The organism is Propionibacterium acidifaciens DSM 21887 (genome assembly GCF_000426605.1).
GTDB classification, from domain to species: Bacteria; Actinomycetota; Actinomycetes; order Propionibacteriales; family Propionibacteriaceae; genus Propionibacterium; species Propionibacterium acidifaciens.
This window is the reverse complement of the sequence record NZ_AUFR01000021.1, coordinates 1-51,330: the sequence shown is the minus strand read 5'-3', so window position 1 is coordinate 51,330 and position 51,330 is coordinate 1. Positions and strand designations below refer to the sequence as shown.

Annotated in this window: 43 protein-coding genes, 2 tRNA genes and 3 pseudogenes; 37 read left to right on the top strand and 11 right to left on the bottom strand. The window is 75.0% G+C overall.

Translation table 11 applies throughout. The annotated features are described in order from the left end of the window. The 6 genes from K336_RS15470 to K336_RS0108405 form a co-directional block, all read left to right on the top strand. Nucleotides 1–1,573: ABC transporter (locus K336_RS15470; RefSeq protein ID WP_051245547.1), on the top strand; the 1,573-nt coding region annotated here is incomplete at its 5' end. A 70-nt stretch (nt 1,574–1,643) separates the two neighbouring features. Next, the gene (locus tag K336_RS0108425) at nt 1,644–2,006 is read left to right on the top strand and encodes a DUF3499 domain-containing protein (protein ID WP_043150614.1); all 363 of its coding nucleotides are present in this window, start codon (nt 1,644–1,646) and stop codon (nt 2,004–2,006) included. 114 nt (nt 2,007–2,120) lie between these two features. Then, nucleotides 2,121–2,948, top strand: coding sequence for an HAD-IIB family hydrolase (locus K336_RS0108420; protein ID WP_028706778.1), 828 nt, complete (start codon nt 2,121–2,123; stop codon nt 2,946–2,948). Between the two features lie 83 nt (nt 2,949–3,031). Beyond that, nucleotides 3,032–3,232 (top strand): Trm112 family protein, encoded by a 201-nt coding sequence (locus K336_RS0108415; RefSeq protein WP_021797503.1) that lies wholly within the window; start codon nt 3,032–3,034, stop codon nt 3,230–3,232. A gap of 4 nt (nt 3,233–3,236) precedes the next feature. Beyond that, nucleotides 3,237–4,253 carry an SIS domain-containing protein gene (locus tag K336_RS0108410; protein ID WP_028706777.1) on the top strand — a complete coding sequence of 339 codons (1,017 nt, stop codon included), beginning with the start codon at nt 3,237–3,239 and terminating at the stop codon, nt 4,251–4,253. Between the two features lie 133 nt (nt 4,254–4,386). After that, a complete protein-coding gene (locus tag K336_RS0108405; protein ID WP_021798270.1) occupies nt 4,387–5,349 on the top strand; it encodes a cation diffusion facilitator family transporter in 963 nt (320 codons plus the stop codon). A gap of 15 nt (nt 5,350–5,364) precedes the next feature. Here K336_RS0108405 and K336_RS0108400 read toward each other — a convergent pair whose 3' ends face one another. Continuing rightward, nucleotides 5,365–5,628: a DUF3039 domain-containing protein gene (locus K336_RS0108400; protein ID WP_028706776.1), complete on the bottom strand. Its 264-nt coding sequence runs from the start codon at nt 5,626–5,628 to the stop codon at nt 5,365–5,367. Nucleotides 5,629–5,730: 102 nt separating this feature from the next. On the opposite strand from K336_RS0108400, the gene K336_RS15465 reads away from it, so the two are divergent. The 5 genes and pseudogenes from K336_RS15465 (at nt 5,731) to menD (ending at nt 13,229) form a co-directional block, all read left to right on the top strand. Further along, the gene (locus K336_RS15465; RefSeq protein WP_051245546.1) at nt 5,731–7,122 is read left to right on the top strand and encodes an MFS transporter; all 1,392 of its coding nucleotides are present in this window, start codon (nt 5,731–5,733) and stop codon (nt 7,120–7,122) included. A 53-nt stretch (nt 7,123–7,175) separates the two neighbouring features. Beyond that, the gene (locus K336_RS0108390) at nt 7,176–8,135 is read left to right on the top strand and encodes an RDD family protein (protein WP_021798271.1); all 960 of its coding nucleotides are present in this window, start codon (nt 7,176–7,178) and stop codon (nt 8,133–8,135) included. A gap of 126 nt (nt 8,136–8,261) precedes the next feature. Further along, nucleotides 8,262–10,373 (top strand): annotated as a pseudogene (malQ, locus tag K336_RS15460) (4-alpha-glucanotransferase); the annotation flags it as partial. Nucleotides 10,374–10,605: 232 nt separating this feature from the next. Beyond that, entirely contained in the window at nt 10,606–11,604 is a 999-nt protein-coding gene (locus K336_RS0108380; RefSeq protein ID WP_226906101.1) for an o-succinylbenzoate synthase, read from the top strand. After that, complete coding sequence (gene menD / locus K336_RS0108375; RefSeq protein ID WP_233418745.1) at nt 11,601–13,229, top strand: 2-succinyl-5-enolpyruvyl-6-hydroxy-3-cyclohexene-1-carboxylic-acid synthase; 1,629 nt, start codon at nt 11,601–11,603, stop codon at nt 13,227–13,229. The genes K336_RS0108380 and menD overlap by 4 nt, the downstream gene beginning before the upstream one ends. A gap of 20 nt (nt 13,230–13,249) precedes the next feature. On the opposite strand, the gene K336_RS0108370 is transcribed toward menD, so the two are convergent. Further along, nucleotides 13,250–14,512 (bottom strand): isochorismate synthase, encoded by a 1,263-nt coding sequence (locus K336_RS0108370; RefSeq protein WP_411431122.1) that lies wholly within the window; start codon nt 14,510–14,512, stop codon nt 13,250–13,252. A 51-nt stretch (nt 14,513–14,563) separates the two neighbouring features. Continuing rightward, entirely contained in the window at nt 14,564–15,622 is a 1,059-nt protein-coding gene (locus K336_RS0108365; protein ID WP_028706772.1) for a 3-isopropylmalate dehydrogenase, read from the bottom strand. 205 nt (nt 15,623–15,827) lie between these two features. Between K336_RS0108365 and K336_RS0108360 the strand changes: the two genes are divergently transcribed. From K336_RS0108360 to K336_RS0108330, 7 genes are all read left to right on the top strand, one after another. After that, nucleotides 15,828–16,913: a branched-chain amino acid aminotransferase gene (locus K336_RS0108360; RefSeq protein ID WP_028706771.1), complete on the top strand. Its 1,086-nt coding sequence runs from the start codon at nt 15,828–15,830 to the stop codon at nt 16,911–16,913. A gap of 48 nt (nt 16,914–16,961) precedes the next feature. Continuing rightward, nucleotides 16,962–18,575: a citramalate synthase gene (cimA, locus tag K336_RS0108355; protein ID WP_043150611.1), complete on the top strand. Its 1,614-nt coding sequence runs from the start codon at nt 16,962–16,964 to the stop codon at nt 18,573–18,575. 43 nt (nt 18,576–18,618) lie between these two features. After that, nucleotides 18,619–19,461: a fumarylacetoacetate hydrolase family protein gene (locus K336_RS0108350; protein ID WP_021796081.1), complete on the top strand. Its 843-nt coding sequence runs from the start codon at nt 18,619–18,621 to the stop codon at nt 19,459–19,461. Next, nucleotides 19,458–20,501 (top strand): CPBP family intramembrane glutamic endopeptidase, encoded by a 1,044-nt coding sequence (locus K336_RS15455; protein ID WP_051245545.1) that lies wholly within the window; start codon nt 19,458–19,460, stop codon nt 20,499–20,501. Before K336_RS0108350 ends, K336_RS15455 begins: the two co-directional genes overlap by 4 nt. 66 nt (nt 20,502–20,567) lie before the next feature. Then, nucleotides 20,568–20,642: transfer RNA gene (locus K336_RS0108340), tRNA-Gln, on the top strand. Nucleotides 20,643–20,696: 54 nt separating this feature from the next. Then, nucleotides 20,697–20,772 (top strand) — tRNA-Glu (locus K336_RS0108335). 77 nt (nt 20,773–20,849) lie between these two features. Then, entirely contained in the window at nt 20,850–21,419 is a 570-nt protein-coding gene (locus K336_RS0108330; RefSeq protein WP_028706769.1) for a DUF2284 domain-containing protein, read from the top strand. Nucleotides 21,420–21,528: 109 nt separating this feature from the next. Here the strand turns inward: K336_RS0108330 and K336_RS0108325 are convergent, their stop codons facing one another. Then, the gene (locus K336_RS0108325; RefSeq protein WP_021797735.1) at nt 21,529–22,254 is read right to left on the bottom strand and encodes an IclR family transcriptional regulator; all 726 of its coding nucleotides are present in this window, start codon (nt 22,252–22,254) and stop codon (nt 21,529–21,531) included. Nucleotides 22,255–22,307: 53 nt separating this feature from the next. Here K336_RS0108325 and leuC point away from each other — a divergent pair, with 53 nt between their 5' ends. The 10 genes from leuC (at nt 22,308) to K336_RS15440 (ending at nt 33,183) form a co-directional block, all read left to right on the top strand. Then, nucleotides 22,308–23,708, top strand: coding sequence for a 3-isopropylmalate dehydratase large subunit (gene leuC, locus K336_RS0108320; protein WP_028706768.1), 1,401 nt, complete (start codon nt 22,308–22,310; stop codon nt 23,706–23,708). 13 nt (nt 23,709–23,721) lie between these two features. Beyond that, nucleotides 23,722–24,336 (top strand): 3-isopropylmalate dehydratase small subunit, encoded by a 615-nt coding sequence (gene leuD / locus K336_RS0108315; RefSeq protein WP_021797734.1) that lies wholly within the window; start codon nt 23,722–23,724, stop codon nt 24,334–24,336. 11 nt (nt 24,337–24,347) lie between these two features. Then, nucleotides 24,348–25,142, top strand: coding sequence for a lysophospholipid acyltransferase family protein (locus K336_RS15450; RefSeq protein ID WP_162142586.1), 795 nt, complete (start codon nt 24,348–24,350; stop codon nt 25,140–25,142). 75 nt (nt 25,143–25,217) lie between these two features. Next, the gene (locus K336_RS0108305) at nt 25,218–26,339 is read left to right on the top strand and encodes a D-alanine--D-alanine ligase family protein (RefSeq protein ID WP_021797241.1); all 1,122 of its coding nucleotides are present in this window, start codon (nt 25,218–25,220) and stop codon (nt 26,337–26,339) included. Between the two features lie 62 nt (nt 26,340–26,401). After that, nucleotides 26,402–27,376 (top strand): thiamine-phosphate kinase, encoded by a 975-nt coding sequence (locus K336_RS0108300; protein ID WP_028706767.1) that lies wholly within the window; start codon nt 26,402–26,404, stop codon nt 27,374–27,376. 68 nt (nt 27,377–27,444) lie between these two features. Further along, nucleotides 27,445–30,054: an FtsK/SpoIIIE family DNA translocase gene (locus tag K336_RS0108295; RefSeq protein WP_211223473.1), complete on the top strand. Its 2,610-nt coding sequence runs from the start codon at nt 27,445–27,447 to the stop codon at nt 30,052–30,054. A gap of 53 nt (nt 30,055–30,107) precedes the next feature. Then, nucleotides 30,108–31,601 (top strand): 30S ribosomal protein S12 methylthiotransferase RimO, encoded by a 1,494-nt coding sequence (gene rimO / locus K336_RS15445; RefSeq protein ID WP_081660708.1) that lies wholly within the window; start codon nt 30,108–30,110, stop codon nt 31,599–31,601. Next, nucleotides 31,588–32,226 (top strand): CDP-diacylglycerol--glycerol-3-phosphate 3-phosphatidyltransferase, encoded by a 639-nt coding sequence (gene pgsA / locus K336_RS0108285; RefSeq protein WP_021798605.1) that lies wholly within the window; start codon nt 31,588–31,590, stop codon nt 32,224–32,226. Before rimO ends, pgsA begins: the two co-directional genes overlap by 14 nt. Nucleotides 32,227–32,238: 12 nt before the next feature. Further along, nucleotides 32,239–32,733 (top strand): CinA family protein, encoded by a 495-nt coding sequence (locus K336_RS0108280; RefSeq protein WP_021798603.1) that lies wholly within the window; start codon nt 32,239–32,241, stop codon nt 32,731–32,733. A 147-nt stretch (nt 32,734–32,880) separates the two neighbouring features. Then, a complete protein-coding gene (locus K336_RS15440; protein ID WP_081660707.1) occupies nt 32,881–33,183 on the top strand; it encodes a helix-turn-helix domain-containing protein in 303 nt (100 codons plus the stop codon). Between the two features lie 97 nt (nt 33,184–33,280). Here K336_RS15440 and K336_RS15435 read toward each other — a convergent pair whose 3' ends face one another. From K336_RS15435 to K336_RS17035, 5 genes and pseudogenes are all read right to left on the bottom strand, one after another. Next, complete coding sequence (locus K336_RS15435) at nt 33,281–37,999, bottom strand: DEAD/DEAH box helicase (RefSeq protein WP_051245544.1); 4,719 nt, start codon at nt 37,997–37,999, stop codon at nt 33,281–33,283. Between the two features lie 255 nt (nt 38,000–38,254). After that, a pseudogene (locus K336_RS20190) lies at nt 38,255–38,548 on the bottom strand (carboxymuconolactone decarboxylase family protein); the annotation flags it as partial. Beyond that, a complete protein-coding gene (locus K336_RS19940; protein WP_267879358.1) occupies nt 38,545–38,673 on the bottom strand; it encodes a MerR family transcriptional regulator in 129 nt (42 codons plus the stop codon). The gene K336_RS19940 and the pseudogene K336_RS20190, both read right to left, overlap by 4 nt. Continuing rightward, the gene (locus K336_RS20000; RefSeq protein WP_415635144.1) at nt 38,646–38,888 is read right to left on the bottom strand and encodes a MerR family transcriptional regulator; all 243 of its coding nucleotides are present in this window, start codon (nt 38,886–38,888) and stop codon (nt 38,646–38,648) included. Before K336_RS20000 ends, K336_RS19940 begins: the two co-directional genes overlap by 28 nt. 465 nt (nt 38,889–39,353) lie before the next feature. Then, entirely contained in the window at nt 39,354–39,899 is a 546-nt protein-coding gene (locus K336_RS17035) for an amidohydrolase family protein (RefSeq protein ID WP_051245543.1), read from the bottom strand. 14 nt (nt 39,900–39,913) lie between these two features. Between K336_RS17035 and K336_RS19995 the strand changes: the two genes are divergently transcribed. After that, on the top strand, nt 39,914–40,324 hold the full coding sequence (locus K336_RS19995; RefSeq protein ID WP_324603495.1) for a MerR family transcriptional regulator: 411 nt from the start codon (nt 39,914–39,916) through the stop codon (nt 40,322–40,324). Between the two features lie 80 nt (nt 40,325–40,404). Here K336_RS19995 and K336_RS0108245 read toward each other — a convergent pair whose 3' ends face one another. Further along, the gene (locus K336_RS0108245) at nt 40,405–40,599 is read right to left on the bottom strand and encodes a DUF3046 domain-containing protein (RefSeq protein ID WP_028706761.1); all 195 of its coding nucleotides are present in this window, start codon (nt 40,597–40,599) and stop codon (nt 40,405–40,407) included. 331 nt (nt 40,600–40,930) lie between these two features. Between K336_RS0108245 and recA the strand changes: the two genes are divergently transcribed. The 7 genes and pseudogenes from recA to K336_RS15420 all read left to right on the top strand — a co-directional run bounded on the left by recA (nt 40,931) and on the right by K336_RS15420 (nt 49,666). Next, the gene (gene recA / locus K336_RS0108240; protein ID WP_021796996.1) at nt 40,931–41,989 is read left to right on the top strand and encodes a recombinase RecA; all 1,059 of its coding nucleotides are present in this window, start codon (nt 40,931–40,933) and stop codon (nt 41,987–41,989) included. A 272-nt stretch (nt 41,990–42,261) separates the two neighbouring features. After that, entirely contained in the window at nt 42,262–42,738 is a 477-nt protein-coding gene (locus K336_RS18590; RefSeq protein ID WP_051245542.1) for a regulatory protein RecX, read from the top strand. 142 nt (nt 42,739–42,880) lie between these two features. Next, a complete protein-coding gene (gene miaB / locus K336_RS0108230; RefSeq protein WP_043150609.1) occupies nt 42,881–44,383 on the top strand; it encodes a tRNA (N6-isopentenyl adenosine(37)-C2)-methylthiotransferase MiaB in 1,503 nt (500 codons plus the stop codon). Beyond that, entirely contained in the window at nt 44,380–45,303 is a 924-nt protein-coding gene (gene miaA, locus K336_RS0108225) for a tRNA (adenosine(37)-N6)-dimethylallyltransferase MiaA (protein WP_028706759.1), read from the top strand. Before miaB ends, miaA begins: the two co-directional genes overlap by 4 nt. Nucleotides 45,304–45,358: 55 nt before the next feature. Next, a complete protein-coding gene (dapF, locus tag K336_RS0108220) occupies nt 45,359–46,195 on the top strand; it encodes a diaminopimelate epimerase (protein ID WP_021797561.1) in 837 nt (278 codons plus the stop codon). A gap of 7 nt (nt 46,196–46,202) precedes the next feature. Next, entirely contained in the window at nt 46,203–47,624 is a 1,422-nt protein-coding gene (hflX, locus tag K336_RS0108215) for a GTPase HflX (protein WP_028706758.1), read from the top strand. A 90-nt stretch (nt 47,625–47,714) separates the two neighbouring features. Next, nucleotides 47,715–49,666 (top strand): annotated as a pseudogene (locus K336_RS15420) (ATP-dependent DNA helicase). A gap of 123 nt (nt 49,667–49,789) precedes the next feature. Here the strand turns inward: K336_RS15420 and lexA are convergent. Further along, a complete protein-coding gene (gene lexA / locus K336_RS0108205; RefSeq protein ID WP_028706757.1) occupies nt 49,790–50,578 on the bottom strand; it encodes a transcriptional repressor LexA in 789 nt (262 codons plus the stop codon). Nucleotides 50,579–51,046: 468 nt separating this feature from the next. Here lexA and K336_RS19360 point away from each other — a divergent pair. Then, the coding region (locus tag K336_RS19360) for a hypothetical protein (protein WP_211223472.1) at nt 51,047–51,330 on the top strand (284 nt) is incomplete at its 3' end.

Genomic DNA, 51,330 nt, shown 5'->3' with positions numbered 1-51,330 from the left:
CGTCGTCGACGGGGGCGGGCGCCGCGCCGGGGGCCGGGCGGGGGCGGCCGCGTTCGTCTGCTACCTCGCGGTGGCCCTGTGGCTCAGCGCCCACGACCTCGTCTTCCCCGACGCGATGAGCCGGGTCGCGAACGGCTACTACGTCCTGTTCAGCCGGGATCCGCACCTGGCCGCCATCGGCTTCGTGTGGAACCCGCTGCCCTCGCTCGCCGCCATTCCGCTGCTCCTCGCCACGCCGCTGTGGCCCGCGCTGGCGTCCAGGGCGCTGGCCGGGTGCCTCGTCTCGGCGCTGTGCGGGGCCTGCTCGGTGGCGCTCATGCACCGGCTGCTGGGCCGGCTGGGCGCCGGCCCGGCGATGCGCCTCGTGCTCACCGCCGTCTTCGCCCTCCACCCGCTCGTCCTGCTCGGCTCGGCGGCGGGGGCGAGCGAGGCGATGCTCCTGGTGGTGTGCCTGTACGTGGCGGTCCACCTCGTGGACTGGCTGACCGGGGCCGATCCGTGGCAGCTCGTCCATGTGGGCGTCGGCGCCGGGGTGGCCTACCTCGTGCGCTACGAGGCGCTCGCGGCCGGACTCGCGGTCGGCGTCCTCGTGCTCGTCGTGAGCTGGCGCCGGTCGAGGGGCGGGAAGGGCGCCCCCGCCATGGCGCTCGTCGACACGGTCCTGGCGGCCGGGCCCGTCGTCGCGGCCTTCGGGCTGTGGGCGCTGGCGAGCGAGGCGGTCGTCGGCTCGTGGCTGGCGACCTTCGCGCCCCAGTACGGCAACTCGGCCCAGGTCGGGGCCGGGCGGGGGACGATCGACGTGGTGAGCGGCGCCGGGTCGTTCGCCCACCTGCGCTACATGGCCGAGCAGCTCGTGAACACGGCCCCGCTCGCCGTGCCGCTGGCGCTGGTCGGCCTCGTCGTGGCGCTGCGGCGCGGTGAGCGGGCCCTCCTGTCGCCGGTGTGCGTGCTCGGCTCGGTGCTCGCCTTCCAGAACCTCGTCTTCTCGTGCGGGATGTCCTTCGGCTGGCTGCGCTTCCAGATCGCCGCCGTCCCGCTCGGCGTCGCCGCCGCCGGCTACCTGGCCGGCGTCCTGACCGGCGGGGCCCGGCCCGGTCGTGCGCGCCGGGCGGGAGCCGCCGCCCTGACTCTGGCGATGGTCGCCTCCCTGCCGCTGGCCTGGAGGGCCGAGCGGAACCCGAGGCTGGCCCGCGAGGAGTCCCGGGCCGTCGACGTCGCGGCCGCAGGCCAGTACCCGATGGAGCGGCGCGTCGCCGCCGACATCGCGGCGATGGGCCTGGGCCGCGGCGCCGTCATCACCGACGTCGCCTACTCGTTCCCCGTCGTCCTGAGCGCCGAGGACCCGCGGGTCTACGTCATCACCGTCGACGGCGACTTCGACGCCCTCCTGGCGGATCCTCTTCTGAACGGGGTGTCCTACGCCCTCCTCGCCTCCCCCGACACGGCCCCGGCCGACGCCGTCGCCGAGCGCTACCCGGGCATGTGGGAGGACGGCGCCGGCCGGGCCGAGATGGTGCGGCAGTGGAGCGACGGCCGCGGGCTGACCTGGCGGCTGTACCGCTTCACCGGCTGAGACGGCGGCGGTTCCGCGGCGCGTGCCGGTGACCGCCCGGGTCCGGGGGCGGACTACCGTTGTGCGGGTGATGGATCGTCGGTGCTCGCGCAATGGCTGCAACGAGCGTGCAGTCGCCACCCTCACGTTCGCCTATGCCGATTCCACGGCCGTCCTCGGCCCGCTCGCCGTCTCCGCCGAGCCGGGAAGTTACGACCTGTGCGCGCGCCACGCGGAGTCGATGAGCGTGCCGAGGGGCTGGGACGTCATCCGCGTCGAGGCCCCGGACGGCCGGCCGCCGACCCCCGACGAGGACGACCTGCTCGCCCTGGCCAACGCCGTCCGCGAGGTCGGGCTGGCCGAGGAGCCGGCCCCGGCGGCGCCCGACGAGAGCGGCGTCGTCGAGCTGGCCCACCGCGGGCACCTGCGCGTCATCGCGGACCGGCGGCGCTGAGCACCGGGTCCGGCCGGCCCTCCCCGCCTGGTGGCCCTCGGCTCGTCCCCGATGATCCCCCGTCCCCGCGGGAGGAGCCGGGCCGTCCCCCTCCGCTGGTCTAGGGTGGCTGCCATGGTTCACGAGCTCAGCGAGGGCTTCCCCGCCCTCATCGCCTTCGACCTGGACGACACCCTCGCCCCCAGCAAGTCGCCCCTGCCGGCAGGGATGGGCGCCGCGCTGCGCGCGCTGCTGGCGGTGCGTCCCGTGTGCATCATCTCGGGCGGACAGTTCGGCCAGTTCAGGTCCCAGGTGCTCGACCGCCTGCCCGCCGACGCCGACCTGGGCGGGCTCCACCTCATGCCCACCTGCGGCACCCGTTACATGCGCTTCGTCGACGGCGCCTGGTGCGAGCTGTACGCCCACGACCTCGAACCCGACCAGCGGCGGGCCGCCATCGACTCGATCGAGCACCGCGCCGCCGAACTCGGCCTGTGGGAGCCCGACGGGACCGTCGACGGCGAGCGGATCGAGGATCGCGGCAGCCAGATCACCTACTCGGCGCTCGGCCAGGAGGCCCCCGTCGACGTCAAGAGGTCCTGGGACCCCGACGGCGCCAAGCGCGAGGCCCTGCGCGCGGCGATCGCCGGCGACCTGCCCGGCCTCGAGGTGCGGGCCGGCGGCTCGACCTCCATCGACATCACCCGCCGCGGCATCGACAAGGCCTACGGCATCAACCAGCTGTCCGCCCAGACCGGCATCCCGCTCACCGGGATCCTCTTCGTCGGCGACCGCCTCATGCCGGGCGGCAACGACCATCCGGTGCGCACCATCGGCGTGCCCTGCCACCAGGTCGCCGACCACCACGAGACGCTCGACTACCTGGGCGCCCTCATCCCCGTGCTCGCCGCCGGGCGCCGTCCCGGCGACGAGCTGCTCGACCTGCTCGAGCCCCTCGCCTGAGGCGCGCCGGGGGAGCCCGGTCGCGCCGAGGGGCGTCCGCGATGGGGCATCATGGACCCTGAACGCAACGAAGGAGCCAGCAGATGCCCGCTGAGGCCGATGTGATCCTGTCCCCCGATTTCCTGCAGATCGCGGCGTGCCCGAGCTGCCACGCCAAGCTCGCCGTCGACTACGACAGCAACGAGCTCCTGTGCACCGACACCGACTGCGGCCTGGCCTATCCGATCGTCGACGGCATCCCCGTGCTGCTCATCGACGAGGCCCGTCCGACCCCGTCCAGGTGAGCGGATGAGCGACTTCGACGACTCCCTGCTCGATGACCAGGAGGCCCTCACCCGCGTCGACGCGCCGCTGCGCGCCCTCGCCGGCACCGGCGCCCGCATCCGCATGGACGCGGCCGAGCTCGTCCGACCCGACCTCGGCCCCGGCTACCGCCCCCGCGGCGTCGTCATCGTCGGCCCGGAGTCGCGCCTCGTGCGCGCCCTGCTCGAGCCCTGCTGCCCGGTGCCCGTCGTGGCCTGGCCGTTCGCCGGGCTGCCCGCCTGGACCGGTCCGCTCGACCTCGTCGTCGTGCTCGCCGGCTCCGTCGGCGCCGGCCCGGACGAGGTCTCCAGCAGCGCCGAGGCCGTGCGCCGCGGCGCGGCCGTCATCGTCGCCGCACCCGCCGACTCGCAGGTCGCCCGGGCGGCCGACTCGTCCTCGACGGTGCGCATCCGCACCCGCAGCGAGGACGCCCTCGGCAGTGCCGTCGCGGCGGTGAGCATCCTGCACGAGCTCGGGCTGTGTCCGCCGGTGCGCCCGGGCGACGTCGCCGAGAGGGCCGACATGGTCGCCGAGGAGTCCAGCCCCTTCCACGACCTGTCCGACAACCCGGCCAAGGACCTGGCCCTGGCGCTGGCCGACGCCATGCCGCTCGCCTGGGGGGACTCGGTGCTCGCCGCCCGAGCGGCCCGGCGCGTCGCCGAGGCGCTGCGCCGGGCCAGCGGCCGTCCCGCGCTCGCCGCGGTGAGCGCCGAGCTGCTGCCGGTCATCGAGGGCGCGCCCGCCCACGACCCCTTCGCCGATCCCGACGACGGGCCCGCCCGGCTGCGCCCGGTCCTCGTGATCCTCGACGACGGCGAGCGCAGCCCGGCCGGCGACGAGCAGCGGGATCGTCTCGTCGCGGCGGCGGAGCTGCACGATGTGCGGGTGTGCGCCGTCCTCGCCGACGACGGGGGAGCGCTCGACCGCTACGTCACGCTCCGCCAGAAGGGCCTGTACGGCGCCGCCTACCTGGAGCTGGGCCTGTCCGGCCGCCGGCCCTGAGTCGCGCCCTCGCCCGACGCCGTGCCCGCGCCGGCCCGGCGGGCGCCGCTCCGGCGAGGGGGGACAATGGATGGCCGGTGCGCGGCGGCCCCGCGCCCATCTCCGATCCCCACGAGCGAAGGCCCTGACATCCATGAGTGAAGAAGGCGGCACGAAGGCCACCATCGCGGCGCTCGCCGCGAACCTGGCGATCGCCGCGACGAAGTTCATCGCCTGGCTCCTCACCGGGGCCAGTTCGATGCTGTCCGAGGCCATCCACTCGCTGGCCGACACCGGCAACCAGGTCCTGCTGCTCGCCGGCGGCCGGCGGGGCGCCCGCGGGGCCACCGCAGCGCACCCCTTCGGGTACGGGCGCCAGCGCTACATCAACGCCTTCCTCGTCTCGATCATCCTGTTCAGCGCCGGCGGCCTCTTCGCCCTCTACGAGGCGGTCCACAAGGCCTCCGAGGTGCTCGCCGGCCACGGGGACGAGCTCATGGGCTCCCGCTGGTGGTGGGTGCCCGTCGCGGTGCTGCTCGTGAGCGCCGTCGCCGAGTCGCTCAGCCTGCGCACCGCACTCCACGAGACCCGGGCCCAGCGCAGGGGCCGGGGCCTCCTCGGCTTCGTCCGCGCCACCAAGTCGCCCGAGCTGCCGGCCGTCCTCCTCGAGGACACCGCCGCCCTGGCCGGCCTGGTGCTGGCCCTCGTCGGCATCGTCCTCACCCTCGTCACCGGCAACGGCCTCTTCGACTGCATCGGCTCGGGTCTCATCGGCGTGCTCCTCGTCGCCGTCGCGGTCCTTCTCGGCCACGAGATGCAGTCGCTGCTGCTCGGCGAGTCCGCCGGCCCCGAGACCGAGTCCCGCATCATCGGGGCCCTCACGAGCACGCCCGGCGTCGAGGGCGTCATCCACATGAAGACGGTGCACACCGGCCCCGACCAGATCCTCCTCGCCGCGAAGATCGCCGTGACCCGCAGTGAGAGCGCCGAGTACGTCGCCGCCGTCATCGACGCCGCCGAGCGCACCGTGCGCGGCGCCGAGCCGCGCTGCGAGTACATCTACCTGGAGCCCGACATCAGGCGCTCCGGCTACCGACCGACGCGGCGCAGGTTCTGACCCTCCGGCCCGGGCTCAGCGGTCGGGGCCCTTGTCCTCGCCCGGTCTCATCTGCTCCCAGATCTCCTTGCAGGTCGGGCAGACGGGGAAGCGGTCGGGGTTGCGCGTGGGCACCCAGACCTTCCCGCACAGGGCCACGACGGGCGTGCCCATGACGAGCGCCTCGGTGAGCTTCGCCTTGGGGACGTAGTGGCTGAAGCGCTCCTCGTCGCCCTCCTCGTACGTGGGCTGGGTGCGCTGCCTGACGATGGTTTCCGAACCCGGTGCCAGCTGACTCATGGATTCATCGTCCCACACCCCGGCAAGGGTCGCGGGGCCCATCCCCCGGATCGCGGTCCGGGGGATGGGCCCCGGTGGGGCGCTGTGATGTGATGGGCTGCCATGACCACCGGAACCTCCGATCCGACGGGCCCCGGCGCGAGCCGGCTGCTCGTCATCGGCATCCTCACGGCCGTCCTCGCCACCGCGTTCGAGAGCTACGGCACGCTGACCGCCATGCCGTCCGCTGCCGCACGGTTCGGGCGCATGGACCTGTACGACTGGGCGTTCACGACCTTCATGATCTTCCAGGTGATGGCCATCGTCGTCGGTGGGCGCCTGTGCGACCGGATCGGTTCGGCCCCCCCGATGATCTGCGGGATGGCCGTTTTCGCGCTCGGCCTCGTCGGTGCGGGCTCCTCCGTGTCCGTGGGCATGCTGCTGGCCATGCGCGCCGTGCAGGGCCTCGGCGCCGGCCTCGCCAGTGTCTCCCTCATGGTGCTCATCGGCCGGGTCTTCGACGACGACCGCAGGCCGGCGATGATGTCGGCCTTCTCGTTCTGCTGGGTGCTGCCCAGCGTCATCGGCCCACCGGTCGCGGCCCTCGTCACCGAGCGCCTCGGCTGGTACTGGGTCTTCTGGGGCCTGCTGCCCGTCGTCGTCTTCGCCCTCGGCGTCAGCTGGGCGCCGCTGAAGCGGGTGCGCGGGCGGGACCTCGCCGCCATCGGCTCGGACGACGGCTCCGGCGACGCGCCGGTGCCGCTGTGGGCGGCCGGCGTCGCGGCGGCCGGGGCCGCGATGATCCAGTACGCCGGGCACCGCCTCGACCTCATGGCGCTCGTCGTCGCGCTCGCGGCCGTCGTCCTGCTGCGCCTGGCGATCCCCGCGCTCATGCCGGCCGGCTTCCTGAGCCTGGGCAGGGGGCTGCCCTCGGTCATGGTCACCCGCGGCCTCGGGAACGGCGCCTTCATCGCGTCCGAGACCTATCTGCTGCTCATCCTCACCCAGGAGCACGCCATCGCCCTGGGTCGCGCGAGCCTCATCCTGTGCACCGGCTCGATCGCCTGGGCCATCAGCGCATGGGCCCAGTCCCGACCGTGGCTGCGGGGCAGGCTGCGCCGCGACCGGATCATCGTCCTCGGCGCCCGGCTGTGCGCGGCCGGCATCGCGCTCATGCTCGTGTGCGTCCTCGTGCCGGCCCTTCCGGTCCCCGTGCTCGTCCTCGGCTACGGCACGGGCGGTTTCGGCATGGGCCTCATCGTGTCGAGCACCTCGCTGGCCGTCATGGCCCTGTCGGAGCCGGCGGCGCTCGGCCGGCACACCTCCTCGCTCCAGGTCTCCGAGGGCATGCTCACCTCTCTCATCACCGGCATCGCCGGCTCGGCCTACGCACTCGGCGCGGGCGGCGGCCACTGGCCCGTCGTCTTCGGCCGGGTGCTCGCCGTGACGACGGCCGCCGCCGTCGTCGGCCTCGTCGCGGCGCTGCGCATCGGGCCCGTGCACGACCCGGCCTGAGCGGTCCGCGCCGTTCCGGCGGCGGGGCGCCGCGGCATGGCATCCTTGAGGGCGTGAACGAAGATCCCCGCAATGACCACAGCCCGAACCCCGATCCCGGCGATCAGCGGACGGGCGATCCGCTGAGCGGCGGTGCCGGCGGACCGCAGTCCGCCCAGCAGCTGCCCCCGGCCGGCTGGTACGCGGACCCGCACCCGCAGGGCACCGGCCAGCGCTTCTGGGACGGCGCCCGGTGGACGCACCAGACGCGCCCCGACCCGGCCGCCGCCCCGGCGCCCGCCCAGCCCCCGTACGGCCAGGACCAGTCCCCGTACGACCCGTACGGCCAGGGCCGGCCCCCCTACGGCGGCTACGCCCCCCAGCCCGGCGGGTGTCCCCGGCCCCAGCAGGGCGACTACCAGAACCCCTGGCGCTCACAGGCCGGCTTCGGGTACCCGACCGGCCGCGTCACCGCCGACGGGGTGCGGCTCGGCGGCTGGGGCGCCCGGTTCGTCGCCCTCCTCATCGACGGCGTCCTGATGACCGTCCTCCAGGTCGTCGTGCTCCAGGTCTTCTTCGGCGACATCACCGACGCGATGCTGCGCTGGGAGCAGGACGTCATGTCCGCCGTCTCGAGCGGCTCGACGAACTACCCGAGCAGCCCGGCCGATCCCGTCTACGGGGTCACGGCCCAGTGGTACGTCTACGGGGTCCTCGCCCTGCTCCTCGGCTTCGCCTACTTCACGCTCCTCATGCGCTTCCGGGGCGCCAGCCTGGGCCAGCAGGCCATGGGCCTGCGCGTCGTGCCGGCCGAGCACGGGCGGGGCCCGGTCGCCCTGCCGTGGAGCACGAGTCTCCTGCGCAACGGCGTCTGGTACGCCGCCACTCTCGTGGGCTTCGTGCCGGTGACCCTCATCAGCCCCCTGGGGCCGCTGTTCCAGACGGTCGACATCATCTACGGCCTGGCCAACGGGAAGCGCCAGACCCTCCACGACCGGTTCGCCCGGACGCAGGTCATCTCGACCCGGCCCTGAGCCGCGCCCCGGCCCCGTGGGCGCCGTCGGCCGGTGACCCGCGCAGAGCGGGGACCCGCCCACGGCGCCGCGGCCGGTCAATGGTCCTGTCCCGCCCGCCGCAGGGACGCTCGCTAGGGTGGCCCCATGGCCCTGAGCGACCCTGCGTTGAATCGTCTTGCCGAGCTCTTCGGCATCTCCACCGAGTTCTGGGACTGGAAGGGCAACCGCGTCGACGTCACCCGCGAGACGGTCGTGAGGGTGCTCGCGGCGCTCGGCGTCGACGCCGCGACGCCGCAGGCCGCCGCCGAGGCGGTCCGGGTCCAGGCCGACAGACCGTGGCGCCGCGCGCTGCCGCCGGTCGTCGTCATGCGCGCGGGCGGCGCCTCGCGCGTCGACGTGCACGTCGAGGACGGCCGTCCCGCCCGGCTCCGCGTGCGTCTCGAGGACGGCCGGCTGCGCGAGCTGACCCAGATCGACAACTGGGAACCGGCGCGCCTCGTCGACGGGCGCATGGTGGGCGAGGCGAGCTTCGAGCTGCCGGCCGACCTGCCGCTGGGCTACCACCGCATCCAGCTGGTCTCCGACGAGCTGCGGGCGGAGACGACGCTCGTCGTCTCGCCGCCCTTCCTCGGCTTCCCCCGCTCCATGGGGGACCGGCGCGTCTGGGGTTACGCCGTGCAGCTCTACTCGGTGCGCTCGGCCGACTCGTGGGGCATCGGCGACTTCTACGACCTCGGCGCGCTGGCCGGCTGGTCGGCCTCGCAGCAGTACGCCGACTACGTCCTCACCAACCCGGTGCACGCGGCCGAGCCGGTCGAGCCGCTGGAACCCAGCCCCTATCTCCCGACGAGCAGGCTGTTCGTCAACCCGATGTACATCCGCCCCGAGGCGGTCGCCGAGTACGCCCTGCTCGACGAGACCGATCGCACCCGGGTCGAGGACGCCAAGGCGGAACTCGCCGGGCGCCTGAGGGGCGCCGAGCGCATCGAGCGCGGCATCTGTTGGTCGCTCAAGCGCCGCGTCCTGCGCATCATCTGGGCGGCCGGGCGCGACGACCACCGGCAGATGATGTTCGAGGCCTACCGCCGCCGCGAGGGCCGCATGCTGCGCGACTACGCCATCTGGGCGGCGCTCACCCAGGAGCTCGGGCGGGACTGGCGCCTGTGGCCGGCCGAGTACCAGCGACCGACGTCGCCGCAGGTGGACGCCTTCCGCGCCGAGCACGCCGACGAGGTCGACTTCCAGTGCTGGATGCAGTGGATCGCCTCGGTGCAGGCCGGCCGGGCCCAGCAGACGGCGCTCGACGCGGGCATGTCGGTGGGCATCATCACCGACATGGCGGTGGGCGTCAGCGCGGCCGGCGCGGACGCCTGGATGATGCGGGACGTCTACGCCGAGGGCGTGTCGGTGGGGGCCCCGCCGGACGCCTACAACCAGCTCGGCCAGGACTGGGGGCAGCCGCCGTGGCGCCCCGACCGCCTCGAGGACCTCGCCTACGCGCCCTTCCGCACGATGGTGCGCAACTGCCTGCGCCACGCCGGCGGCATGCGCATGGACCACATCATCGGCATGTTCCGCCTGTGGTGGGTGCCCGCCGGCTGCGGCCCCCGCGAGGGAACCTACGTGCGCTACGACCACGAGGCCCTCATCGGTATCATCGCTCTCGAGGCCTACCGCGCCCAGGCCATGGTCATCGGCGAGGACCTGGGCACCGTCGAGCCCTGGGTGCGCGAGTACCTCGCGGGCCGCGGCATCCTCGGCACCTCGGTGCTGTGGTTCGAGGAGGAGAACGGCCTGCCCCGGGCCATGGAGTCCTGGCGCGAGTACACGATGGCCTCGGTCAACACCCATGACCTGCCGCCGACGGCGGGCTACCTCGACAAGTCGCACGTGAGGCTGCGCCACGAACTGGGTCTGCTCACCGAGTCGCTCGAGGCCGAGGAGCGGGCGGCCGACGAGGAGCAGGAGCGCTGGATGTCCTATCTGCGCGACGCCGGGGCCCTCGACGGGTCCGTGGCCGACGAGACCGAGGCCAAGGTGCTCGGCCTGTACCGCATGCTCACCCGCACCCCGAGCAGGGTGCTCAACGTCACGCTCGTCGACGCGGTGGGGGAGCAGCGCATCCAGAACCAGCCCGGCACGACCGACGAGTACCCGAACTGGCGCGTGCCGCTGGGAGGGCCCGACGGGCGGCCGCTGCTGCTCGAGGAGCTCTACGCCATGGAGCGCCCGATGCGCCTGGCCGCCGTGCTCAACGGGTTCGCCCGGGCGCCGGCGCCGTGGGCCCGCGACCCGCTCGTCGAGTCGCGCCCCGTGGGGCGGCGCGGCTCCGGGTCCGGGGCCGCGGGGCGCGCCGGCGCGCGGCCGTGGACGGCGAAGAGGCGTCCGCCCTCCTCCTCGTCCGGCTCGCGGCGGGGCGGCCGGCGCCGCAGGCGCGGGCGGTGAGCCGTCGCGGGCCGACCACTAGCATGATCCCGTGAGCGGACGAATGGAACTGGGCCGGTTGCGCGTCCCACCGGTGCTGGAGCGCGCGGGCGTCGACGAGCTGCTCGTCTTCAGGGCGCCGCTGCGGCACCGCTTCCGTCGCATCGACGTGCGCGACGGCCTTCTCCTGCACGGCCCGGCCGGCTGGGGCGAGTGCTCCCCGTTCTGGGACTACGGGCCCGCCGAGTCCGCCGCCTGGCTGCGCGCCGGCATCGAGGCGGCCACGGCGGTCCTGCCCGCCCCGCGGCGCGCACGGGTGCCGGTCAACGTGACGATCCCCGTCGTCGGCCCGGCGGACGCCGCCGCCCTCGTCGCCGCCTCGGGCGGCTGCACGACCGCCAAGGTGAAGGTCGCCGATCCCCGCAGTGGGATCGCCGAGGACTGCGCCCGCGTCGAGGCGGTCCGCGCGGCGCTGGGCGCCGGCGGTCGCATCCGGGTCGACGCGAACGCCGCCTGGGGCGTCGAGGAGGCGGTGACCGCCATCGCCGAGCTCGACGCCGCGGCCGGTGGCCTCGAGTACGTCGAGCAGCCCTGCCCGGGCGTGGCCGAGCTGGCCGCCGTGCGCGCCCGGGTGGGCGTGCCGATCGCCGCCGACGAGTCGGTGCGCAGGGCCGAGGACCCGCTGGCCGTCGCCCGGGCCGGGGCGGCCGACGTCGTCGTCGTCAAGGCCCAACCGCTCGGCGGCGTGCTGCGCGCCCTCGACGTCGTCGAGCGGTCCGGGCTGGCCGCCGTGGTCTCCTCGGCCCTCGACAGCTCCGTCGGCATCTCGGTCGCCGCGCAGCTCGCCGGCGCCCTGCCGTCCCTCGACCACGCCTGCGGTCTGGCGACCGTCGAACTGCTCGACGGCGACGTCACCGCGCACCCGCTCCTCCCCGCCGACGGCGCGATCCCGGTCGTGCGGGCCTCGGTCGACGAGCCCGTCGGCCCGGCCGAGGCGCTGCCCGGCGGCCTCGCCGCGCGGTGGGCCGAGCGCCTCGACGCGATGTGCGGGAGGCTGCGGTGAGCGCCGCGCGGGCAGCGGCCGCCCCGGGCGCGCCCGACGAGAACGAGTCCACCCTTCTCGCGCGGCGCCTCGTGGGCGCCCTCGTCGCGGCCGGGGTCCGGCACGTCGTCCACTGCCCGGGATCGCGCGACGCGCCCCTCGCCTACGCGCTCGACGCCGCGGAGCGGGCCGGCTGGCTCGACGCGCGCGTCCATCTGGACGAGCGCGACGCCGCGTTCATCGCCTTGGGCATCGCCAAGGCGGCCCGGCTGGAGGGACGCTGCGAGCCCGTCGCCGTGGTCACGACCTCCGGCACGGCGGTCGCGAACCTGCACCCGGCCGTCGCCGAGGCGGACGCCTCGGGGACGCCGCTCGTCGTCGTGAGCGCCGACCGGCCGCACGAGATGTGGGGCACCGGGGCGAACCAGGTGACCCGGCAGAGCGGCATCTTCGGGCGCACCGTGCGCGACGCCGTCGACATCCCCGCTGGCTTCCCCCCCGACGAGCGTCTCGACGCCGCGGTGAGCCGCGCGCTGACGCTGGCCCGCGGCGCGCTGAGCGGCGACCCGGGCCCGGTCCAGCTCAACGTGGGGCTGCGCGAGCCGCTCGTGCCCGGCTCGCCGTGGCGGCCCGGTGCCCGTCCGCGGCCCCGCACGGGCGAGTGCCGGGAGCCCGCGCCCGCGCCCCTGGACCTTCCCGAGCGCACCGTCGTCGTCGCCGGCGACGGCGCCGGGCCCCGGGCCGAGGCGCTCGCCCGGGCGGGCGGCTGGCCCCTGCTCGCCGAGCCCGGCTCGGGCGCCCGCTTCGGCCCGAACGCCCTGTGCGACTACCAGCGGCTGCTGGACGGAGGGCCGGCCGAACGGATCGAGGCCGTCCTCGTGCTGGGCCACCCGACCCTGTCGCGGCCCGTCTCACGGCTGCTGGCCCGCCCGGACGTCCGGATCGTCGCCGTCGCGGACGGCTCGCGCTGGACCGACGTCGCCGGTCTCGCCCGGGTGGTGCCCGGGCCCGTCGAGGCGGTTCGGCGCCCGGCCGGCGGCTGGCTGCGGGCCTGGCGCGAGGCCGACGCCGGCCGGCGCGGCGTCCGCGGGCCCCGCGATGCGACGGGCCGCAAGGATGCGGTGGCCTCCGCCGTCTGGGACGCGCACTGCGCGCCGGGGGCCCCGGCCCTGGTGATCGGCGCCTCCGACGTCATCCGCTCCTTCGATCGCTGCGCCCGCCCGGCGGACCGGGCCCCGGCCGTCGTCTCGAACAGGGGGCTGGCCGGTATCGACGGCACCCTCGCCACCGCGGTGGGGGTCGGCATCGGGCTGGGCGGGCCGGTGCGGGCCGTCGTGGGCGACCTCACCGCCGTCCACGACGGGCTCGGCCTGCTGCACGGGGTCCACGAGACCGCGCCCGACGTGCAGGCCCTCGTGCTCGACGACGAGGGCGGGGCGATCTTCTCCCGGCTCGAGCACGCCCGCACGGCCGAGCCGGCCATGTTCGCCCGCTGGTTCACCACGCCCCAGGTCGTCGACCTCGGCGCGCTGGCGGCCGCCGTGGGGGCCGTGCACCGGGTGGTCGACGGCGCCGTGGAGCTCGCGCGGCTGCTGGCCGAGCCCGTCCGCGGCTGCTCCCTCGTCGAGGTGCCGCTGCTGGGCTGACGGGGCCCGGCCCCGCGGCCTCACCCGTGGGCCAGCGCCCGCCGCATCGGCGCCATCTTCGAGTCCGTCTCGTCCCACTCCAGCTCGGCGCGGGAGTCGGGCAGGATGCCGGCGCCGGCGAAGAGCCGGGCCCGCCGGGACCCCGGGGAGAACTGGGCGCAGCGCAGGGCCAGGCCCCACTGGCCGGAGCCGTCGGCGCCCATCCAGCCGACCGGGCCCGAGAAGCGTCCGCGGTCGAGGTGCTCGACGGTCATGATCCGGGCGAACGCCTCGACGCGCGGGGTGCCGCAGATCGCGGCGGTGGGGTAGAGGACGTCCGCGACATCGGCCGCGCTGCGCCCCGGGCCCACCCGGGCCGTGATGTCGGTGGCCAGGTGTGCCACATTGGGCAGCTCCAGGAGGTAGGGACCGCGCAGTCGCGGCTCGCTCAGCCCGGCCCGCTCCAGGTGGGCCGTCACCGAGGCGACGGCCAGGGCGTGCTCGTGCTGCTCCTTCGGGTCGGTGAGCAGCTCCCGGGCCCACCCGGGCTTGCGGGTGCCGGCCAGGATCCGGCAGCGGAAGACCCCCTCGTGCACGTCGACGAGCAGCTCGGGGGTGGCGCCCACCAGACCGTCGTCCGCGTAGACCCAGCAGCCGGTGAAGCGCCGTGCGAGCCGGTCGAGCACGCCCGTCTGGTCGAGCGGCCGGTCGGCGCGCGCGTCGACGGCCCGGGCGAGGACGACCTTCTCCTCGACGCGCTCCGGATCGGCCAGGACGGCCCGGAGCGCGTCGACGGCCCGCACCCAGGCCCGCTCGGCGCCCGGTGCGGCGCTGATCGTCAGGCGCGGCCGGGCGCGTCGTCCGCGTCCGCGGGGCGACGGCTCCGGCGCGCCGTCGGCGGCGATGATCCTCGTCGGGGCGCCGGCGGCGGCGCGCGTCAGCGTCACCCCCGGCACGACGAACGAGCCGGCCTCGGACGGGTCGAACGGGAAGGACCCGAGGGCGACGGGCCCCTGGGCCCCGGGGGCCGTCGGATCGTCGGCGCCGTTCCAGTGCCCGCGGGCCCAGTCGCGGAAGCGCCGCCAGGCCGAGGCGACGGGGCCGGCCCCCGAGGCCCCGAAGCGCGCGGTCTCGCCCCAGCCGAGCACGGCTGGTCCGCCGTTCGGCGCGACCCAGGCCCAGGGGCGCTCGACGTCGTCGGGCACGAGGTCGAGCGCCGCGCCCAGCCACTGCGCGCTGTCGAGCCCGGCCCAGTCGTCGGACGCGGCGGCGAGGCGGGGCGTCAGCGTGCTGTCGGGGGCCACGTCCTTCACGCCAGTCGAGTCTAGAGAACCCGCGCCGGGCCGTGCGCCGGGTCACCGCAGCGCGGCGGCGATGGCCCCGCCGATCTGCCCGGTGGAGCGCGCCGTACCGCGGTTCGACTCGATGTCGGCGCTGACGGCCGCATCGACGCGGTCGGCGTCCGCGCCCCGGCCCAGGTGGCGCAGCAGCAGCGCCATCGAGCTGATGGCCGCGGTCGGGTCGGCGACGCCCCGGCCGGCGATGTCGGGCGCCGAGCCGTGCACGGGCTCGAACATCGAGGGGAAGCGCCCGGCCGTGTTGATGTTGGCGCTGGGGGCCAGCCCGATGCCGCCGGTGATCGCCCCCGCCTCGTCGGTGAGGATGTCGCCGAACAGATTGTCGGTGACGATGACGTCGAAGCGCTGGGGGTCGGTGACGAGCATGATCGTCGCGGCGTCCACGTGGAGGTAGTCGTGCTCGACGCCCGGGTGGTCCGCGGCCACCTCGTCGACGATGCGCCGCCACAGACCGCCGGCGTTGACCAGCACGTTGTGCTTGTGCACGAGCGTGACCCGGCCGCGGCGCGTGGCGGCCAGCTCGAAGGCGTAGCGCACGACGCGCTCGACGCCGAAGGCCGTGTTGACGCTGACCTCGGTGGCCACCTCGTGAGGGGTCCCGCGGCGCAGAGCGCCGCCGTTACCGGCGTACAGGCCCTCGGTGCCCTCGCGGACGACGACGAAGTCGATCGGGCCCCTGTCGAGCACGGCCGGGGCCAGGGGGCTGGGCACCCCCGGATACAGGCGCGAGGGCCGCAGGTTGACGTCCTGGTCGAAGGCGAAGCGCAGCCGCAGCAGCAGGCCGCGTTCGAGCAGGCCCGAGGGCACCTGCGCCGAGCCGGGGGCGGCGCCGACGGCCCCGAGGACGATCGCGTCGTGCCGGGCGAGCCGGGCCAGCGTGTCGTCGTCGAGGACCTCGCCGGTCTCGAGCCAGTGCCGGGCGCCCAGGTCGTAGTGGGTGAACTCGAAGGCCTGCTCGCCGCAGGCGGCGGTGAGCACCGCGAGGGCCTGCTCGACGACCTCGGGGCCGATGCCGTCACCGGGGATCACCGCGATGGATGCACGATCGGACGTCATGGGCCCAACACTAGGGGCCGGCGTCCCCCGCGGCGGCGCCGGTCTCATCCGCCGCCCCGGTCGCCGGTCCCGCGTCCGCCCCCGCAGGATCGGGGCGATCACGCCCGGGCGGATCCGCCGAGGCGGCCGTCGGGGGCCCGCCGTTCCGGCAGCCGTCAGATGAACCGGCGGCGGGGCCCGCCCCGGCGCGGGCTAGTCTGCTGGCATGGCACTCACGTTCAGCACCCGGCTCAAGGCCGCTCCCACGAGCGAGCAGGACATCGCGAGGATCAACGAGGATCCCGGGTTCGGCGTCCACTTCACCGACCACATGGCCGCCATCGACTGGGACTCCGAGAGGGGCTGGGTCGACGCCCGGATCGAGCCCTTCGCCGACTACGTGCTGTCGCCGGCCGGCGCCGTCCTCCACTACGCCCAGGAGGTCTTCGAGGGCCTCAAGGCCTACCACCGCGCCGACGGCACGGTCTGGCTGTTCCGTCCCGAGCGCAACGCCCGGCGCTTCGCCAACTCGTGCACGCGCCTGGCGCTGCCCGAGCTCCCCGTCGAGGACTTCGTGAACTCCGTGCGCGAGCTCGTCTCCGTCGATGCCCGCTGGGTGCCCACCGGCGACGAGCAGAGCCTCTACCTGCGCCCCTTCTCCGTCGCGAGCGAGCCCTTCCTGGGGGTCCGGCCGGCCCGGGGCGTGCGCTACGCGGTCATCGCCTCCCCGGTCGGCGCCTACTTCTCCGGCGGCGTCGCCCCGGTCGACATCTGGGTCGAGTCGCATTACAGCCGTGTCGCCAACGGAGGCACCGGCGAGGCGAAGTGCGGCGGCAACTACGCCGCCAGCCTCCTGCCCCAGGAGCTGGCCCGCGACAGGGGCTGCAACCAGGTCATGTTCGTCGACAACGCCGAGCACCGCTGGCTCGAGGAACTGGGCGGCATGAACGTCTGCGTCGTGACGAGGGCCGGCGAGCTGCTCACCCCGCCGCTCAACGGCAACATCCTGCCCGGCGTCACCCGCGACTCCCTTCTCGCCCTGGCCCCCGAGGCCGGCCTCGAACCGGTCGAGCGGCCCATCGACATCGCCGAGGTCTACGCCGGTCTCGTCGACGGCACCATCACCGAGATGTTCGCCTGCGGCACCGCGGCGGTCATCACGCCCATCGGCACCCTCACCAACGAGGAGGGCCGCCACGAGGTGCCCGTCCCCGCCGACGGCGGCAGGACGATCGCCCTGCGCACCATGCTCCTCGACATCCAGTACGGCCGGGTCGACGACACCCGCGGCTGGACCCAGCGGGTCCGCTGAGCGCACCCCGACGCCCTTCCCCCTCCCCGCCCCGATGAGCGAGCTGCCATGACGATGATCCCGCTGCGCCCCGACGCGCTGGAGCTGTACGACACCACCCTGCGCGACGGGGCCCGGCAGACCGGCATCTCGCTCACGGTGCACGACAGGATCCGCATGCTCGGTCAGATCGACTCCCTGGGGGTCGGTTTCATCGAGGGCGGTTCGCCCGGCGCGACCCCTCTCGACAAGGAGTTCTTCGCGCAGGCCGCCCACGTGCCGCTGCGCAGCGCCAGCCTCGTCGCCTTCGGCCCGATCCGCCGCCCGGGCGCCGCGGCGGCGGACGACCCGCAGGTGGCGGCGCTGCGCGAGGCCGGGACGCGCTTCGTGACCGTCGCGGCGCCGGCCCACGACCTGCACGTGAGCCAGGTGCTGCGCACCAGCCTCGACGAGAACCTCATGATGCTCTCGCAGACGGTCCGCCACCTCGTCGCCGAGGGCAGGAGGGTCATCGTCGACGCCGAGCACTACTTCGACGGGTTCGTCCGCAATCCCGCGTACGCCCTCGAGGTCGTGCGCACCGCGGCCGAGGCGGGCGCCCGCACCGTCGTCCTGTGCGACACGAACGGCGGCATGCTGCCCGACTGGATCGGCGACGCGATCTCCGGCGCCGCATCCCTCGGCGTCGACCTTGGCGTGCAGTGCCACAACGACAGCGGCTGCGCCGTCGCGAACTCGTTGGCGGCCCTCGGCGCCGGCGCCGTGCACGTCCAGGGCGCCGTCAACGGCTACGGGGAGCGCGCCGGCAGCACCGATCTGACGACCCTCATCCCCGACCTGCAGCTCAAGTACGGCTGGCCGGTCGTCACGTCCGAGCAGCTGAGCGGGCTCACCCATGCGGCGCGCGCCATCGGTGAGATCACCGCCCAGCCGGTCGCCCCGCGCCAGCCCTACGTGGGCGAGTCCGCCTTCGCCCACCGGGGCGGCCTGCGCGCCGCCGCCGTCAAGGTCAACAACGACCTCTACCAGCACGTCGACCCCCGCAGCGTGGGCAACGACATGCGCATGCTCATCTCCGACATGGCCGGACGCGCCAACATCCAGGTCAAGGGGGCCCAGCTCGGCCTCGACCTGGCCGACCGGGCCACCGCCGGGGAGGTGGCCGAGGCCGTGCGCGAGCGCGAGGCCCGCGGCTACGCCTACGAGGCCGCCGACGCCAGCTTCGAGCTGCTCGTCAAGCGGATGCGAGGGGAGCTCGCCGCGCGCCCCTTCACCGTCGTGGGCTGGTGGGTCCTCACCGAGCAGCAGGGCGACGACCCGGACGCCGAGGCGCCCACCGAGGCGGTCGTGAGGCTCCTCGCCGACGGCAGCTACCGGGTCTGCGCGGGGGAGGGGAGCGGCCCGGTCAACGCCCTCGACCAGGCGCTGCGTCGCGCGCTCGGCGGCGTCTACCCGCAGGTGCGCTCCTACGAGCTCGTCGACTACCGGGTGCGCCTGCTCGGGGCGGTGCGGGGCACCGACGCCACGGTGCGCGCGCGCATCGACACCGCCTGCGGGGGCCTCACCTGGACGACCGTCGGCGTCGGCGAGAACGTCATCGAGGCCAGCTGGGAGGCCCTCGTCGAGGCCTTCCTCTACGGGCTGGTCAAGGGGTACGGGTCGACCGCCCCGCACGCGCTCTGACCGGCGGCCCCGGGCGGCGCCGCCGACGGGCTAGATTTGGCCCATGCGCATCGCTCGTTTCGCCGCGGCCGGCGCCGACCCGGCCTACGGGATCGTCGAACTGGCGGCCGACGGCGGGGAACACCCCGACACGGTCGCCGCGATCAGCGGCGATCCGCTGGCCGGCCCCGTCTCCTTCACCGGGATGCGCCATCGGCTCGACGAGGTGCGCCTGCTCGCGCCGGTGATCCCGCGCAGCAAGATCGTCGCGGTCGCCCGCAACTACGCCGAGCACGCCGCCGAGCTGGGCGACGAGGTCGACGAGCGGCCGCTGCTCTTCCTCAAGCCGAACACGAGCGTCATCGGCCCCGACGAGCCCATCGTCAAGCCCGTCGAGACCCACGAGCTCCACCACGAGGGCGAGCTCGCCGTCGTCATCGGGCGCATCTGCCGGAAGGTGCCCGTCGAGCGCGTCGACGAGGTCGTCCTCGGCTTCACCTGCGCCAACGACGTCACCGCCCGCGACATCCAGCGCGCCGAGAGCCAGTGGACCCGGGCCAAGGGCTTCGACACCTTCTGCCCGCTCGGCCCGTGGATCGCCGCCCACATCGACCTGGACGGCGCCGGGCGCCTCGGCATCCGCACGCGCGTCGACGGCGAGCTGCGCCAGGACGGCAGCACCGCCGACATGATCCATCCGATCGCCCGGCTCGTCTCGTACATCTCCGAGTTCACGACCCTGCTGCCCGGCGACGTCGTCCTCACCGGCACGCCGGCCGGCGTCGGGCCGATGGGGCCCGGCCAGCGGGTCAGCGTCGAGATCGAGTCGATCGGCACCCTCACCAATCCGGTCATCGACGCCGCCGACGACGGCGGCTTCGCCGGGGACGGGGCCGCTGCCCGGTGAGCGGCAGCAGGAGCCCGAGGAAGCGGGCCCGGCCCTCCGGTGGCCGGGCCCGCCCCCGCCCGAACCCCCGGCCCGGACCGGCCCCCGGGCCCCGCCCGCCCGCGCGGCCCGCTCCCCGGCCCCTCGTCGGGGCCCCGCCCGCGCGGCCCCTGCCGAACGTCGGCTACACCGGGCTCCTCACCGACGCCTCGGGCCCCTTCCGCAGCCGCGCCGCGCTCGGCCTCGTCCTCGTCGCCCTCGGCTACCTCGTCGTCACGACGCTGCTCATGGACGCCGGCGCCGCCGTCTCGTGGCTCGCCCGGGGGCGCCACGGCTCCTTCTCCGACGGCTACGCCCTCGTCGCCTCCTACGGCGTCGTCGAGGGCGTCGCCGTCGTCGACCTGGCGCTCGCCTCGGTCGTCCTCGTCGTGCTGGCCGTCGCCCGATGGGTCAACGGGCGGGCGCCGGGCTGGACCTGCTCCGTGGAGGGGCGTCTGCGCCCGGGGCTGCTCGGGTGCTGCCTGGTCATCGGCTTCGTCGTCCTCAACGCCGTCTACCTGCTCGGCGGCGCCGACCGGTCCGGGGGCTCCGGCCCTCCGGAGCACGCCTGGATCTGGGTGCTCCTGGTGCTGCTCACCTCGCCCCTGCAGGCCGCGGGGGAGGAGTTCCTCTTCCGCGGCTACGTGCAGCAGGCCGTCGGTGCGCTCACCGGCCGCACCTGGGCCGCCGTCGGCGCGAGCGCCCTCGTCTTCGCCCTCATGCACGGCACCCAGAACGCGGCCCTGTTCATCGACCGGCTCGGCTTCGGCCTGGTGGCCGGGGCCGTCGTCGTGGCGACCGGCGGGCTGGAGGCCTCGATCGCCGTCCATGCGGCCAACAACGTGAGCAGCTTCTGTTACGCCGTCGCCGCCGGCACGGTGAGCCAGACCCGCCTCATCGACGAGAGCACCTGGTCGACGACCGCCCCCAACCTCGTCGCCTACGCCCTGTGCGGCGCCCTGGCGGTGCTCGCGGCGCGCCTGCTGGGGCGGCGCCGGACGACCGGGCCGGGCCCGGTTTGATTCTCGGGGGCCCCATACACTAGAGTTCCAATCTGTTGCCGGCGCGGGTCCGCCCGTCCAGGCCTGTGGGGTATGGGGTAATTGGCAGCCCAACGGATTCTGGTTCCGTCAGTCCAGGTTCGAGTCCTGGTACCCCAGCCAGAGCGGCTCCGGCCGGCCGCTCCGGCGCCCTGCGGCACAACAGAAGATCGACTTGGCCCCGTTGTGCAGCGGCCTAGCACGCGGCCCTCTCAAGGCTGAAACGTCGGTTCGAATCCGATCGGGGCTACCAGGTGGGGAACCCGGCCCGAGCGGCCGGGTTCTTCCCTCTCCGGCCCCGCCCGGGGCGGCGCCCACTAGCCTGGCCCCATGCTGGCCCACACGGTTCGGGACGCACGGCGCACGATCGGCACGCCCGAGTTCGTCGAGCGCTTCGTCGACGTCCCGCGCTTCCTCGATTGCTGCCGCGAGTGCCCCGCCCACGGGCGCACCTGGGCCTGCCCCGAGTTCGACTTCGATCCGATGGACGTGTGGCGGAGCCGGCGCTGGTTCCACGTCATCGTCCGCACCCTCGCCTTCACGGCCGACCAGCCCCGCAGCGGCCTCGACCCCGACGAGCTGCGCCCGCAGGTCATGGAGCTGTTCACCGCCGAGAAGCGGCGCCTGAGGCACCGCGTCGTCGTCCTGCGCGCCCGGCACGAGGGCTCGGTGCCGCTGCTCGCCGGCTCCTGCGAGCTGTGCGCGCGCTGCACCCGCCTGGACGGCCGCCCGTGCCTGCACCCCGGCCAGCTCATCCACTCGGTCGAATCGATCGGCGGGGACGTCGTGGGCCTCGTGCGCGAGCTCTTCGGCATCGAGATGGGCTGGAGCGACGGCACCAGCCTGCCCGAGGCCTACCACCTCGTCGCGGGCCTGCTCAGCGACGAGCCGGTCCTGTGACGGGCGCGCTCCGGCGCCCCGGGCCGCGGGGCGCCGGCCGCTGCGCCGGAGCGTCCCCCGGGGCGGCGCCTCCCGGGACGGGGGACGGTCGGGGCCGGGGCCCCCCGGCTCACTCGTCCCCGCGGGTGCGGCGCAGCACCTCGGAGAGGCGCTCCCCGGCGGCGATGACGGCCGGCGCGTGCAGCCTGCCGGGCTGGCGGGTGAGGCGCTCGATGGGCCCGGAGACCGAGACGGCGGCGATGACCCTGCCGGCGGGGGAGCGGACCGGGGCCGAGACGGAGGCGACGCCGGCCTCGCGCTCGCCGACCGACTGGGCCCAGCCGCGGCGGCGCACCGTGTTGAGCGCGACCGCCGAGAAGCTGGCGCTGGCCAGCCCCGCGCTGATCCGCTCGGGCTCGTCCCAGGCCAGCAGCACCTGCGCCGCGGAGCCGGCGTTCATCGTGAGCTGGGCCCCGACGGGGATCGTGTCGCGCAGGCCGCTGGGGCGCTCGGCCGCGGCGGCGCAGATGCGCACATCGCCCTGACGGCGGTAGAGTTGTGCCGACTCGCCGGTGATGTCGCGCAGCCGGGCGAGGATGGGGCCGGCGGTCGCCAGCAGGCGGTCCTCGCCGGCCGCGGCGGCGAGCTCGACGAGGCGCGGTCCCAGGACGAAGCGGCCCTGCAGATCGCGCCCGACGAGGCGGTGGTGTTCGAGGGCGACGGCCAGCCGGTGGGCGGTCGGACGGGCCAGACCCGTCGACTGCACCAGTTCGGCCAGCGTCATCGGCCCCTGCTCGAGGGCCGTGAGGACGAGAGCCGCCTTGTCGAGGACGCCGACCCCACTCGATTTGTCCATGAAGTGAGACTAGCATCTCGCATTTTGATATAACAAGGGCTAGGATCGAACTCATGGCGAGAACTCTGGTTGAGAAGATCTGGGATGACCACGTGGTCCGTTCGGGCGACGGGGAGCCCGACCTGCTCTACATCGACCTGCACCTCATCCACGAGGTCACGAGCCCCCAGGCGTTCGAGGGCCTCCGCCTCGCCGGGCGCGCCGTGCGCCGTCCGGAGCTGACCGTCGGGACCGAGGACCACAACGTCCCCACGACCGACGTCGACCGGCCGATCGCCGACCCCGTCTCCGCCCTCCAGGTGCGGACCCTGCGCGAGAACTGCGCCGAGTTCGGCGTGCCCCTGCACCCCCTCGGCGACGCCGAGCAGGGCATCGTCCACGTCATGGGCCCGCAGCTGGGCCTGACCCAGCCGGGCATGACGATCGTCTGCGGCGACTCGCACACCGCCACCCACGGCGCCTTCGGCGCCCTCGCCTTCGGCATCGGCACGAGCGAGGTCGAGCACGTGCTCGCCACGCAGACCCTGCCCCAGGCCCGCCCCCGCACCATGGGCGTGTTCATCGACGGCGAGCCCGGCCCCGACGTCACGCCCAAGGACCTCATCCTCGCCCTCATCGCCCAGGAGGGCACCGGCGGCGGCCAGGGCCACGTCGTCGAGTACCGCGGCGGGGCCATCGAGCGGATGTCGATGGAGGGCCGCATGACGATCTGCAACATGTCGATCGAGTGGGGCGCCAAGGCCGGTCTCGTCGCGCCCGACGAGACCACCGTCGAGTACGTCGAGGGCCGCCCGCACGCCCCCGCCGGGGCCGACCGGGACGAGGCCGTTGCCCACTGGCTCTCGCTGCGCTCGGACCCCGACGCCCGCTACGACGAGGAGGTCCACCTCGACGCCTCCCGGCTCGCCCCCTTCGCCACATGGGGCACCAACCCCGGCCAGGGCGTCCCGCTGGACGCCCGGGTGCCCTTCCCCGAGGACTTCGCCGATGCGGCGGCGCGCGCCGCCGCCGAGCGCGCGCTGGAGTACATGGACCTGCGGGCCGGCACCCCGATGCGCGACATCGCGATCGACACCGTCTTCCTCGGCTCGTGCACGAACGGCCGCATCGAGGACCTGCGCGCCGCCGCCGAGGTCATGCGGGGGCGCCGGATCGCCGACTCCGTGCGCATGCTCGTCGTCCCCGGCTCGGACGCCGTGCGCCGGCAGGCCGTGGCCGAGGGCCTCGACCGCGTCTTCACCGAGGCCGGCGCCGAGTGGCGCCACGCCGGCTGCTCGATGTGCCTGGGCATGAACCCCGACCGGCTGAACCCCGGCGAGCGCAGCGCGTCCACCTCGAACCGCAACTTCGAGGGGCGCCAGGGCAAGGGCGGACGCACCCACCTGGTGAGCCCGGCCTCCGCCGCCGCGACCGCCGTCACCGGCCACCTGTCGGCACCGGCCGACCTGGACTGAAGGAGCAGCTGGCATGGAGAAGTTCTCGAGGCACACCGGCGTCCCGGTCCCGCTGCGGCGCTCCAACGTGGACACCGACCAGATCATCCCGGCCGCCTACCTCAAGCGCATCGAGCGCACCGGATTCGAGGACGGCCTGTTCAGCGCCTGGCGCGACGATCCCGACTTCGTGCTCAACCGGCCCGCTTGGCGCGCCGGCTCCATCCTCGTCGTCGGCCCCGACTTCGGCACCGGAAGCTCTCGCGAGCACGCCGTGTGGGCCCTGCAGAACTACGGCTTCCGGGTCGTCATCGGCTCGCGCTTCGGCGACATCTTCCGCGGCAACTCCGGCAAGGCCGGCCTGCTGCTGGCCACCGTGCCGCAGGGGGTCGTCGAGGAGCTGTGGGCCTTCTGCGAGGCCGAGCCGGGCCGGTCGATCACCGTCGACCTGCTCACGCGCACGATCGAGGCCGGCGGCCGGACCCACTCCTTCGAGCTCGACGACCACACCCGCCACCGCCTGCTCGAGGGCCTCGACGACATCGCCGTCACCCTCCAGCACGCCGACGACATCGCCGCCTACGAGGCCCGCCGTCCCGCCTTCATGCCGACGACCCCCGAGCGCGGCGCCGGGGCCCCGGCCGCCTGAGGCGCGGGACCGTGGACCCGCTGGGGCAGGCCCGCCGCCCCTACCGGGGCAGGCTGGGGCGCGTCAACGACGAGCCCACGACGCGACTCTTCGCGTCGCTGCCGCCGCTGGCCGACGCCCTCCTCGCGCCGGTGTGCCGGCTCCACTGCATCGGCCGGGAGAACATCCCGGACACCGGCCCGGTCATCCTCGCGCCCAACCACCTGTGCAACCTCGACCCCGTCGTCGTGGGGCGCTTCACCGTTCAGGCAGGGCGCTGGCCGCACTTCCTCGCGAGGGCGAACCTCTTCGACCTGCCCGTCGTCGGCCCGCTGCTGCGCGGCATCGAGCAGATCCCCGTCGAGCGCGGATCCGTGCGGGCCGCCGACTCGCTCGCCGCGGCCCGGGGGATGCTCGACGCCGGACGGGCCGTCATCGTCTACCCGGAGGGCACCTTCACCCACGACCCCGACGAGTGGCCGATGGCCGGCCACACGGGGGCGGCGAGGCTGGCGCTGACCACCGGCGCGCCCGTCGTCCCGATCGGGCAGTGGGGCGCGAACCTCGTCGTCCCGTCGCGCCGCCGCCCCGCCCGCCCGCACCTGTTCGGCCGCACCGACGTCGTCGTGCGGGCCGGGCCGGCCGTCGAGCTGTCGGACCTGGCGGGCCGCGGCGACCACGACCGCGCCGCGGTCCGCGAGGCCACCGTGCGCATCATGGACGCCATCACCGCCCAGACCGGGCTCGCCAGGGGCGAGCGGGCCCCGGCCGGGCGCTGGCACCCCGGCCGTCGGCGGCGCGTGCCCGCCGAGGAGGCGGTCCGCTGAGCGCCCGCCGAGGCCCGGGCGCCGGGCGTCCGGCCCACCGCTACGCTGGGGGCGGTCCTCCAGAAGGGAATCACGATGGGTGCTGATGAGCGCGTCACGATCGCCGTCGTCTTCGGCGGCCAGTCCAGCGAGCACGAGGTCTCGTGCCTCACCGCGGCCGGCGTGCTCGGCGCACTCGACCCGTCCCGCTACGAGGTGCACGGCATCGGCATCGACAAGCGGGGCGTCTGGCACCGGTACACGGTCGAGGAGATCGGGGCCCTCCGCGTCGAGGACGGCAGGCTCCCGGCGATCGGAGAGGACCGCCCCCGCGCCGTCATGGTGCGCGAGCCCGGCGGCGTGCGCCTGGCCACCCTCGAGGGCGACCGCCTCGTCGACCCGGTCCACGTCGACGTCGCCTTCCCCGTCATGCACGGCGCCTACTGCGAGGACGGCTGCATCCAGGGCCACTTCGAGATCCTCGGCCTGCGCTACGTCGGTTGCGGCGTCACGAGCAGCGCCAACGGCATGGACAAGGCCTTCATGCGCACCTGCTTCGAGCAGGCCGGCATCCCGCTCGTGCCGTGGCTGACGATCACGCCCGGCCGGTGGCGCGACGACCGCCGGGGCTGCCTCGCCCGCGTGAACGCCGAGCTGCGCTACCCCGTCTACGTCAAGCCCGCCCGCGGCGGCTCCTCGGTGGGCATCAGCCGCGTCACCGACCCCGCCCGGCTCGCCGAGGCCGTCGGGACGGCCCGCGCCGCCGATCCGAAGGTCGTCGTCGAGCAGGGCGTCGTCGGCGCCCGGGAGGTCGAGTGCGGCGTGCTCGGCGTCGCCGGAGGCGCCCCCCGGGCCTCGCGGCCCGGCGAGATCGTCATGCACGCCAACGGCGGCTTCTACGACTACGACGCGAAGTACCTGCCCGAGGAGCAGGTCGAGCTGCGGGTGCCCGCCGAGCTGCCCGCCGACGTCGCCGAGCGCGTGCGCGCCACGGCCGTCGCCTGCTTCGAGGCGCTCGACTGCGAGGGCCTGGCCCGCGTCGACGTCTTCGTCCTGCCCGACGGGGGCGTGGTGGTCAACGAGATCAACACGATGCCCGGCTTCACCGCGCACTCGATGTACCCGAGCATGTGGCAGGCCACCGGCATCGAGTACCCCGCCCTCGTCGACGCCCTCGTCGACCAGGCCCTGGCCAGGCCGGCCACGGTGCTGCGCTGAGCCGCGGCGCCGCGGCGGGTCCGGGACGGCGCCGGCGCCCCGGACCCGCTAGCGTTGACCCCATGCCGAGCACCACCTCATCCCATGCCCGCACCGTCGCCGACGTCGGCGAGTTCGGCATCATCGCCGACATCGTCCGCGACCTGTCGATGCCGCCCGCCGTGGCGACCGGCCCCGGGGACGACTCGGCCGTCTTCCTCGTGAACGGCTCGGCCGTCATGAGCACCGACATGCTCGTCGAGGGCGTCCACTTCCGCCGCGACTGGTCCAGCGGCACCGAGATCGGGCGCAAGGCGGTCGCCGTCAACGCGGCCGACCTCGAGGCCATGGGCGTCACGCCGCTCGTCATGAACGTCGGGCTCGGCGTGCCCGGCGACCTGCCCGTCCAGTGGGTGCACGACGTCGCCACCGGGCTGCGCGCCGAGGCCGACGCCGCCGGGCTGACCCTCGTGGGCGGCGACACGACGAGCGCCCGCGACGTCACCCTCTGCGTCACCGTCATCGGCCAGACCGAGGGCCGCGAGCCCGTCCCGCGCAGCGGCGCCCGTGCCGGGGACGTCGTCGCCTGCCGCGGCCGGCTCGGCTGGGCCGCCGCGGGGCTGGCGGCGCTCGGGCGGGGCTTCCGCAGCCCCCGGGCGGCCGTCGACTCCCAGCGGGTCCCCCTCGTGCCCTACGGCGCCGGACGGCAGGCCGCCCGGGCCGGGGCCACCGCGATGATCGACGTCTCCGACGGGCTCATCGCCGACCTCGGCCACATCGCCGACGCCTCGGACGTGCGCATCGACCTGCGCTCGGACGCATTCGAGCTGCCCGACCCGGTGCGGGCCGTCGCCGCGGCCACCGGCAAGGACCCGCTCGGCTTCGTCCTCACCGGCGGCGAGGACCACGCCCTCGCCGCGACCTTCCCCGCCGGCGCCGTGCCCGACGGGTGGGTCGAGGTCGGCGCGGTCGCCGAGACCGACGGGACGGCCCCCGGGGTCACCGTCGACGGCGCCGCATGGAGCGGGGAGGGCGGCTGGGAGCACTTCCGGGCCTGAGACCGGTTCCCGCCCGCCCCCGGCGGGTGGACTGGCAGCCCCCGGGGGCAGCGGGTAGCCTGAGCCCCATGGCGACCCGCGTGTCTTCCCCGTCGCGGTCCGGCGCCCGCAGCGGCTCGAAGCGTTCCTCGAACGCGACGAGCCGGGCCGCGGGCACGCGCACCCGCGGGGGCAACAGATCCAAGTCCACCCGCGCCAGGTCCTCCAGGGGCCGGGCGCGCGGCGCGTCGCGCCCCAACCCGCTGCTCCACGCCCTCGGCGTGGCGTGGTCCGGGCTGGCCGGCGCGCTCGGCGCCGGCGTGCGGAGGATCGGCCGCTCCGCGCGGGACCTCGACCCGGCCCTGCGCCGCGACGGCGCCGGCCTGGCGCTGCTCGTCGTCGCCATCGTCGTCGCCGCCGAGTTCTGGTTCGGCGTGCCCGGGGCGCTCGGGACGGGCATCCGCGTCGTCTGCAGCACGATCTTCGGCGCGGTCAGCTGCGTGCTGCCCTTCCTCCTGGGCGCCATGGCGTGGCGCACGCTGCGCAACCCCGAGGCCAACGGCCCGGCCGGCCGTCAGCTCGTCGGGTGGACCCTCTTCCTCATGGGCCTGCTGGGCCTCATCAACGTCACCGAGTCGCCGCTGCCCGGCCCCGCCGTCATCGACCGGATGCGCGCCCGCGGCGGCATCATCGGCTACATCTCCAGCTCCATGCTCAACCAGCTCATGCCCGCCTGGCTCACCGGCGTGCTGCTGTTCTTCGTCGCCCTGTTCGGCCTGCTCGTCATCGTCGGCAGGCCCGTCTACGAGATCGTCGACCAGGTCCGCGACGCGTTCACCGGGGCCCAGGACCGCCGCGACAGGGCCATGGCCGCCCGCCGCGAGCGCAGGTCGCTCAAGTACGGCGTCGACGAGGCCTACGACACCCCGATCATCGAGGAGCACCGGCCCCGCGGCCGCCGCGCGGGCGCGCGCCCCGAGCCGACCGGCGGGCCCGAGGAGGTCTTCGACGCGGAGTCCCCCGACGGTCCCGCGCAGGCGCCGACCGCGCGGGCCGGGGCCCACGAGCAGTACGCGCCCGAACCGGCCGCGCGGCCCTCGGCCGCCGAGCCCGAGCAGCACGCGCTGCCGCTGCCGGCCCCCGAGCCCGAGCCGGAGCCCGCCGGGCTCGCGGCCCCCGAGCACGCCCAGATGCCCGCGCGCGTCGAGCAGCTCCAGCTGTCCGGCGACGTCCAGTACACCCTGCCCGAGCTGTCCCTGCTCAAGCCCGGCTCGGCGCCCAGGGCCCGCACCGCGGCCTCCGACGGGCTCGTCGACGCCCTCCAGTCCGTGTTCAGCGAGTTCGGCATCGACGCCCAGGTCACCGGCTACACGCGCGGCCCGACGGTCACCCAGTACGAGGTGGAGCTCGGCTCCGGCGTCAAGGTCGAGAAGGTCACGGCCCTCCAGCGCAACATCGCCTACGCGGTCGCCTCGCCCGACGTGACGATCCTGTCCCCCATCCCCGGCAAGTCCGCCATCGGCATCGAGATCCCGAACAAGGACAAGGAGGTCGTCTCCCTCGGCGACGTCCTCCGCAGCCCCCAGGCCCGCGCCAACGACAAGCCGCTCATCGTCGGCCTGGGCAAGGACGTCGAGGGCCGCGTCGTCCTGGCGAACATCGCCAAGATGCCGCACCTGCTCGTCGCCGGCGCCACCGGCTCGGGCAAGTCGAGCTTCGTGAACTCGATGATCACCTCGATCATGGTCCGGGCCACCCCCGACGAGGTCCGCATGATCCTCGTCGACCCCAAGCGCGTCGAGCTCAACCAGTACGAGGGCATCCCGCACCTCGTGACGCCCATCATCACGAACCCGAAGAAGGCCGCCCAGGCCCTCGAGTGGGTCGTGCAGGAGATGGACCACCGCTACGACGACCTCGCCGCCTTCGGCTTCCGCCACATCGACGACTTCAACAAGGCGGTGCGCGCCGGGCAGGTGCAGCTGCCCCCCGGCTCCGAGCGCGAGCTCTCCCCGTACCCGTACCTGCTCGTCGTCGTCGACGAGCTGAGCGACCTCATGATGGTCGCCCCCCGCGACGTCGAGGAGTCGATCGTCCGCATCACCCAGCTGGCCCGCGCCGCCGGCATCCACCTCGTCCTCGCCACCCAGCGCCCCTCGGTCGACGTGGTCACCGGCCTCATCAAGGCCAACATCCCCTCGCGGCTGGCCTTCGCCACGAGCTCGGCCACCGACTCGCGGGTCATCCTCGACCAGACCGGCGCCGAGCGCCTCGTCGGCCAGGGCGACGGCCTCTTCCTGCCGATGGGTGCCGCCAACCCGAAGCGCGTCCAGGGCAGCTGGGTCACCGAGGCCGAGATCCGCGAGGTCGTCGACCGCGTCAAGTCCCAGCTGGAGCCCCAGTACCGCGCCGACGTCACCGTCCCTGCCGGCGGCGAGAAGAAGGTCGCCGAGGACATCGGCGACGACCTGGAGCTGGTCCTCGAGGCCTGCCGCCAGGTCGTGGAGCTGCAGCTCGGCTCCACCTCGATGCTCCAGCGCAAGCTGCGCATCGGTTTCGCCAAGGCCGGGCGCATCATGGACATCCTCGAGACCCGCGGCGTCGTCGGGCCGTCGGAGGGCTCCAAGCCCCGCGACGTGCTCGTCAAGCCGGACGACCTGCCCGAGACGCTCGCCTCGCTGTCGGGCGAGGCCGCCTGAGGTGCGCCGGCCGGTTCGCGCCCGCGGGCGCGGCGGTGGATACTGAGACCATCATGGGCAGGACCACAGTGCACCTCATCAGTCTCGGCTGCGCCCGCAACGACGTCGACTCCGAGGAGCTCGCCGGGCGACTCGAGGCCGGTGGCTTCGCCCTCGTCGCCGAGCCCGCCGAGGCCGACGCGCTCGTGGTCAACACGTGCGGCTTCATCGAGCAGGCCAAGAAGGACTCCATCGACACGATCCTGTCCGCCGCGGACCTCAAGTCCGGCGGCCGCGCCCGGGCCGTCGTCGCCGTCGGCTGCTTGGCGCAGCGCTACGGCCGCGAGCTGGCGCGGGCCCTGCCCGAGGCCGACGCCGTCCTGGGCTTCGACGACTACACCGACATCGCCGAACGGCTCCGCACGGTCCTCGCCGGCGGACGCCCCGGCGCCCCGGCGCCCCGCCGGGACCGCCGCACGCTGCTGCCCCTCGCCCCCGTCGACCGCCACCTGGCGCCGACGGCGGTGCCCGGCCACCAGGGCGAGCTGCCGGCGGGCCTGGCCCCCGCGTCCGGCCCGCGGACGCCCCGCCGCCGCCTGGGCCACGAGCCGTGGGCCCCGCTGAGGATCGCCTCGGGCTGCGACCGCCGCTGCGCCTTCTGCGCCATCCCGGGCTTCCGCGGCGCCCATCTGTCGCGCGAGCCCGCCCTGGTCGTCGAGGAGGCCCGCTGGCTCGTCGGGGAGGGGGTGCGCGAGATCATGCTCGTCTCGGAGAACACGTCGAGCTACGGCAAGGACCTGGCCGATCTGCGGGCGCTCGAGGGGCTGCTCGCCGAGCTCTCGCGGATCGACGGGCTCGAGTGGATCAGGGTCAGCTACGTGCAGCCCGCCGAGCTGCGCCCCTCGCTCCTCGACGCGATGGCCGGCACCGAGAAGGTCGTGCCCTACTTCGACATCAGCTTCCAGCACGCCGCTCCCGCCGTGCTGCGCCGCATGCGCCGCTTCGGCGACCCCGAGAGCTTCCTCGGGCTCATCGGGCGCATCCGCGAGCGCGCCCCCCGGGCCGGCATCCGCTCCAACGTCATCGTCGGCTTCCCCGGCGAGACCGAGCAGGACGTCGACGTCCTCGCCGACTTCCTCACGAGGGCCCGCCTCGACGTCACCGGGGTCTTCAGCTACTCGGACGAGGAGGGCACCGCGGCCGAGCGGCTCGACGGGCACCTCGACGAGGACGGGATCGCGGCCCGCCACCGGCGTATCGCCGATCTCGTCGACGAGCTCGTCGACCAGCGCGCCGCCGAACGGATCGGCGAGCCGGTGAGCGTGCTCGTCGAACGCGTCGAGGACGGCCTCGTCGAGGGCCGCGCCGCCCACCAGGGGCCCGAGGTCGACGGCGCCACCGAGCTGCTCACCGCCCCCGGCGGTGAGCCGCCCCGCGTGGGCGGTCTCGTGGCGGCTACGGTGGTGGCAGCGAACGGCGCCGATCTGGTCGCCGAGCCCCTGACCGGTGCCGGTGCGGGCGTGCGGAACGAAGCGGAACGGGGGTGCGACGAGCATGAGCGAGCCTGAGGCGAGCGGGCCCGAGCAGCAGGACACGACACTGGCCTTCGCCTGGAACGTCCCGAACATCCTGACGATCCTGCGCCTGGTCCTCGTGCCGGTCTTCGCGCTCGTCCTGCTCACGCACCCGCACGACCACGTCTGGCGCCACTGGGCGACGGCCGTCTTCGTCATCGCCATCCTCACCGATCTCGCCGACGGGCGGATCGCCCGCAAATACCACCAGGTCACCAACTTCGGCAAGATCTGGGACTCGATCGCCGACAAGGCGCTCACCGGCATGGCCTTCGTCGGCCTGTCGATCATCGGCGAGCTGGCCTGGCCGATCACCCTCGTCATCCTCGTCCGCGAATGGGGCATCACCGTGATGCGCTTCCGCGTGCTCAAGTACGGCGTCATGGCGGCGAAGCGCGGCGGCAAGCTCAAGACGACCCTCCAGGGCGTCGCCCTGGCCATGTTCCTCGTGCAGGTCCCCGACACCGTCACCTGGTTCTGGGCGCTGCGCTGGTTCATCATGTGGGCGGCCTTCGCGCTCACCGTCCTGACCGGCATCGACTACGTCTTCGACGCCCACCGGCTGCGCCGCGATGCGCTGCGGGCCGGCCACCCCATCGACTACAGCGCCCGGCACTGAGGGACGGGCGGCGTGGACGGGGGCACCGGGGCGCTCGCCGAGCGGCTTCTCGCGCTCTGCCGGCGGCGTGGCCTGCTGCTCGCCACCTGCGAGTCGATCACCGGCGGCGGCATCGGCTGGGCGCTCACCGCCGTGCCCGGCGCCTCGGACGTCTTCCGGGGCGGGCTCATCACCTACGCCAGCGGGCTCAAGGCCTCACTGGCCGGGGTCGACGCCGCGTTCATCGCCGCCCACGGCGTCGTCAACGAGCGGACCGCCCGCGAGATGGCCGAGGGGGCGGCCCGGGTCTGCGGGGCCGACGTGGCCGTCGCGGTCACCGGCACGGCCGGGCCCCTCGGCCAGGACGGCGTCGCCCCCGGCACGGTGTGGGTCGGCGCCCGCACCCCGGACGGCACGCGCACCCACCGGCTCGCGCTCGACGGCGACCGCGCCCGGATCCGCGAGGAGACCGTTCGCCGCGCCCTCCGGCTGACGGTCGAGGCGCTCTCGCAGCGCCCGGCCCCATAGCACCGGGGCCCCGGCCCGCCCGCACCGGGGTCCGGGAATGTTCGCCCGACGGGAATGAATCGGCGTCATGGCCTGTTGAACCCAGTGTGACCGCGGGGCCGACCTCCATCGGAGGGCGGGGCCGCGCAACCGGCGAGGGGAGAGAACGTGAAGCCGTTGTTGGTCCGTGAACTGCTCGGTGAGGCGCTCAGGGAGCGCCGCATGAGCCAGGGGCGCACTCTTCGTGACGTCTCGCTGTCCGCCCGGGTGAGTCTTGGCTACCTCTCCGAGGTGGAGCGGGGCCAGAAGGAGGCCTCGAGCGAGCTGCTCTCCTCGATCTGCACCGCCCTTCGCGTGCCGATGTCGGAGATTTTCCGCCGGGTGAGCGAGAAGCTCCTCGTCGCCGAGATCGGGAACGGCGAGAACCCGACCGCGCCGACGACCCGCCACGGCACCGTGGTCGCGGCCTGAGGGCGCGCACCGACCGGGAACCCGTGCCGCAGCGGGGCCGCCGCCCGGATGACCGGGCGGCGGCCCCGCTGCGCGCCGGCCCGAGGGCCCGAGGGGGTCAGCCCCGGACCGTCCGCCTGCGCCGGTAGCCCCGGGGGTGCTGCACGAAGCCGGCCGCCTCGAGGGCCTCGCGCAGCGGGCCGGCTTCGAGGGCGCTGCGGGTGTCGATCCGGTCGATCGACACCGGCGGCAGACGCCCGGCGTCGACGGCGGCGCCGACGGCCGACAGGGCCCGCCCGAGCGCCTCGGGCCCGACGCCGTCGAAGGTGACGAGCGTGTGCGCGCCCCGCTCCAAGTAGAGGAGCGGGGCCCCGTCGTCGAGGACGACGAGCGCGCCGGCCTTTCGGGCCGGGCGATGGGCGTTCGTCTCCGGCCACTCGAGCGCGGCGCCGTAGGGGTTCACGGGATCGCAGGCGGCGAGCAGGCGCAGCGGCGCGGCCGGGGCCCGGCGCAGCTCGTCGACGGCCCCCGGCACGGCGAACTGGGCGCCGCCGAGCCCCTCGACGAAGTAGCCGCGGCGCACCGCGCCGGACTCCTCGAGGGTGCTGAGCAGACGGTAGACCTGCGAGTAGTTCCCCGTGGCCGGCTCGGCGAGGGCGCTTCCCCTCGTGAGGACGCCGTAACGGGCCAGCTCCGCGTCGACCTGGTCGAGCAGTCCCCGGGGGCCGTCCTCGGCCGCGGGCACCCGCGACCAGCGCACGCCGGCCGGCGCCGCGGCCGCCCTCGCCGGGCGGGGCCGGATGAGCCGGCGCCGCGCAGCGCCGGCCCGGGGCCGGCGGACCACGCCGCGGACGCTCAGCTCGCGCAGCGGCCCGAAGCCGTCCGACGTGGCGAGCCCCGCCCAGACGAGCTCCCACAGGGCGTCCTGCGCAGCCGCGGCGCTCGTGCCGGCGTCGACGAAGTCGGCGCTGCGCCAGGCCCCGCCCGCCTCGAGACGCTCCAGGACGCGCCGGGCCGTCCCGCTCAGCCCGGCGCGCCCGCCCCGGCCGTCGGGCTCCGGCCCGTCGGGCGGGGCGGCGGGGGCCAGATCGGCCGGCCACAGGCGCACCCAGCCGTCGCCGGCGCCGATGGCGCCGGCACCGCTCCAGGTCACCTGCCCGGAGCCCATCAGCTGGTCGAGCAGCGCCGGGCGGTAGCCGGGCACCCTGGCCGGCAGGACGACGGTCTCGAGCATCGAGGCCGGGATCCGGTGGCCCGCCAGGGCGTCGACCGCGGTGAGCAGCCGCTCGACGGACTCGGCGTCGTCGCCGGCGGGCTCGTCGGGGCCCGGCAGCTGCTGCCAGGCGTCGAGGAAGCGGGCGAACTGGCGCTGGGCGACCGGTTCGACCTGGGCGCGGAGCCCGGCCAGGGTGCGGCGCTTGAGCACCGCCAGGACGGTGTGGTGGACGTACTGCCGGCCGTCGCCGACCAGCGCCGGCAGGTCGTCGCCGGGCGGCAGGAAGGACCCGGCGACGAGCGTTCCGGCATCGGCGAGCCGGGCCAGCGCCTGCGCCGCCGTCGCCTCGGCGAGCCCGTAGCGGTGCGCGAACGAGGCCGCCGTCACGGCGGCGTGCCGGCGCGCCCACCGCACGGCCAGATCGGCCAGCGCCTGCGCCCCCTCGCGCACCGCGCCCGCGCCGATGCCGGCCGGCACCGGCACGCCCAACGCGTCGCGCAGCAGCCCCGCGTCGGTGTCGACGCAGTACATGGGCGTCCCGGCGATGCGCACGAGCGCCAGCCGGCGGGCCGCGACCAGCTCGTCGAGCCAGCCCGACGGGTCGGCGACGCTCCGCGCGGCGCACTCGGCGCCGGTGAACGGCCCCGCCGTGCGGATCTGCTCCCACAGCTGCTCGGCGTCGGCGGCCCTGCGGTCGTCGGCCAGGTGCTGCAGCTGCGCCTCGTGGAGCGCCGCGACGTCGCGGTCGATGAGCTCTCCGGCGCCCTCGCGCCCGAGGAGCTCGGCGAGCATCCCCGAGTCGAGGCTGAGGGCAGCCAGGCGCCGCTCGGCCAGCGGCTGGTCGTCGTCGTAGACGAACTCGCCGACGTAGCCGAAGAGCATGTGGCGCGCGAAGGGGGAGGCCTGGGGCGTCTCGACGTCGACGAGCCGCACCCGCCGGGCCGCGATGTCGGCCATGAGGCGCACCAGCGCGGGCAGGTCGAAGACGTCCTGGAGGCACTCGCGCATCGCCTCGACGACGATCGGGAACTCGCGGTAGCCGGAGGCGACGGCCAGCAGCTGGGCCGCCTTGTGGCGCTGCTGCCACAGGGGCGAGCGGCGGCCGGGGCCCCGGCGCGGCAGGAGCAGGGCGCGCGCCGCGCACTCGCGGAAGCGCGCCGCGAACAGCGCCGAGCCGAAGACCTGCTCGGTGACGACGGCCTCGACGTCCTCGGCCGGGACCGCGAGCACGGCCGAGTCCGGCGGTGCCGCGCCGATGTCGGGCAGCTGGATGATGATGCCGTCGTTCGTCGCGTTCACATGGGCCTCGAGGCCGTAGCGGTCGGCGAGGCCCGCGCGGATCGCCAGCGCCCACGGCTCGAGGACAGCGGCGCCCAGCGCGCTGTGCACGCAGAGCCGCCAGTCGCCGATCTCGTCGCGGAAGCGCTCGACGACGATCGTGCGGTCGTCCGGCACGACCCCGGTGGCCTCGCGCTGCTCGTCGAGATGGGCCATGAGGTTGGTGCGGGCGTTCTCGTCGAGCCCCGCGGCCCCGAGACCGGCCAGCGCCTCGTCGCGCGGGGCGGCGCCCAGCTCCCGGACGCGCGCGCCGATCGCCGCGCCGAGCTCGGCGGGGCGCGCCGGCGCGTCGCCCCGCCAGAAGGGCAGCCTGCCGGGCTGGCCCGGCGCCGGGCTGACGATGACCTGCGACGGCGTGATCTCCTCGATGCGCCAGCTCGACGTGCCGAGCGTGAAGACGTCACCCACCCGGGACTCGAAGACCATCTCCTCGTCGAGCTCGCCGACCCGCCGCCCCGGCTCGTGCCGGCCCGAGGCGTTCCGGGAGCCCACGAGGAAGACGCCGAACAGGCCCCGGTCGGGGATCGTGCCCCCGCTCGTCGTCACGAGACGCCGGGCGCCGGGCCGGGCCTCGAGGATGCCGGCGACGCGGTCCCAGTGGAGACGGGGGCGCAGCTCGGCGAAGTCCTCGCTGGGATAGCGGCCCGAGAGCATGTCGAGGACCGAGTCGAAGGCCGAGCGGGGCAGGGAGGCGTACGGAGCGGCCCGGCGCACGAGGGCGTGGAGATCGTCGGCGGGAACCGGCGAGGCGAGGCAGGCCGAGACGATCTGCTGGGCCAGCACGTCGAGCGGGTTGCGCAGGGCGGGCGTCTCCTCGATGAGGCCGGCGCCCATGCGCTCGGCGATGACGGTGCAGTGCAGCACGTCGCCGCGCGAGGTGGGGAACACCATGCCCTGCGAGACCGCCCCGACCCGGTGGCCGGCGCGGCCGACGCGCTGGAGGCCGCTCGAGACCGACGGCGGGGCCTGCACCTGGATCACGAGGTCGACGGCGCCCATGTCGATGCCCAGCTCCAGGGAGCTCGTGGCCACGACGCAGGCCAGGCGCCCCGCCTTGAGGTCGTCCTCGATCTGCGCGCGGCGCGTCTTGCTGACCGAGCCGTGGTGGGCGCAGGCGATGATCGGCGCGTCGGTGCCGTCGACGCCCCTCGAGGCGGCAGAGGCGATCATCACCTGGGCGGGCTGGACGACCGGCTCCTCGGGGGCGCCCAGATCGGCCGCGTTCAGTTCGTTGAGGTGGGCGGTGAGCCGCTCGGCGCTCTGCCGCGAGTTGACGAAGCAGATGGTGGAGCGGTGCCCGCGCACCAGCTCGAGGATCCGCCGCTCGATCGGGGGCCACATCGACCGGCGCACCGCCCCGGGCCCCCGCTCGCCGGCCGGGTCGACGACGCGCAGCTGCGTCATGTCCTTGACCGGCACCTCGAGGTGCAGGTCCCAGGTCTTGGCGGCGGCCGGGTCGACGACCTGCACGGGGCGATCGCCGCCGAGGAAGCGCGCGACCCGCTCGGGCGGGCGGACGGTGGCCGACAGGCCGATGCGCTGGAAGTCGCCGTCGCGCTGCATCGCCGACAGACGCTCCAGGCTCAGCGCCAGGTGGGCGCCGCGCTTGGTGCCCGCCAGGGAGTGGATCTCGTCGACGATCACCGTGTCGAGGTCGCGCAGCGTGCCGGCCGCCCGGCTCGAGAGCATGAGGAAGAGCGACTCGGGCGTCGTGATGAGGATCTGCGGGGGATGCGCGGCCAGCGACCGGCGCTCGGCGGCCGGCGTGTCTCCCGAGCGGACCGCCACGGTGACCTCGGGGACGGGCAGGCCGAGCCGGGCGGCCGTGGCGGCGATGCCGCGCAGCGGGGCGGCGAGGTTGCGCTCGACGTCGACCGCGAGCGCCTTGAGGGGCGAGACGTAGAGCACCCGCACGCCCCGGCGCCCGGCGGGGCCGTGCGGGCCGGCGGGGGAGTCGTGCGCCCCGCCCTCCCGGCCCGGGGGCGTGTCGGTGCCGGCCCGGTGCGGCGCGGGGCCGTGCGGGCCGGTTGCGGTGTCGGGGTCGTCGAGCGCCCGCCTGGCCGAGGCCTCGCGCGAGAGGCGGTCGAGGCCGTGGAGGAAGGCGGCGAGCGTCTTGCCGGAGCCGGTGGGCGCGACGACGAGCACGTGCGCGCCCGAGCCGATGGCGGCCCAGGCGGCGGCCTGGGCCGGCGTGGGGGAGTCGAAGACGTCGGTGAACCAGGTGCGCGTGGCGAGGCCGAAGGCGGCCGGCGGGTCGCCGGCGGTGCGCTCCGGTGGTGTCATGGGCACAAGTCTTGCGCGCGGCGCCGACAATCCGGCCCGGCCGCCGGTCGGGCTCCTTCTGCCGCACCGGCGGCCCGGGTCCGGCGGCCCCGAGCCTGGCCGCCGCCCCCGTGCGGGCGGCCGACCGCTCAGGCGGTCTGCTCGTGGTCCCGCTCGTGGAGCACCTCGCGGGCACGAAGGTGCCGTCGAGGGCCCTGGGAAGCCGCGGTGGACGGCGGTGTGCAGGAGGGCCTCGGTGATCTCCTCGCGGGTGATGCCGGCATTGGGAGCGGCACCGATGCGGCCCTTGAGCCGGGGCTCGCATCCGCCCAGGGCGGTGAGGACGCCGAGCGTCACGAGCCGGCGGCTGCGGGCGTCGAGGCCCGGGCGGTCGTCGATGTCGCCGGATGCGGAGGCTGCGACGTGGTGGCCGAGGGCGGGGCTGACGTCTGCGAGGGAGTCGATGACGGCCTCGCCCCGGTCCCCGTCGATTCGGGACAGCACATCCCGGCCGTGCCGTCGACGGGCGAGGTTCTCGGGTGAGTCGATGTCGTGCTGCGTGGTGGTCATTGAGCGGGTCCTTCGGTGCAGGTGGTGATCTTGTACCCGGTGGCGGCCGGGGCGAGCCGGAGCCGGGCGATCTGACGGTGCACCGTGTCACGATGCTTCATGAGCAGGTCGAGACGTTCGGCCACGGTGCCGATCCGGCGTCGACGAGTTCGACGCAGCGCCGCAGGCCGGCGATGGGCACGCCCGAGGTCCGCATGCGAGCGAGGAGGACCACGCGGCGCACCGCTGCTGCGTCACAGGTGCGGCGTCCGGCGCGGTCGCGCGCGACGGCGATGAGCCCTGGGCGTTCGTAGTGGCGAAGGGCGCGAGGGCTCCCCCCGTGGGCTGCCGTGGCGCTGATGCCCCAGGCGGCGGGGGATCGTCGTCGCGGACCAGGTCCTGGAGCGCTTCGATGCTGATCCCGCCGGGAGGGTCCGCCGCGAGTCGCAGCGCGCGGGCGAGTGTCTCGTCATCCGTGCCGATGACGCCACGGCGTGGAGCGCGCTCGAACTCAAGTCCGGCCGTCGATCGACACGGGACCTGGCGGCATGGGGCGCGTTGCGGTTCCGGGTCCTCGGTCGCGGACGGGCCCCCGATCGCAGACGAAGCACGGCCGCGGCGTTGAGTCCCATCACCTGGCGACGGATGCCCGGATCGGCGATGGCCGCCTCGACCGTGGCCCGCGAGGCGACCGGATCGTCGCAGGGCGGGTTGGAGCCGAACAGGCACTGGTCGGGCAGGGCCTCGGCCGCTGCCCCGACCATGAACACCTGGAGCGCGCTCGACAGGTCCAGGTCCGGGTCGGGGTGCTCCTGCGCCACGTCGATCAGCGCCATGGAGGACATCCCTCCGAAAGCCCCCCACGATGAGTGGGGCGTGCGGGTGGCGGCCGGAGAGCTCCGCATGGGTGCGCGGGTCCTGCTCGGTGTTCGGAGCGAACCCGTCCGTGAGGACGGGCGGGGCGCCGTGATCGGATGCGATCCGCAGGATCGGTTCGATCTCGCCGCATGCCCCCCGGCGGGGTGGGCTCGCCGATGCCCCTGATGCGCGGATCGTCCAGGTGCCGCTCCACCCGGGCCTGCGCGGCGGCGGGGTCGCTCAGCGGCGCGTTCACGAAGCCGACGCTGCCCGGCCGGTCCTTCAGCGCCGCGAGCGGTTCGGCCGTGGCGTGCTCGAACGGGTCCGCTGGGACCCCCTGGCCGTCGAGGCCGTCCAGGAGCCGGCCGAACTCCGCCGTGAGCCCGGCGATGGTGGTGCAGGCGGGATGGAAGCGGGTCGACAGGAGCACGTCCGTGCCGACGCCGGCCTCGGCGGAGCGCCGCTGCTGCGCGGCGGGATCGGTCCAGGCGTGGGCGTGGATGTCGATGATCATGGTGGGCTCCCTCAGTGTGGGCTCCCTCAGTCGTGGTCGGGTGGACTCGACGCTGGAGGTGCACACTGGTGTCAGGGTCAAGTCGAGGGGGTGGCCGGGTGCTGGTGAACGAGCTGGCCCGACGCACGGGCTGCACGCCACGCATGATCCGCTATTTGCGAGACCAGGGGCCTGGTCGAGTCCGAGCGGCGGGCCAACGGGTTGCGGAATCAGCCGTCGACCAGGTGATCCGCATCCGGACCCTGCTGGGTGCCGGCCTGACCGTCGAGGACTCGCGCCCGCTCCTCCACTGCTTCTCCGAGAGCAACCGCCCCGTCGCCCGCCCCGCGCTCGCCGCGCAGGTCCATCGCGCCGTCGAGGACCTCGACCGGCAGGAGGCCCGGCTGTCCCGGGCGCGGGCCTCGCCGATGGTCCTCCTGGGCTGAGCCGGGCGCCCCGGCCGCCGTACGCGGTCATCGGCACGGGGCGGTGCTCACGCGCGTCGGGCGGCGTCTGCGGCCTGCGCCTAGCGCTCGGCGTCGGGGAGCTCGAGGAAGGCCCACACGGCGCGCCAGACCGCCTTGAACGGGATGCCGTCGGCCAGGGCCTCGCTCGTCGTGCGGTCGTCGAGCTCGCCGAGCACGGTCTGATCCGCCCACACATGGGCGTAGTCGGCCCCCAGATGCCTCGTCATCCGACGCCAGAACTCGGTTTCACGCACGCGGGCAGCCTAGCGCCGGGCGGGGCTCGGGGACTCCCGCCCGAGCCGGTCCGTCCCGCGACGGGCGGCTGCCCGGCCCGCCGCTCCCGTGACGCGCGGAGGGGCCGCTTGCCGCCTCGTCGATGACCGGATCGTCCTCGGGGCCTCCCGCGACGCGCGGAGGGGGATCGTTGGCGTTCGAACGGGTGTTCGTATACAGTGGACGGGGCGCCCCGGTTGTCCACAGCACCGGGCTCCGCCGAGAAAATGTCGGACCCCGTCCCTACAGTCAAGACAGTCAAGACGTCACGGGAACCGTCGGCGATCCCGACGTGAGGAGGAGGAAGCAGACATGGCCGTTGCAGACCGGCAGAAGGCCCTCGAGGCCGCCCTCGCACAGATCGAGAAGGCCCACGGCAAGGGTTCCGTCATGCGCCTGGGCGACCAGGCCTTCGGGCAGATGGAGTCGATCCCCACCGGTTCGGTGGCGCTCGACATCGCCCTGGGCATCGGGGGTCTTCCCCGCGGCCGCATCGTCGAGATCTACGGCCCGGAGTCCAGCGGCAAGACGACGGTCGCCCTGCACGCGATCGCCAGCGCCCAGGCGGAGGGCGGCATCTGCGCCTTCATCGATGCCGAGCACGCCCTCGACCCCACCTACGCCCGCGCCCTCGGAGTCGACACCGACTCGCTGATCGTCAGCCAGCCCGACAACGGCGAGCAGGCCCTCGAGATCGCCGACACCCTGGTCCGCTCGGGCGCCCTCGAGCTCATCGTCATCGACTCCGTCGCCGCCCTGACGCCGCGCGCCGAGATCGAGGGCGAGATGGGCGACAACCACGTCGGCCTGCAGGCCAGGCTGATGAGCCAGGCCCTCCGCAAGATGACCGGCGCCCTCAAGAACGCCAATACGACGGCGATCTTCATCAACCAGCTGCGCGAGAAGATCGGCGTCATGTTCGGCAACCCCGAGACCACCACGGGCGGTCGCGCGCTGAAGTTCTACGCCTCGGTCCGCCTCGACGTGCGCCGCATCGAGGCCCTCAAGGACGGCGGCGAGGTCGTCGGCAACCGCACCCGCGTCAAGGTCGTCAAGAACAAGGTCGCCCCGCCGTTCAAGCGCGCCGAATTCGACATCCTCTACGGCAAGGGCATCAGCCGCGAGGGCAGCCTGCTCGACATGGGGGTCGATGCCGGCATCGTCCGCAAGGCGGGCGCCTGGTTCACCTACGGCGACGACCAGCTCGGCCAGGGCAAGGAGAACGCCCGGGCCTTCCTCGTCGCCCATCCCGACGTCGCCGGCGAGATCGACAACCGGATCCGCGTCGCGCTGGGCCTGGTTCCCGATCCCGAGGTGCCAGAGGACGTCGACCCCGTCACGGGCGAGGTCCGCGAGCGGGCCGGGGCCTGAGCGTGGTCGGCGGCGGGCCCGGTCGGCCCCGGGGCCGACCCGGCGCGGCGGGATCTCCCGGGCCCGGCCCCGGCTCCGCCGCCCCTGGCCCAGGGGACGTCCCCTCGCCGGGCTCGCCGGCCCCGGACGCCACCGGGGCCTCCGGGCCCGACTCCGCAGCGCCCGGCCCCGGAGGGGAGCCCGGGCCCGGCCCGACAGAACCGGATGCCGTCGGGGTACCCGGGCCGGGTTCACCGGACCCTGACGCCGACCCGGCCGAGGTCGTCCGCGCATTGGCCCTGCGCCGCCTGGAGCAGCGCGACTACTCGCGCGGCGAGCTCGTCGACCATCTGGTGCGGCGCAGGGGCTGCGAACGGGGCGTCGTCGACGCGGTGCTCGACCGGTTCGAGGCCGTCGGGCTCGTCGACGACGCGCGCTTCGCCGCCCTGTGGGCCGAGTCCCGACGCCGTTCCCGAGGGCTCTCCGGCGGCGCCATCGCCCGTGAGCTGCGCGCCAGGCATGTGAGCGAGGAGATCATCGCCGGCGTGCTCGCCTCCTTCGACCCGGACGGCGAGGCGGCGACGGCCCAGGAGCTGGCCCGCTCCCGGGTCCGCACCATGAGGGGCCTGGACCGCCGGGTCGCATACCGGCGACTCGCCGGCTTCCTGGCCCGCAGGGGCTACGGCCCCTCGGTCGCCGCCGACGCCGTCGCCCGGGCGCTCGACGAGCTGCCCGAGGACTCCGAGCCGTCCGGGCGCCCCGGGCCCTGACGGGCCCGGGGCGGCATGCGGCGCCCGGCGCCGGGGCCCTGCCCCCGCGGGGCGGGAGTCCGCCCCGACCCGGGGCCCACCGACGTCGGCCCCGAGCATCCGCGCCGGCCCCGGTCGGGCCGCTGGGTACCATGGACCCCCCATGGACACGCCCGACATCACCACCGCCCGGTCCGACGCCGCGCGCCCGCGCACCTACCAGGTGATCACCTACGGCTGCCAGATGAACGTGCACGACTCGGAGCGCATCGCCGGCCTGCTCGAGGAGGCCGGCTACGTGCGCGCCCCCGAACCGGTGCACGGCGAACTCGCCGAGGCCGACGTCGTCGTCTTCAACACCTGCGCGGTCCGCGAGAACGCCGACAACCGGCTCTACGGCAACCTCGGCCACATGGCGCCCCTCAAGGAGCGCCGTCCGGGCATGCAGATCGCCGTGGGCGGGTGCATGGCGCAGAAGGACCGCGAGCTCATCACGAACCGGGCCCCCTGGGTCGACGTCGTCTTCGGCACGAACAACATCGGCTCGCTGCCGGTCCTGCTGGAGCGCGCGCGCATCGAGCGGATCGGTCAGGTCGAGATCACTGAGGCCCTGCGGACCTTCCCGTCCGACCTGCCGAGCCGCCGCGAGTCCGCCTACTCGGCGTGGGTGGCGATCAGCGTCGGCTGCAACAACACCTGCACCTTCTGCATCGTCCCGGCGCTGCGCGGCCGCGAGACCGACCGCCGCCCCGGCCAGGTGCTCGCCGAGGTCCGCGCGCTCGTCGAGACGGGCGTCCAGGAGATCACCCTGCTCGGCCAGAACGTGAACTCCTACGGTGTGCAGTTCGGCGACCGCGCCGCCTTCGCCAAGCTCCTGCGCGCGTGCGGCGGGGTCGAGGGGCTGGAGCGCGTGCGCTTCACGAGCCCGCACCCGGCCGCCTTCACCGACGACGTCATCAAGGCCATGGCCGACACGCCGAACGTCATGCACCAGCTCCACATGCCCCTCCAGTCCGGCTCCGACGCGGTGCTCAGGCAGATGCGCCGCTCCTACCGGGCCGAGCGCTTCCTGGGCATCCTCGACCGCGTCCGCGCCGCCATGCCCGACGCGGCGATCAGCACGGACATCATCGTCGGCTTCCCCGGCGAGGCCGACGAGGACTTCGAGGCCACCATGGACGTGGTGCGCCGGGCCCGCTTCGCCAACGCCTTCACCTTCCAGTACTCGGTGCGGCCGGGCACCCCGGCCGGCGCACGGCCCGACCAGGTGCCGCGGGAGGTCGTCCAGGAGCGCTACGAGCGGCTCCTCGCCCTCCAGGAGCGGATCAGCTGGGAGCAGAACAGGGCCTTCGAGGGCCGGAGCGTCGAGGTCATGTTCGCCACCGGCGAGGGCCGCAAGGACGACCGTCGCGAGCGGATGTCCGGCCGGGCCCGCGACAACCGGCTCGTCCACGTCGCCGTGCCGGCCGACCCGGCGCGGCGCCCCCGCCCCGGCGACATCGCCGAGGTCGAGGTCACCCGCGGTGCGCCCCACTACCTCGTGGCCGACGCGCCCCTGCGCGGGCTGCGCCGCACTCGCGGCGGTGACGCCTGGGCGGCGCGCCACGAGCCCCGGCCCGAACCGGTCGGTGTCGGCCTCGGCCTGCCCGCGATGCCGCGCCCATGAGCGCCCCGCCGCTCGTCGTCATCGTCGGCCCGACCGCCTCGGGCAAGTCGGCCCTGGCCGTCGCCCTGGCGCGCCTGCTCATCGCCGGCGGGCGCCCCGCCGAGATCGTCAACGCCGACTCCATGGCCCTCTACCGGGGCATGGACATCGGCACGGCGAAGCCCTCGCCGGACGAGCGGGGCGGCGTCGAGCACCACCTCATCGACGTCCTCGACGTGCGCCGGACGAGCACCGTCGCCGACTTCCAGGTCATGGCGCGCGAACTCATCGCGCGGCTGCGCGCCGACGGCACCACCCCGATCCTCGTCGGCGGCTCGGCCCTGTACACGCGGGCCGTCATCGACGACTTCGAGTTCCCCGGCACCGACCCGCGGGTGCGGGCCCACTGGCAGGCCGAGCTCGACCGTCTCGGCCCCGCCGGCCTGCACGAGGCGCTGGCCGCCCGCGCGCCCGAGGCCGCCCGGATCATCGGGCCCGGCAACACCCGCCGCGTCGTCCGTGCCCTCGAGATCCTCGACCTGACCGGCAGCGTGAGCCCCCATCTGCCCGAGCCGCGCTGCCTGCTCGAGAACGTCCACCAGTACGGCCTGGCGCTCGACCGCCAGGTCATGGACGAGCGCATCGCCGCCCGCGTCCACGCCATGTTCGACGCGGGACTCGTCGAGGAGGTGCGCCGCCTCGTCGACGAGGGCCTGCGCGAGGGCGCCACGGCCCGGCGCGCCCTCGGCTACCGGCAGGTGCTCGACCTCCTCGACGGACGCACCGACCTCGACGGGGCAGTCCGCAGCACCATCGACGGCACGCGGCGCTTCGCCCGCAAGCAGCTCGCCTGGTTCCGCCGCGACCCGCGCATCCGCTGGCTGCCGGCCACCGGGTCCGGGTCGGAGCGCACGATCGTCGACGACCTGCCCGCCCCCTGACGTCCCCGGCCGGACGGGCCGCGGGAACACCGGGCGGTGGTGGGAGAATGGGCCCATGGACACCTGGGGCTTCGCCAAGGGGCACGGCACGCGCAACGACTTCGTCCTGCTCAAGGACCGCACCGGATCCGCTCCGCTGGAGCCGGAGCAGGTGCGCTTCCTGTGCGACCGCCACGGCGGCATCGGCGCCGACGGCGTCATCCGCGCCATCAAGGCCGCCCACGTGCCCGGCTGGGACGGCGACCCCGACCTGTGGTTCATGGACTACCGCAACGCCGACGGCTCGCTCGCCGAGATGTGCGGCAACGGCCTGCGCGTCTTCGGGCGCTTCCTCATGGAGGAGGACCTCGTCGACTCGAAGGACCTCGTCATCGCGACCCGCGCCGGGTTGCGCGGGGTGCGCGAGCTGCCCGACGGGCGCATGTGCGCGCACATGGGCGCCGTCCGCGTCGGCCCCGAGCCCATCTCGGTCGTGCACGCCGGGCGCCGCTATCCGGCCACCGTCGTCGACGTCGGCAACCCCCATGCGGTCGTCCTCCTGCCCGAGGCCGTCGAGCTCGACGGCCTCGACCTGTCCGACGCCCCGCTCCTCGACCGGGCCGTCTTCCCGCAGGGCGCCAACGTCGAGTTCGTCCGCGTCGACGGCGAGCGCGAACTGTCGATGCGCGTCCACGAGCGCGGCTCGGGGGAGACCCTCTCGTGCGGCACGGGCGTCGTCGCCGCGGCGGCGGCCCACGCCGAGACCCTCGGCGGGCCCGACGGCCACTGCGCGGTCACCGTGCCCGGCGGCCGCCTCGAGGTGACCCTCGACGACGGCCGGGCCGAGCTCATCGGCCCGGCCGTCATCATCGCCCGCGGCGAGGTCCTCGTCCCCGACCCGCGCACCCGCTGAGGCGGCAATGGCCGACGAACGCCTCCCCGGACCGGCCGACCCCGACGGCGACCAGCAGGACCTCGCGGACCGCATGGCGCTCACCCGGGTACCCGGGATGTCCACAGAGCTGCAGGACGAGAGCGAGGTCGAGTACCGCAGCCTGCGCCTGGAACGGGTCGTCCTCATCTCCGTGTGGACCACCGGCACCGCCGACGACGCCCGCAACGCCATGATCGAGCTCAAGGCCCTCGCCGAGGCGGCCGGCTCCCAGGTGCTCGAGGGCCTCGTGCAGCGCCGCTCCCGCCCCGACGCCGCCACCTACCTGGGCGCCGGGAAGGTCGACGAGCTGCGCGAGGTCGTCGTCGCCACCGGCGCCGACACCGTCATCGCCGACGGCGAGCTGAGCCCCGCCCAGCTGAGGAACCTCGAGGACCGGGTGGGCGTCAAGGTCGTCGACCGCACCGCCCTCATCCTCGACATCTTCGCTCAGCATGCCCGCAGCGTCGAGGGCCGCACCCAGGTCGAGCTCGCCCAGCTCACCTACCTCAAGCAGCGCCTGCGCGGCTGGGGCGACTCGCTCTCACGGCAGGTGGGCGGCCGGGCCGCCTCCGGCGTCGGCATCGGCGGCCGCGGGCCCGGCGAGACCAGGCTCGAGACCGACCGGCGCCGCATCAACGCGCGCATCGCCGTCCTGCGCCGCAGGCTGCGCGGCATGGACGCCACCCGCGCCCTCGGCCGCGAGGGCAGGCGGCGCCGCCGCATCCCCTCGGTCGCCGTCGTCGGCTACACGAACGCGGGCAAGAGCTCTCTGCTCAACCGGCTGACGGGCGCGGGCCTGCTCGTCGAGGACGCCCTGTTCGCCACCCTCGACCCCACGACGCGCCGCTGCCGGGCCGCCGACGGGCGCGTCTACACGATGACCGACACGGTCGGCTTCGTGCGGCACCTGCCCACCGAGCTCGTCGAGGCCTTCCGCTCGACGCTCGAGGAGTCGGTGCAGGCCGACCTGCTCGTCCACGTCGTCGACGGCTCCGACCCCGACCCCGAGGGCCAGATCACGGCCGTCCGCGAGGTGCTCGACGGCATCGGCGCCGGCGGGCGCCCCGAGCTGCTCGCCGTCAACAAGACCGACCTGGCCGATCCCGACGTCCTCGCGCGGCTGCGCGCCGAGCACCGCGATGCCGTCCTCGTGAGCGCGCGCACCGGGGAGGGCGTCGACGCGCTGCGCGAGGCCGTCGAGTCGGCTCTGCCCGCCCCGCACGAACGGGTCGACGTGCTCATCCCGTGGGACCGCGGGGACCTCGTCGACCGCATCCACCGCTTCGGCGAGATCGAGTCCGACGAGTACCTGGTCGACGGCACCCGCCTGGTCGCCAGGGTGCACGTCGACCTGGCGGCCGAGCTGGCCGGGTTCGCCGTCGCCCCGGGCGGCGGGCGAGCGGAATAGGCTGTCCCGGTGACCGAGCCCCTCCATGACCGCGCGCTCGATGCCGCCGTGCGGGCCATCGGGGGATCGGCGCGCCCCGGACAGCGCCGGATGGCCGACGCCGTGGCGAAGGCCCTCGCCGAGGGCACCCGGTTGCTCGTCCAGGCCGGGACCGGGACCGGCAAGTCGCTCGGCTATCTGGCGCCCGCCCTCGTGCACGCCGGGGACGGCGGCCGGGTCGTCGTCGCCACCGCGACCCTCGCCCTGCAGGACCAGCTGGCCACGAAGGACGTGCCCGCCGCGGCCCGCGCGGTCGCCGAGGTGACCGGCCGCCGTCCCGTCGCCGCGGTCGTCAAGGGCCGCGCCAACCACGCCTGCCTCATGCGCGCCCGGGGGAGCGCGCCCGAGCAGTCGAGCCTGCTGACCGCCGGCGACCTGGCCGGGGCCGCTCACGGTGCGGGCCGGGCACGGGACGCCGAGTCGGCGCTGGGCGCCGAGGTCCTCGCCCTGCGCGCCTGGGTCGAGGAGCAGGCGCGGGCCCACGCTCTGGCCGACCGCGACGACGCGCCTGCCCACTCGGGGCGGGCCTGGGCCCAGGTCTCCATCGGCTCGCGCGAGTGCCCCGGCGCGCGCTGCCCCTTCCACGACGAGTGCTTCGCCGAGACCGCCCGCGCCAGGGCGCGCGAGGCCGACCTCGTGATCACCAACCACGCCCTCCTGGCCATCGACGCGATGAACCGCAGCGGCGTGCTGCCCGAGTACGACGCCGTCATCATCGACGAGGCCCACGAGCTCACCGACCGGGTCACCGGAGCGGCGAGCGAGGAGCTCACCCCCGGCAGGTCGAGCGCGTGGCGCGCCGCGGCTCCGATTGGCTCGACGACGACGCCTCCCTGGCCCTCCTCGACGCGGCCGATGCCTTGCGCGGAGCGCTCGAGGACACCGGGACGGGCAGGGTGGGCGCGGCGCACGGAGGCCTCGTCGAGGCGGTCGGGACGGTCCGCGACGCGGCCCGCCGGGCCGCCGGTCGGCTGGGCCGGTCCGGCTCCCGGAGCCAGGTCGAGCCGGAGCGCATCGCCGTCGCGGCGGCCGCCTCCGAGGTCTTCGAGACGGCCGAGCGCATGGCCGCCCTCGCCGACGCCGACGTCGTGTGGGTCGGCGAGCACGAGCGCCTCGGGCGCTGGCTCACCGTCGCCCCGCTGTCGGTGGCGGGCCTGCTGCGCGCGGCGGTGCTGTCCCGCGCCACGACAGTCCTCACGAGCGCGACGCTGACCCTCGGCGGCTCCTTCGAGACGATGGCCGGACGGGTCGGGCTGCGCGCCGACGAGCGCCTCGGCGAGGACGAGGAGGCCCCCCGTGCCGAGCCCCGGGACGACCCGGACGCCCGGCTCCCCTGGCGCGGCGTCGACGTCGGCTCGCCCTTCGACTACGCCCGGCAGGGCATCCTGTACACCGCCGCGCACCTCGACCGGCCTGGGCGCGACGGCATCGGCGAGGACGCGCTCGGACAGATCGTCGAGCTCGTCCGGGCCGCAGGAGGCCACACGCTGGGTCTGTTCAGCTCTCGCCGCGCCGCCGAGACCGCCGCCGCGCACGCGCGCCGGGAGCTGCCCGGGCCGCCCGTCCTGTGCCAGGGGGAGGCCCAACTGCCCGAGCTCGCCCGCCGCTTCGCGGCCGAACCCGGGACCAGCCTGTTCGGCACCATGTCGTTGTGGCAGGGCATCGACGTGCCGGGCGACACCTGCCGCCTCGTCATCATCGACCGCATCCCCTTCCCCCGCCCCGACGACCCCCTCGTCCAGGCCCGCCAGCAGGCCGCCGCGAGGGCCGGTGGCAATGGCTTCATGCAGGTGGCGGCCTCGCATGCGGCCCTGCTGCTGGCCCAGGGCGCCGGGCGGCTCATCAGGAGCGTCGACGACAGGGGAGTGGTGGCGATCCTCGACCCGCGGCTGGTGCGAGCCCGCTACGGCCCGTACCTGCGCCGATCGCTGCCGCCGTTCTGGACGACGACGGACCTCGCTCGCACGATCGGCGCGCTGCGCAGGCTCTCGGGTTCCGCCTGAGATCCTCGCGGAGCCGGGGTCCTTCCCGGATCCGCGCTCTCCCGGCCCCCGCGTCCGGGGGCTCGTGGTGGAATTCGGGATGGAGGCCGCCGTGGGCGCTGCGGCCCCGCTCCCCGGGGAGGCTCAGAGGCGGCGCAGGACCGCGACGACCCTGCCGACGATCGTCGCGCCGTCGCCGTCGATCGGCTCGTAGCGCTCGTTGTGCGGCAGCAGCCGGACGTGGCCGTCCGCGCGCCGGAACTCCTTGACGGTGGCCTCGTCGTCGATGAGGGCGGCGACGATGTCGCCGTTGTCGGCGGTGGGCTGGGCGCGGACGACGACGTAGTCGCCGTCGCAGATCGCCGCGTCGATCATCGAGTCGCCGTGCACCTCGAGCATGAAGACCGTGCCCCGGCCGACCAGCTCACGGGGCAGGGGCATGGTCTGCTCGACCTGCTCGGCGGCGAGGATCGGCGCGCCGGCGGCGATGCGTCCGACGAGGGGGACGTTGACGGCCTCGGGGAAGGCGTCGCCCAGGTCGGTCGGGTCGAGGGCCTCGTCGGGGTCCTCCGGGGGCGCGGGGACGACCTCGAGGGCGCGGGGGCGCTTCGGGTCGCGGCGCAGCAGGCCCTTCGCCTCGAGCACCCTGAGCTGGTGGGCGACGCTCGAGGGGCTCGTGAGGCCGACCGCCTCGCCCATCTCGCGGATGCTCGGGGGATAGCCGCGGGCGTCGACGCTGGTGCGGATGAAGTCGAGGATGAGCCGCTGGCGTCGGGTGAGCGAGTCCGCGTCGGCGGGCAGCCCATCGGGGGCCCGGACACCCGCGACGCGGCGACGGGCGCTGCTGGCCCGCAGCTGGGCGTCGATGCGCTCCGCGCTCGGACGACCGGCCCTGCGGGGCGCCCGGGAGGAGGGATTGCTCTGCGTGCCCATGGCGGAATGCTACGCCGGGGCGCCCCGGAATCAAACGACTGTTCGACTCGGCGTGTCGGCGACACCACCGCCGCCCTGCTGTCCACCGCGCCCGGGCTGCTGTCGACGGTGCTGGTGACGGGGACCCTGCGCTCTGCCGTCTCGCTGGCAGCCGGACGGTCGGCCGACCACGGCCCGTCGTCTCCGTCTCGTGCCGGGCTGGACCCGGAGGTGATCCGGGTCGAGGTGGCGGTGCCGGCCTCGAGGCCCTGCGCGCTGTCCGGCATTCCCGGACGGGCCCGGCGGCGCCGGCAGGCACGAGCCCGGGCAGGACAGCCCGTGGATAGGGGCCATGGCCGGCACCATCGCGTGAGCGCCGCCGGGCCGTGGCCATGGCCAGCAGGCATCCCGCCCGGGGCCACCGCAAGACCTGGGCCATGGCCCGTCACGACGGCCATGCCGTCTCCCCCTTCGAGGACGTCGCGGACCATGGCCGACGAAGGCCCGCTTCTGCGCGCTGACCGCCGGAGACAACGCCGGGAGCCGGCCGGGCGGCGCACGGCGGCGTCCGCGCCACCGACCGGGCCGAATCAGGTCTGGCAATCCGGCTTCTCCGAGCACGAGACCACCGGCGGCCGGACCCGACGTGTCGCGGGCCGCTCCTCGAAGCCCGGGTCCGGCTGGTGCTGGTCACCCGCCGCGGACCAGCACGACGCGACCGCCGGAGTCGAGCCGGCCCCCGCGGAGGCCGAAGCCATGCTCGACGGGGTCAC

Coding starts and splice junctions, on each gene's coding strand:
- hflX (WP_028706758.1), top strand. CDS start 46,203: ATGGCCGACGAACGCCTCCCCGGACCGGCCGACCCCGACGGCGACCAG.
- K336_RS0108305 (WP_021797241.1), top strand. CDS start 25,218: ATGGGTGCTGATGAGCGCGTCACGATCGCCGTCGTCTTCGGCGGCCAG.
- K336_RS0108350 (WP_021796081.1), top strand. CDS start 18,619: ATGCGCATCGCTCGTTTCGCCGCGGCCGGCGCCGACCCGGCCTACGGG.
- K336_RS17035 (WP_051245543.1), bottom strand. CDS start 39,899: ATGATCATCGACATCCACGCCCACGCCTGGACCGATCCCGCCGCGCAG.
- K336_RS0108330 (WP_028706769.1), top strand. CDS start 20,850: ATGCTGGCCCACACGGTTCGGGACGCACGGCGCACGATCGGCACGCCC.
- K336_RS0108325 (WP_021797735.1), bottom strand. CDS start 22,254: ATGGACAAATCGAGTGGGGTCGGCGTCCTCGACAAGGCGGCTCTCGTC.
- K336_RS15465 (WP_051245546.1), top strand. CDS start 5,731: ATGACCACCGGAACCTCCGATCCGACGGGCCCCGGCGCGAGCCGGCTG.
- K336_RS0108380 (WP_226906101.1), top strand. CDS start 10,606: ATGGAACTGGGCCGGTTGCGCGTCCCACCGGTGCTGGAGCGCGCGGGC.
- miaA (WP_028706759.1), top strand. CDS start 44,380: ATGAGCGCCCCGCCGCTCGTCGTCATCGTCGGCCCGACCGCCTCGGGC.
- K336_RS0108400 (WP_028706776.1), bottom strand. CDS start 5,628: ATGAGTCAGCTGGCACCGGGTTCGGAAACCATCGTCAGGCAGCGCACC.
- K336_RS0108410 (WP_028706777.1), top strand. CDS start 3,237: ATGAGCGACTTCGACGACTCCCTGCTCGATGACCAGGAGGCCCTCACC.
- K336_RS0108295 (WP_211223473.1), top strand. CDS start 27,445: ATGGCGACCCGCGTGTCTTCCCCGTCGCGGTCCGGCGCCCGCAGCGGC.
- K336_RS0108415 (WP_021797503.1), top strand. CDS start 3,032: ATGCCCGCTGAGGCCGATGTGATCCTGTCCCCCGATTTCCTGCAGATC.
- K336_RS0108405 (WP_021798270.1), top strand. CDS start 4,387: ATGAGTGAAGAAGGCGGCACGAAGGCCACCATCGCGGCGCTCGCCGCG.
- K336_RS15435 (WP_051245544.1), bottom strand. CDS start 37,999: ATGACACCACCGGAGCGCACCGCCGGCGACCCGCCGGCCGCCTTCGGC.
- K336_RS0108420 (WP_028706778.1), top strand. CDS start 2,121: ATGGTTCACGAGCTCAGCGAGGGCTTCCCCGCCCTCATCGCCTTCGAC.
- dapF (WP_021797561.1), top strand. CDS start 45,359: ATGGACACCTGGGGCTTCGCCAAGGGGCACGGCACGCGCAACGACTTC.
- K336_RS0108300 (WP_028706767.1), top strand. CDS start 26,402: ATGCCGAGCACCACCTCATCCCATGCCCGCACCGTCGCCGACGTCGGC.
- leuC (WP_028706768.1), top strand. CDS start 22,308: ATGGCGAGAACTCTGGTTGAGAAGATCTGGGATGACCACGTGGTCCGT.
- leuD (WP_021797734.1), top strand. CDS start 23,722: ATGGAGAAGTTCTCGAGGCACACCGGCGTCCCGGTCCCGCTGCGGCGC.
- cimA (WP_043150611.1), top strand. CDS start 16,962: ATGACGATGATCCCGCTGCGCCCCGACGCGCTGGAGCTGTACGACACC.
- recA (WP_021796996.1), top strand. CDS start 40,931: ATGGCCGTTGCAGACCGGCAGAAGGCCCTCGAGGCCGCCCTCGCACAG.
- lexA (WP_028706757.1), bottom strand. CDS start 50,578: ATGGGCACGCAGAGCAATCCCTCCTCCCGGGCGCCCCGCAGGGCCGGT.
- miaB (WP_043150609.1), top strand. CDS start 42,881: ATGGACACGCCCGACATCACCACCGCCCGGTCCGACGCCGCGCGCCCG.
- rimO (WP_081660708.1), top strand. CDS start 30,108: ATGGGCAGGACCACAGTGCACCTCATCAGTCTCGGCTGCGCCCGCAAC.
- pgsA (WP_021798605.1), top strand. CDS start 31,588: ATGAGCGAGCCTGAGGCGAGCGGGCCCGAGCAGCAGGACACGACACTG.
- K336_RS0108360 (WP_028706771.1), top strand. CDS start 15,828: ATGGCACTCACGTTCAGCACCCGGCTCAAGGCCGCTCCCACGAGCGAG.
- K336_RS0108425 (WP_043150614.1), top strand. CDS start 1,644: ATGGATCGTCGGTGCTCGCGCAATGGCTGCAACGAGCGTGCAGTCGCC.
- K336_RS0108365 (WP_028706772.1), bottom strand. CDS start 15,622: ATGACGTCCGATCGTGCATCCATCGCGGTGATCCCCGGTGACGGCATC.